Source organism: Microcoleus sp. D3_18_C4, assembly GCF_036702355.1.
Classification (GTDB): Bacteria; Cyanobacteriota; Cyanobacteriia; order Cyanobacteriales; family Microcoleaceae; genus Microcoleus.
Genome location: NZ_JAUBTF010000043.1, coordinates 1 through 57,671 on the forward strand (window position 1 = coordinate 1; position 57,671 = coordinate 57,671).

Annotated in this window: 45 protein-coding genes and 2 tRNA genes (1 of these 47 running past the window's edge); 22 read left to right on the forward strand and 25 right to left on the reverse strand. The window is 45.7% G+C overall.

The window, feature by feature from the left end; translation table 11 throughout:
• Positions 1 to 58 precede the first annotated feature (58 nt).
• From QUA90_RS20150 to QUA90_RS20190, 9 genes are all read right to left on the reverse strand, one after another.
• Positions 59 to 3,700, reverse strand: a complete 3,642-nt coding sequence (locus QUA90_RS20150) for an FG-GAP-like repeat-containing protein (protein ID WP_333447362.1) — start codon at positions 3,698 to 3,700, stop codon at positions 59 to 61.
• 71 nt (positions 3,701 to 3,771) lie between these two features.
• On the reverse strand, positions 3,772 to 4,266 hold the full coding sequence (locus QUA90_RS20155) for a hypothetical protein (RefSeq protein WP_333447364.1): 495 nt from the start codon (positions 4,264 to 4,266) through the stop codon (positions 3,772 to 3,774).
• Between the two features lie 154 nt (positions 4,267 to 4,420).
• Positions 4,421 to 12,142, reverse strand: a complete 7,722-nt coding sequence (locus tag QUA90_RS20160; protein ID WP_333447366.1) for a DUF7948 domain-containing protein — start codon at positions 12,140 to 12,142, stop codon at positions 4,421 to 4,423.
• 364 nt (positions 12,143 to 12,506) lie between these two features.
• A complete protein-coding gene (locus QUA90_RS20165) occupies positions 12,507 to 13,403 on the reverse strand; it encodes an AraC family transcriptional regulator (protein ID WP_333447368.1) in 897 nt (298 codons plus the stop codon).
• A 448-nt stretch (positions 13,404 to 13,851) separates the two neighbouring features.
• A complete protein-coding gene (gene petD / locus QUA90_RS20170) occupies positions 13,852 to 14,334 on the reverse strand; it encodes a cytochrome b6-f complex subunit IV (protein WP_333082815.1) in 483 nt (160 codons plus the stop codon).
• 184 nt (positions 14,335 to 14,518) lie between these two features.
• The gene (gene petB / locus QUA90_RS20175; RefSeq protein ID WP_015174799.1) at positions 14,519 to 15,187 is read right to left on the reverse strand and encodes a cytochrome b6; all 669 of its coding nucleotides are present in this window, start codon (positions 15,185 to 15,187) and stop codon (positions 14,519 to 14,521) included.
• A gap of 334 nt (positions 15,188 to 15,521) precedes the next feature.
• A complete protein-coding gene (locus QUA90_RS20180; protein WP_333385607.1) occupies positions 15,522 to 15,674 on the reverse strand; it encodes a hypothetical protein in 153 nt (50 codons plus the stop codon).
• Positions 15,675 to 15,786: 112 nt separating this feature from the next.
• Positions 15,787 to 16,848 carry a calcium-binding protein gene (locus QUA90_RS20185; protein WP_333447370.1) on the reverse strand — a complete coding sequence of 354 codons (1,062 nt, stop codon included), beginning with the start codon at positions 16,846 to 16,848 and terminating at the stop codon, positions 15,787 to 15,789.
• Between the two features lie 234 nt (positions 16,849 to 17,082).
• Complete coding sequence (locus tag QUA90_RS20190; protein ID WP_333447372.1) at positions 17,083 to 24,315, reverse strand: S8 family serine peptidase; 7,233 nt, start codon at positions 24,313 to 24,315, stop codon at positions 17,083 to 17,085.
• A gap of 605 nt (positions 24,316 to 24,920) precedes the next feature.
• Between QUA90_RS20190 and ctpA the strand changes: the two genes are divergently transcribed.
• Positions 24,921 to 26,159, forward strand: coding sequence for a carboxyl-terminal processing protease CtpA (gene ctpA / locus QUA90_RS20195; protein ID WP_333385615.1), 1,239 nt, complete (start codon positions 24,921 to 24,923; stop codon positions 26,157 to 26,159).
• 223 nt (positions 26,160 to 26,382) lie between these two features.
• On the opposite strand, the gene QUA90_RS20200 is transcribed toward ctpA, so the two are convergent.
• Both QUA90_RS20200 and psaM read right to left on the reverse strand, forming a co-directional pair.
• Complete coding sequence (locus QUA90_RS20200) at positions 26,383 to 26,799, reverse strand: slr1601 family putative cell division protein (protein WP_333081435.1); 417 nt, start codon at positions 26,797 to 26,799, stop codon at positions 26,383 to 26,385.
• 285 nt (positions 26,800 to 27,084) lie between these two features.
• Positions 27,085 to 27,180 carry a photosystem I reaction center subunit XII gene (psaM, locus tag QUA90_RS20205; RefSeq protein ID WP_015174804.1) on the reverse strand — a complete coding sequence of 32 codons (96 nt, stop codon included), beginning with the start codon at positions 27,178 to 27,180 and terminating at the stop codon, positions 27,085 to 27,087.
• A 338-nt stretch (positions 27,181 to 27,518) separates the two neighbouring features.
• Between psaM and QUA90_RS20210 the strand changes: the two genes are divergently transcribed.
• Complete coding sequence (locus tag QUA90_RS20210; RefSeq protein WP_333447374.1) at positions 27,519 to 28,289, forward strand: TerC family protein; 771 nt, start codon at positions 27,519 to 27,521, stop codon at positions 28,287 to 28,289.
• Between the two features lie 555 nt (positions 28,290 to 28,844).
• On the opposite strand, the gene QUA90_RS20220 is transcribed toward QUA90_RS20210, so the two are convergent.
• Positions 28,845 to 30,539, reverse strand: coding sequence for an RNA-binding domain-containing protein (locus QUA90_RS20220; protein WP_333447376.1), 1,695 nt, complete (start codon positions 30,537 to 30,539; stop codon positions 28,845 to 28,847).
• Between the two features lie 46 nt (positions 30,540 to 30,585).
• Here QUA90_RS20220 and QUA90_RS20225 point away from each other — a divergent pair, with 46 nt between their 5' ends.
• Complete coding sequence (locus tag QUA90_RS20225) at positions 30,586 to 30,768, forward strand: element excision factor XisI family protein (RefSeq protein WP_333447378.1); 183 nt, start codon at positions 30,586 to 30,588, stop codon at positions 30,766 to 30,768.
• Between the two features lie 75 nt (positions 30,769 to 30,843).
• On the opposite strand, the gene QUA90_RS20230 is transcribed toward QUA90_RS20225, so the two are convergent.
• Complete coding sequence (locus QUA90_RS20230) at positions 30,844 to 31,932, reverse strand: ABC transporter ATP-binding protein (protein WP_333447380.1); 1,089 nt, start codon at positions 31,930 to 31,932, stop codon at positions 30,844 to 30,846.
• Positions 31,933 to 32,058: 126 nt separating this feature from the next.
• Here QUA90_RS20230 and QUA90_RS20235 point away from each other — a divergent pair, with 126 nt between their 5' ends.
• Together QUA90_RS20235 and QUA90_RS20240 are read left to right on the forward strand one after the other, a co-directional pair.
• The gene (locus tag QUA90_RS20235) at positions 32,059 to 33,765 is read left to right on the forward strand and encodes an iron ABC transporter permease (RefSeq protein ID WP_333447382.1); all 1,707 of its coding nucleotides are present in this window, start codon (positions 32,059 to 32,061) and stop codon (positions 33,763 to 33,765) included.
• A gap of 231 nt (positions 33,766 to 33,996) precedes the next feature.
• Positions 33,997 to 34,518 carry a pentapeptide repeat-containing protein gene (locus tag QUA90_RS20240; protein ID WP_333385637.1) on the forward strand — a complete coding sequence of 174 codons (522 nt, stop codon included), beginning with the start codon at positions 33,997 to 33,999 and terminating at the stop codon, positions 34,516 to 34,518.
• A gap of 65 nt (positions 34,519 to 34,583) precedes the next feature.
• Here the strand turns inward: QUA90_RS20240 and QUA90_RS20245 are convergent, their stop codons facing one another.
• From QUA90_RS20245 to QUA90_RS20255, 3 genes are all read right to left on the reverse strand, one after another.
• Positions 34,584 to 35,633: a Fe(3+) ABC transporter substrate-binding protein gene (locus tag QUA90_RS20245; protein WP_333447384.1), complete on the reverse strand. Its 1,050-nt coding sequence runs from the start codon at positions 35,631 to 35,633 to the stop codon at positions 34,584 to 34,586.
• Between the two features lie 767 nt (positions 35,634 to 36,400).
• Complete coding sequence (gene glgA / locus QUA90_RS20250) at positions 36,401 to 37,876, reverse strand: glycogen synthase GlgA (protein WP_333447386.1); 1,476 nt, start codon at positions 37,874 to 37,876, stop codon at positions 36,401 to 36,403.
• A gap of 103 nt (positions 37,877 to 37,979) precedes the next feature.
• Positions 37,980 to 39,224 carry a transposase gene (locus QUA90_RS20255; protein ID WP_333325728.1) on the reverse strand — a complete coding sequence of 415 codons (1,245 nt, stop codon included), beginning with the start codon at positions 39,222 to 39,224 and terminating at the stop codon, positions 37,980 to 37,982.
• Between the two features lie 181 nt (positions 39,225 to 39,405).
• On the opposite strand from QUA90_RS20255, the gene QUA90_RS20260 reads away from it, so the two are divergent.
• On the forward strand, positions 39,406 to 39,555 hold the full coding sequence (locus QUA90_RS20260; protein ID WP_333325730.1) for a hypothetical protein: 150 nt from the start codon (positions 39,406 to 39,408) through the stop codon (positions 39,553 to 39,555).
• Position 39,556: 1 nt separating this feature from the next.
• On the opposite strand, the gene QUA90_RS20265 is transcribed toward QUA90_RS20260, so the two are convergent.
• The 3 genes from QUA90_RS20265 to QUA90_RS20275 form a co-directional block, all read right to left on the reverse strand.
• Positions 39,557 to 39,820, reverse strand: a complete 264-nt coding sequence (locus QUA90_RS20265) for a hypothetical protein (RefSeq protein ID WP_333447388.1) — start codon at positions 39,818 to 39,820, stop codon at positions 39,557 to 39,559.
• 92 nt (positions 39,821 to 39,912) lie between these two features.
• Positions 39,913 to 40,041, reverse strand: a complete 129-nt coding sequence (locus QUA90_RS20270) for a hypothetical protein (protein ID WP_333386859.1) — start codon at positions 40,039 to 40,041, stop codon at positions 39,913 to 39,915.
• Between the two features lie 90 nt (positions 40,042 to 40,131).
• Positions 40,132 to 40,860, reverse strand: a complete 729-nt coding sequence (locus tag QUA90_RS20275) for an AIM24 family protein (protein ID WP_333386862.1) — start codon at positions 40,858 to 40,860, stop codon at positions 40,132 to 40,134.
• A 180-nt stretch (positions 40,861 to 41,040) separates the two neighbouring features.
• Between QUA90_RS20275 and QUA90_RS20280 the strand changes: the two genes are divergently transcribed.
• The gene (locus tag QUA90_RS20280) at positions 41,041 to 42,537 is read left to right on the forward strand and encodes a glycosyl hydrolase family 57 (protein WP_333447390.1); all 1,497 of its coding nucleotides are present in this window, start codon (positions 41,041 to 41,043) and stop codon (positions 42,535 to 42,537) included.
• A gap of 143 nt (positions 42,538 to 42,680) precedes the next feature.
• On the opposite strand, the gene QUA90_RS20285 is transcribed toward QUA90_RS20280, so the two are convergent.
• Both QUA90_RS20285 and QUA90_RS20290 read right to left on the reverse strand, forming a co-directional pair.
• The gene (locus tag QUA90_RS20285; RefSeq protein ID WP_333081447.1) at positions 42,681 to 42,980 is read right to left on the reverse strand and encodes a hypothetical protein; all 300 of its coding nucleotides are present in this window, start codon (positions 42,978 to 42,980) and stop codon (positions 42,681 to 42,683) included.
• 49 nt (positions 42,981 to 43,029) lie between these two features.
• Entirely contained in the window at positions 43,030 to 43,641 is a 612-nt protein-coding gene (locus QUA90_RS20290; protein ID WP_333447393.1) for a DNA-3-methyladenine glycosylase, read from the reverse strand.
• 20 nt (positions 43,642 to 43,661) lie between these two features.
• Between QUA90_RS20290 and QUA90_RS20295 the strand changes: the two genes are divergently transcribed.
• Positions 43,662 to 43,784 (forward strand): hypothetical protein, encoded by a 123-nt coding sequence (locus QUA90_RS20295; protein ID WP_006633228.1) that lies wholly within the window; start codon positions 43,662 to 43,664, stop codon positions 43,782 to 43,784.
• Between the two features lie 171 nt (positions 43,785 to 43,955).
• Here the strand turns inward: QUA90_RS20295 and QUA90_RS20300 are convergent, their stop codons facing one another.
• The gene (locus QUA90_RS20300; RefSeq protein WP_333447395.1) at positions 43,956 to 44,474 is read right to left on the reverse strand and encodes a pentapeptide repeat-containing protein; all 519 of its coding nucleotides are present in this window, start codon (positions 44,472 to 44,474) and stop codon (positions 43,956 to 43,958) included.
• Complete coding sequence (locus QUA90_RS20305; RefSeq protein ID WP_333325740.1) at positions 44,471 to 44,704, reverse strand: hypothetical protein; 234 nt, start codon at positions 44,702 to 44,704, stop codon at positions 44,471 to 44,473. Before QUA90_RS20305 ends, QUA90_RS20300 begins: the two co-directional genes overlap by 4 nt.
• Before the next feature lie 286 nt (positions 44,705 to 44,990).
• Between QUA90_RS20305 and QUA90_RS20310 the strand changes: the two genes are divergently transcribed.
• The 6 genes from QUA90_RS20310 to QUA90_RS20335 all read left to right on the forward strand — a co-directional run bounded on the left by QUA90_RS20310 (position 44,991) and on the right by QUA90_RS20335 (position 49,490).
• Entirely contained in the window at positions 44,991 to 45,494 is a 504-nt protein-coding gene (locus tag QUA90_RS20310) for a hypothetical protein (protein WP_333325742.1), read from the forward strand.
• A gap of 108 nt (positions 45,495 to 45,602) precedes the next feature.
• Positions 45,603 to 46,043, forward strand: a complete 441-nt coding sequence (locus QUA90_RS20315) for a translation initiation factor (RefSeq protein ID WP_333447397.1) — start codon at positions 45,603 to 45,605, stop codon at positions 46,041 to 46,043.
• A 187-nt stretch (positions 46,044 to 46,230) separates the two neighbouring features.
• A complete protein-coding gene (locus tag QUA90_RS20320; RefSeq protein WP_333308546.1) occupies positions 46,231 to 46,827 on the forward strand; it encodes a hypothetical protein in 597 nt (198 codons plus the stop codon).
• Positions 46,828 to 46,945: 118 nt separating this feature from the next.
• A tRNA-Arg gene (locus tag QUA90_RS20325) sits at positions 46,946 to 47,031 on the forward strand.
• A gap of 204 nt (positions 47,032 to 47,235) precedes the next feature.
• Complete coding sequence (locus QUA90_RS20330; protein ID WP_333325750.1) at positions 47,236 to 48,066, forward strand: KilA-N domain-containing protein; 831 nt, start codon at positions 47,236 to 47,238, stop codon at positions 48,064 to 48,066.
• 20 nt (positions 48,067 to 48,086) lie between these two features.
• Positions 48,087 to 49,490 (forward strand): transposase, encoded by a 1,404-nt coding sequence (locus QUA90_RS20335; RefSeq protein ID WP_333447399.1) that lies wholly within the window; start codon positions 48,087 to 48,089, stop codon positions 49,488 to 49,490.
• Between the two features lie 108 nt (positions 49,491 to 49,598).
• Here QUA90_RS20335 and QUA90_RS20340 read toward each other — a convergent pair.
• Positions 49,599 to 49,685, reverse strand: a tRNA-Ser gene (locus QUA90_RS20340).
• A 34-nt stretch (positions 49,686 to 49,719) separates the two neighbouring features.
• Positions 49,720 to 50,637 (reverse strand): TIGR04168 family protein, encoded by a 918-nt coding sequence (locus QUA90_RS20345; protein ID WP_333447401.1) that lies wholly within the window; start codon positions 50,635 to 50,637, stop codon positions 49,720 to 49,722.
• Between the two features lie 211 nt (positions 50,638 to 50,848).
• Here QUA90_RS20345 and nadA point away from each other — a divergent pair, with 211 nt between their 5' ends.
• The 8 genes from nadA to QUA90_RS20385 form a co-directional block, all read left to right on the forward strand.
• Complete coding sequence (gene nadA / locus QUA90_RS20350; protein ID WP_333447403.1) at positions 50,849 to 51,817, forward strand: quinolinate synthase NadA; 969 nt, start codon at positions 50,849 to 50,851, stop codon at positions 51,815 to 51,817.
• Between the two features lie 156 nt (positions 51,818 to 51,973).
• A complete protein-coding gene (locus QUA90_RS20355) occupies positions 51,974 to 52,594 on the forward strand; it encodes a TIGR04282 family arsenosugar biosynthesis glycosyltransferase (RefSeq protein WP_333447405.1) in 621 nt (206 codons plus the stop codon).
• A gap of 392 nt (positions 52,595 to 52,986) precedes the next feature.
• Entirely contained in the window at positions 52,987 to 54,192 is a 1,206-nt protein-coding gene (locus tag QUA90_RS20360) for a transposase (RefSeq protein ID WP_333447407.1), read from the forward strand.
• Between the two features lie 149 nt (positions 54,193 to 54,341).
• Positions 54,342 to 55,058 carry a TIGR04283 family arsenosugar biosynthesis glycosyltransferase gene (locus QUA90_RS20365; protein ID WP_333325767.1) on the forward strand — a complete coding sequence of 239 codons (717 nt, stop codon included), beginning with the start codon at positions 54,342 to 54,344 and terminating at the stop codon, positions 55,056 to 55,058.
• A 113-nt stretch (positions 55,059 to 55,171) separates the two neighbouring features.
• Positions 55,172 to 55,681 (forward strand): photosystem I reaction center protein subunit XI, encoded by a 510-nt coding sequence (locus QUA90_RS20370; protein WP_333081456.1) that lies wholly within the window; start codon positions 55,172 to 55,174, stop codon positions 55,679 to 55,681.
• 57 nt (positions 55,682 to 55,738) lie between these two features.
• Positions 55,739 to 55,855 (forward strand): photosystem I reaction center subunit VIII, encoded by a 117-nt coding sequence (locus QUA90_RS20375; protein ID WP_333042098.1) that lies wholly within the window; start codon positions 55,739 to 55,741, stop codon positions 55,853 to 55,855.
• Between the two features lie 337 nt (positions 55,856 to 56,192).
• Positions 56,193 to 56,747 (forward strand): hypothetical protein, encoded by a 555-nt coding sequence (locus QUA90_RS20380; protein ID WP_333325769.1) that lies wholly within the window; start codon positions 56,193 to 56,195, stop codon positions 56,745 to 56,747.
• A 138-nt stretch (positions 56,748 to 56,885) separates the two neighbouring features.
• A protein-coding gene (locus QUA90_RS20385) for a hypothetical protein (protein WP_333325772.1) crosses the window boundary here: on the forward strand, positions 56,886 to 57,671 show its 5' portion. It continues 102 nt past the right edge of the window; only the first 786 of its 888 coding nucleotides appear in the window; it begins with the start codon at positions 56,886 to 56,888; its stop codon lies off the right edge, out of view.

Below are 57,671 nucleotides of genomic sequence, written 5' to 3' on the forward strand. Positions count from 1 at the left end.
GGTTTTTAGCTGGCATTTTTGTATAAATTGACTAAACTAATTTTTTATTATACCCTATTTAAAGGCACAACAGCTTACTACTATCTGTAACCGGTGCTAATGTGGCTGAATTGCTGATATTGGAATTGAGGCTTGATGCTTCTAAATCATTAGATAAATTGGCAAAGCGAGAGAGATTTGCAGTCGGTGCGAAGGCGACAACTTGATTCCAGGGCTTAGGAGAGTTTTCGACTTTCAAGCCTAGTGCGGGCAACCCTAAATCTTCTGAAAACGTAATATTGTCGAGCTGATATTTTTTGCCAATTTTAATGACTAAGTTACTGTCATTTGGATTTAAACTACTCTCGACTTTAACATCGAATGCCGACCCAACAACCTCCTGAATGCTATTTTCTAGCTGACTAGGCGTGAAATCTGTTGCATTTTTAACGGTATTGACTAGACTATTTTTGAAATTGCTAATAAAATTCGGAGAAATGTCGCTTAGTCGTCCTAAGATTGGCAGTTTGAACGCATTCAGTTGGTCGTTAACAATGTTTTCCAGTTTGTCTAATCCTTTTTCCAAACCGCACCAAAGGGTTTCGTTATCGGTATTTGTAACGGCGATATCTGCTGCGTTTAAGCCGGAGTATTTACTGTCATTGCTGACAGCAGGGCTGGTAACAAGGGTGTAAGCTTTATTCCCGTCAGCAACACTGTCGTCAACACCTGTTACCGTTACTGTTTGTGAAGCATTCCAGTTAGCAGAATTGAAAGTAAGCGATGCCGGTGAAACTGTTCCTTCTGTTGCATTGGAACTTTCTAAATCTATTTTGACATCAGCAGTAGGTTGGCTGTTGAGTTTGACATTAAAGGTTGCTTTTCCTCCGGATTCAGTAGTAGTTAATTCTGTTGTTGGGTTAATAGTAATACCAACAGGTGTCGCCGATGTCGGCGCTGGGGTTACAGGAGTTGGTGTCGGTAACGCAGGAGTTGGTGTCGTTAGTGCAGGAGTTGGTGTCGTTAGTGCAGGAGTTGGTGTCGGTAACGCAGGAGTTGGTGTCGGTAACGCAGGAGTTGGTGTCGGTAACGCAGGAGTTGGTGTCGGTAACGCAGGTGTTGGTGTCGGTAACGCAGGAGTTGGTGTCGGTAACGCAGGTGTTGGTGTCGGTAACGCAGGTGTTGGTGTCGTTAGCGCAGGAGTTGGTGTCGGTAACGCAGGTGTTGGTGTCGGTAACGCAGGTGTTGGTGTCGGTAACGCAGGTGTTGGGGTTGGCGCATTGTCGTTATCAGTAATCGCGACGCTAACAGGGGAAATCGTGATGCTGTTATAGTTAGTATCGGTACTGGTAGAAGTATGGTCGATCGCCCCTGCATGATTCCCTTCAACTAAACTGTCGTCAACCGCAGCCACCGGCACAGTTTGAGCGACATTCCAATTAGTAGCGGTAAAAGTAAGTGCAGTAATTGGTTGAACTTGACTATCTGTAGCCAAGTTAATCGTAACAGGTGCGATCGGTTGAGTATTTAACTGAATGCTGTAACTTCCATTTGCACCGCCTTCCGTTGCATTCGTGCTGGTAGGATTAATCGTAATGCCAGGAGTTTCATTATCGCTGTTGCTGGCGCTGACATCATCGGGATTGAGATTGCTGTAATTAGTATCGGTACTGACAGTCGCAGCAGTGACAATATTGTAAGTTTTACTGCCATCAGCAACGCTGTCGTCTACACCTGTCACCGTTACCGTTTGCGGTTGATTCCAGTTCGCAGGCGTGAAAGTTAAACTATTGCTAGAAACTGTTCCTTCAGCGGGATTGGAACTGCTCAAATCAAGGCTAACATTAGCACTGGGTTGACTGTTAAGTTTAACGGTAAATGTAGCACTGTCGCCTGCTTCTGTCGTTACTAATCCGCTGGCAGGATTGACCGTGACTCCGGCAGTGTCATCATTACCGATCGTAGTTGTAGCGGCAGCAGCGGTAATAGTCGGAGTCGGGCCGGGTGCAACCGAATTTGACAGAGTAACAGTAATAGTTTTCTCCGGTTCAATTATGGCATTGCTCAATACATCTAAAGTAATGGTTTTCGATGTTTCGCCCGCCGCAAAATTAACCGTACCAGTAATGCTAGTTCCCCCTGAAGTGCCGCCGATATTGTTGTAATCGCTGCTGTTTGTAGCAGTTCCTCCAATTGCATAATTTACACTGCTGGCAGCATCAATCCCGCCACTGCGAGTCACGATAAAAGTAACGGGAGTAGTGCCGGTGTTGCCTTCGGCGATGCTGGCAGTACCGGCAGCAATGGCGTAATCTATGGCATCATTAGCCGGAATAGTTAGTGTCGCTTGATTTGTTGTACCTGCAATCCCATCAGTAATCGTACCAAAGCTGAATACTGCTGTTTCGGCGTTCTCTGGGATATTGTCAGCTTTGACAGTGACAGCAACATTCTGAGTCAGGGTGTTAGTACCTGCACTGAATGTGAGAGTGGCTGGTGAAAAAGTGTAGTCTGAATTTTGGGTAGCCGTACTGCTGGGGTCGATGACTATTGGTACAACTACATCGCCCAAGGGAGTGCCGCCGCTGATGGTGACTGGAACATTAACTACTGTGTCTGTTGTTCCTTCAGTACCGCTGTAAGTGGCGGCACCGAAATTCACCTCAACGGTGGTATTCAGCAGGATCGAGACATCGTTAGAACCGCTGTTGGCGGTGGCGATATCGGGTTTGTTGTCGGCGTTAAAATCTTTGATGGCGATCGCTTTTGGATTTGTCCCAACTGCGTAGTTAATGGGGTTGCCAAAGGTGCCTTGACCGGTTCCAGTTAGAATAGAAACGTTGTTTGATTGATTGTTAGCCACGGCGATATCGAGTTTGCTGTCGGCGTTTAAGTCGGCAACTGCGATCGATGTCGGACTATCGCCTCCCGCTGCGTAGTTGGTGGCATTGGCAAAGGCACCTTGACCGGTGCCAAGTAGGATGGAAATGTTGTTAGAAACGCTGTTGGTGATGGCAAGATCGAGGATGTTGTCACCGTTAAAGTCTTCTGCGGCAATGGATGTTGGATTAGTCCCAACTGCATAATTTACCGGGATTGAAAATCGGTCTGCACCAGCGCCTCCCGTGTTCAGTAGGATGGAAACGTTGTTAGAACCGCTGCTAGTGATGGCAAGATCGAGGCGGCCATCGCTGTTAAAGTCTCTCGCTGCGATCGCGGTGGGAGTTGTCCCTACCTGAGATATATTTTCCTCCCTAGCAAAACCGTTGCCTTGAGCGTTTTGTAATCCGATGGAAACGCCACCATTAATGTCTGCTACAACTATGTCTGATAAATTGTCTGCGTTAAAATTTCCTACGCCGATCGCACTGGGCGGGTTTGTCCCGGCGCTAAAGCTAGTGGAGTTGCCAAAAGTACCTTGACCAGTACCCGGTAAGATGTAAACGGAACCACTAGGAAATTCTCCACCAGACCAGTTAGTTACGGCTAGGTCTAAGAAATTATCGGTGTTAAAATTACCTGATATGATGGGAGTACGACTGGATTGATTCACGTTGGTGGGAGTGCCAAATCCTCCTTGGCTGTTCCCTATTAATAGGGAAACAGCGGTTCCGCTGCTGATGGCTAAGTCTGGGATATTGTCGTTATTAAAGTTTTCGGCAGTCAGGGATTGGGGATTTGTGCCGGCAGGAAAGTTGGCAGCGTTCTTGAAGGTAGACATGATTAATTTACCTATTAGTTAACAACAGTAATCTTTGATGTTTCGAGTTGTGAAACTGATGCAAATCGCACCTAAGCTGGCATCAGTATCCCGACGATCGCAAGTACAGTCAGGCTGCCTCCCACAGCGATCGTTAGTATATTCCCTGCCGAAAATCGACTGTTAGGATTGTGGTTTCGTGCTGCTACACAGTTCAATTTATTCACCCTCTCTTGAACGGGAAGCAAAGCTATTACAGACAGATTACTCACTAACCCGTATGGGTTTGGCACTCGAAAACACATATTAAGCCCAATCCAAACAATAGTCAGCAAAAATGGACTAAACTTGGGAGAAACACAGTAGGATTTAGCGCAAAGTTTAATTTTTTTGAATAAAAAATAGCCAAAAATACCGCTGAAAACTGTTCTCCAAAAGGGGCTAATGTCTCTTCCTGTTGCGGTTTTTAATAGCTGCCAGTTTTTATAAAACCAAAAAATTTCATAGAATCCGAAGGTTACTAGGGACATCACGATCAACTTAAACCGAGAAACAGGAAAAAAGATTGGTTGTGAGTTTTCGTTCATATCAAAAACCTCATGGGTGGATACACTACTACTCGATCGACATTGAACTGAACGCACTTATCAAAGAAACCGGGTTTTTTACTGAACCTGCGGGTGAGTGCGAAATATTGTCGTAAAAAACCCGGTTTCTGGCTACCCGTGCGACCAGGAATTTTTAACTGAAATCGGCGATGCTAATTTGGTTAGCTGTCACGCCATTGAGAGCAGCTAAAAATTCTCCGGTTGCTGACAAACGGATGAAAGTTGCACTGTTTTCTTGAGTAAGTGACAGTTGGGAGAAACTAAGATTGTTGCCTAGAGAAAGCAAATCTTTTCCGTCTTCAAAATCCAAGATAATACCGATACCCGAATTGCTAGAGAGCAAGAAGCGATCGTTGCCATCCCCTCCCGTCAAACTATCATTTCCCAAACCGCCATCCAACAAATCATCACCGTTGCCTCCCAGCAGAATATCGCTGCCATCGCCGCCGTTCAAAATGTCAGCACCGCGATTGCCAAACAAGACATCATCACCGTTACCGCCAAGCATTGTATCGTTAGCCTTGCCGCCGAAAAGAGTGTCATTCCCCACGCCACCGTCGAGGGAATCATTGCCCCTCAGACCCATCAAAACATTATTGCTGCTGTCGCCAGTCAGGATATCGTCGCCGCTGGTACCGAGAATTCGATCGGGAGAATTGCTGCCCAAATCTGCATCGCCGCTGACAACAGGAGTCGCAATCCCAGCAGGTAATATCACAGCTTGAATTTTCGTATCTAAAGCAGCACCAGTATTCTCAGTAACTACCTCGGCAATTGTCTTAGTTCCCGCACCGACTGCTTTGAAGTCTTGAGTTGTTGCGCCCAAACTTACTTGTTGGACGCGGGCTACTGATTCAGGAATTGATGTTCCTATTGGGTTGGAGACAGCAGAATCAATGCGCTGATTTGCTGTTGCCATTACAGTCGCAGCTTGCGAGGTAATTGAGGTGACTTTTTGACTGTTGAAACCGGGGTCAATCTGCTCAATTTTCGCGGCAGTTTGCTGAATGATTGGTTCTAAAGCGAGTGCGTTGCTGAGGTTTAAAACAGTGCCGGATTGAATTTGACTCGTAATTGAACTGACAACAGCTTTGACAATTTCGTTAGTAGCTGCACTGGAAGCACCGTCAATCAAAGCAGCAGTTTGAGTGATGACGTTTTGAACTTTTACCATTGCTGCTAAAGTTGCGACGCCGCCCGGTTCGGTGTCGTTGGTGGCCGCGATCGGATCGAAATCTGCGATCGGAACGTCGGCGGGAATGGCAAGAGCAGATTTGACCAGAGATTCGGCCCGATCGCTCTCAATCCCCTTATCTACTAAGTCCACCATCAGAGTAGTTAACAGCGTGACCACAGTAGCGTCAGCAGGTGCAGTAACAGGCGTTTCTAAAGGCAAACCCGTAGCAGTATCAATTCCGCCAAAAGCTACTAAATTTCCTTCATCTGAATCAATTTCCCCATTGGCGTTTTTGTCGAAAGTCTCGAAGGGGATATCGAGATTAAATAAACCGCTATTGTCAGTATTGGTTGAGGGTTCATTAGCATCAAGAACACCATTTTTATTGGCATCCAAAAATACTTTGGCACCTGCAATGTAATTATCAATCACCCAGCGACCGTTATATTTTGTTATCTTGAAGGTTTGAGAATTGCTTGCACCTGCAGGGTCGGTGGCGGTTAACTTAACCTTAAACGGTCTTACAAAACTCAATGGTTTTCCATTAATATTAAACACGGGTGGAGTGCCAGTAAATTTGATGGTGTTCTGGTTAGAGTCGAAAGAGAATCTCAGCCAGCTACTGTTGAAACTGCTGGTTAAAGGACTGCCATCCTCTCGAGTTAATTTGTAAGAGATTAAGTCGCCATCCGGATCGGTGTAGACATTTTGAATGTCTTGATTAAACTCCTTAATGAAATAGTCTAAATGAATCTTTTCTTGTGGCGGACGGTTCTGAACAACACCTCCTCCAGCAATAGCTTCACCCAAAGCCAGCACATCGACGCGCTTGAAATTAAGACCTGTATGTTTAACGTTGTCGTCTTCATCGTCGCCATCGTTGATAGTGACACCGGTTTGTTTTAAAAGATTGGCAAACTCCTTTGGTGTCAGTTTGCGACCTAATTCTTTCTGTGCTAACTGTTGGGCTAATGCTGCAATTCCGGCAATGTGGGCTGTAGCTTGACTGGTACCGTGATAGGTACTTCTCTCGTTTATATCGCCATCTTTGCCAGCCCCGGTGATGGGTGCTCCTGGAGCAAAAACTGTGGTTAATGTCCCGTTACGCTGAGAAAAAGGAGCAATGCGATCAGCAGCAGTGGTATTTGCTGTTACCAATTTCCCAGTCTCACCAGGCTTATTCGCAAAATAATTTCCCAAAGAGAAAGAACCAATGTTGGAATTGTATACCGCGCCAATCGACAGCGAATTCGGATCTGCTGAAGGGTAGTTTACACCTGGAGGCTCATTCCGGTACGGGTAGTAACGGTTGCCTGATGAAGAGACAACAATTATATTTTTCGCCGCTAATGCTGCCAGTTCATCTCCTATACCGTAGAGTGAAGTTTGACTGGTGGGAAAATTTTCACCGCTGCCGAATGCCATACAAACGCTGGCAATGTTGTAAGTATCTGCATTTTGCAATACCCACTGCAAAGCTTGTTCAACATACGGAAACTTATTAATTTCGTCACTACCCTGTATATTATCCTTTCTCACTTTTAGACCGATAATATTAGCCCCAGGTGCCATCCCTGTATAGGTTGGGTCTTGGGAAGCAATAATGCTGGCAATGTTCGATCCGTGTCCGTCTTTGTCGCTAGCATCCGCGTCGCCGTCGGCAAAATCGTAGTTATAAACGATGCGATCGCTGATGCCGTTTGAGTCGCTGTCAGGGCCAAAGAATGGGTGGTTTAAGTTGATGCCAGTCTCTAATACCGCTACAGAGAAACCACTGCCGTCAATACCGGAAAAACGTGGTGTGGCGCGGAATTTATCCAAATTTATTTGCGCGCTGGATACACTAGCAGGTTTCTCATGATAGGGGTCGTTGCCGCTGCCGTCAAAACTACCAAAAAAGTCTGCTGGGAGGAAGTTATTAACGAAACTTGAAGCATTACTATTGCCACCAACACCACTAAACAGCACTGAGTCGAGGAAATTGCTATCAATCAGGGAAGTGGATAGATTGTTAGTGACTAGATTGTTGTTGATGCCGCTCAAAATGCTGCTGCTAGGTGAATTTGACTGCGGATTTGTGACGGCAGGGCCTTCATATCCTGTAGTTGTGACACCTGCAAGACGAGGTACAGCGGACAAATTCAAATTGTATTGACTCTCCGCGCTATTAACTGAAGAAACTCGAATGCTGTAAGTGCCGTGTTCCAAAAGGCGGTTAATTAATTTTGAGCCAGCGCCAGAACTTATTGCAGTTGAGATGACATTTCGATCGCTGTCAAGCAATTCAAGATTAATATCTCCCGTGAAGCCGCTGACTGACAAGTTGAAGTCATTGTCAGCACCGATCGTGAATTTGTAGTAATCTGGATCGTTCCTACTTACTGAATCCGGGTAGTTTTTGAGATCGGAACTTGCATTGATTGTACGGGCTGTAGCTGATGTGTTTCCAGCTAAGTCTTGTGCTGGAATATTGCTGTCATTATCGTTATTGGTGACAGCAACATCGGACGCATTTAATCCGTTAAATCTGTTATCCGTACTGACAGCAGGGCTAGTAACAATGGTGTAAGCTTGATCACCGTCAATAGCAAAGTCGTCAACGCCTGTTACCGTTACTGTTTGCGGCTGATTCCAATTAGTAGAGTTGAAGGTAAGCGATTGCGGGGAAACTGTTCCTTCTGCTGTATTGGAACTTGCTAAATCTATTTTCACATCGCCAGTAGGTGGGATGTTTAAGCTGTTTAGTTGAAGGTTAAATGTTGCGGTTTGGCCTGATTCTGTCGTGATTAATCCACTTACAGGATTAACGGTAATTCCAGCAGGTGTTGGGGTTGGTGTTGGGGTTGGTGTTGGGGTTGGTGTTGGAGGTGTTGGGGTGATCGGTGTTGGAGGTGTTGGAGGTGTTGGGGTGATCGGTGTTGGAGGTGTTGGAGGTGTTGGAGGTGTTGGGGTGATCGGTGTTGGGGTTGGCGTTGGGGCAGTGTCGTTGTCAGTAATGGCGACATTAACAGGGGAAATGGTGATGCTGTTATATTTAACATCGCTACTGCTAGCAGTATGCCCGATCGCCCCCGCATGATTTCCTTCCACAGCCACATCGTCTGTAGCCGTTACTGTCACGGATTTGGCAACATTCCAGTTAGTAGCGTCGAAGGTAATTGCACCGATCGCACTTATTTGATTTCCCGCATCAAAACTGATAGTAACTGGTGCAGTTGGCTGCGAATTTAACTTGAGTGTATAACTGCCTGTGGCACCACCTTCTGTAGCAGTTGTGCTCTCCGGTGAAATACTCACACCCGTCGTGTCGTTGTCAGCAATCGTGGCAGTCACGGGAGAAATTGTCAGGTTGTTATACTGAGTGTCTGTACTGACAGACGTATGAGCGATCGTGCCGCTGCGGCTTCCTTGGGCTATGCTGTCATCGATCGCCGTAACAGTGACATTTTGCGCTACATTCCAATTATTCGGCGTGAAAGTGATAGGTGCGATCGCATTAATTTGACTGCCCGTGTCAAAATTAATCGTGACGTTTGCAGTAGGTGCGGTAGTCAGAAGTACGCCGTAGCTATCGGTTGCACCGCCTTCAGCAATAGCTGTCTCGCCTTCTGATTGCACAATAGAAATACCGGGACTGTCGTTATCTGTAATTGATGCCGTCACATTGGGAATGACTTTCGCGTTATAATTCGCGTCGGTACTCGTAACTGTGTGAGCGATCGTGCCGCTGTGGGTTCCTTGTGCTAGATTGTCGTCGAGCGCACTAACCGTGACAGTTTTCGCAACATTCCAGTTAGTGCTATCAAAAGTAATAGGTGTGGCGATCGGATTAAGTTGGTCGCCAGTATTGAAACTGATAGTAACCGGTGCAGTTGGTTGCGAAGTTAGCTGGATTTTGTAACTGCCATTTGCACCGCCTTCTGTAGCAGTTATGTTCGTAGGTGCAATGCTGAAACCAGCCGTGTCGTTATCCGTAATGGCGACGCTAACAGCCGGAATTGTGATGCTGTTATAGTTAGTATCGGTACTGGTAGCAGTATGGGCGATCGCACCTGCATGATTTCCTTCAACTAAATTGTCGTCAACTGCTTTCACCGCAACAGTTTGATCGACATTCCAATTAGTAGTGGTAAAAGTAAGTGCGGTAATTGGTTGAATTTCACTGCCTGTAGCCAAGTTAATGGTAACAGGTGCGATCGGTTGGGTATTTAATTTAACGGTATAAGTTCCAGTTGCACCGCCTTCCGTCGCAGTCGTGTTAGTGGGAGTAATGCTAACGCCTGCGGTGTCATTATCGGTAATATTAGCATTGACGGTATTGCCAGGAGTGCCATTAACAGTAAAACTGGCAGTAGTCCCGTTATAATTAGTATCGGTACTGATAGCACTGTGAGCGATCGGGCCGCTGTGCGGCGAAGTTTCTGCTAGGCTATCATTAACTGCACTGACTGTCACCGTTTGCGGTAAAAACCAGTTAGTTGGAGTGAAAGTAATGCCAGCAATCGGTTGAATTTGAGTGTCGGTATTAAGTGCGATCGCCACATTTGCAGTAGGCTGATTACTCAACACAACTGTATAAGTATCAGTCGTGCCGCTTTCTGCTACATTAGTGCTGCCGCCCGACTCAACAATCTTTACCTGCGGCCCCCCAGCAATTATTTTAGTAACAAAAACATCAAAGTCACCTCCCCCATTCGCCGCTTGAAAAGGATTTGCTGTTGGTAAATTAGTAGAAGCAGTAGAACCAGCCACATAAACTGCATCAGAACTATTTACCGCAATACCATTACCGTAGTCGTCCCCGCTGCCGCCAAAATAAGTAGAATCAACTAAAGCAGAACCCGATGAATTGATTTTCGTGACAAAAGCATCTTTCCCGCCGCCGCTGACACTTTGAATAGCATTCTTAGTCGGAAAATTAGTCGAAGTCGTATCTCCTGTCACGTAAACATTATTTGCACTGTCTAGAGTAATGCGATGGCCGTTGTCATCTCCGCTGCCGCCCAAATAAGTTGAATAAATCGCATTGTTACCTAGAGGGCCTAACTTGATGACAAAAGCATCATTTGCACCACCTGCATAAGTCGCTTGAACTGCATTTTTAGTCGGAAACTCAGTTGAAGTGGTAATTCCGACAACATAGGCATTTCCAGCACTATCTACAGCGATATCAGCACCTTTATCTTCGCCAAAGCCACCTAAATAAGTGGAATAAGCGCGCGCACCATTCCCGTCAAATTTAGCGACAAAACCATCATAACTACCTGCAAGGGAATTTTGAAAGCCTAAATCTTTCCCCGGCAAGTCAGTCGAATAAGTAATGCCAGTAATGTAGGAATTACCATTATTATCTATGGCAATGGCTTGAGCGTCTTCGCGACCAGAACCGCCGAAATAAGTAGAGTAAACTAAACCACTGCCAGTTGGATTGACTTTAGTAACAAACGCATCAATTCCGCCTCCGTATACAGGTTGGGAGGCATTGGCAGTGGGGAAACCGCCATTTACTACAGGGGGGGAACTGTTGTTGCCACCTGTGAGCCCGGTAACATAAGCATTACCGTTACTGTCTACCGCAATGCCGTTGCCTAGGGCGCCGCTGCTGCTATTGCCTAAAAAGGTAGAATAAACTAACGCATTGCCGGCTGCATTGAGTTTAGTTACCGCAGCAGTGTAATTAGGTGCTGTAGGTTGAAAAGAACCCGGTGTAGTTGGATAACCTGGATCGACTTGTCCGGTTAAATAAGAATTTCCTTGACTGTCTACCGCAATCCCAAAACCGTATTCATTGCCAGCACCGCCCATATAAGTAGAGTAAACTAAGGCCGTTCCTTCGGGGTTAATTTTGGTAACTAAGAAATCAGCTTGAGCCCCTGGCGTAGTTTGAAAAGCACCAGGAGTAGTAGTAAAATTATTAACAGTAGTGCCGATAATATAAGCCGCACCTGTGCTATCTACAGTCATGCGGTTGGCAGAGTCCAAGCCGCTGCCACCTAAGTAAGTCGAGTAAGCTAAAACCGGATCGATAACTAGGGGTTGAGTGGGGTCAAAATATCCCAAACTAAAATTAACTTGACCGTTTCCTAATAAATTGTAAGCGGCAGGAACATTCACCCGCTGTCCGTTGAGATCCTGATAAACTATCGGTGCGTTATCAATTAATTCGCCTAGCGGTGTCTCTAATATTAGTGCTCCATCGTCACGCAACCGGATGTCGTTAACACCAGTATAGTTCATCTTAATTTGACTCGGATCGGCAAAAGGTGCAACTAAAAACTCGCTCTTAAGTTGTCCTTCTGTGCCTTTGAAAACGCGGTCAATTCCTTGATAGACGTTTTGATAAACAACGCCGTTAAAAGTAGGCACATTAGTCTGCCATTGACTAGAATCTTCGCCTAACAGAAAGTTAGCAACTCCCGGTAATTGTTCCAGCCCGGAAATTGTGGGATTCGGGTTGCTGTTGGCTAAGCTGCTGCGGACAATTGAAGAATTTGTGGCTTGGTTCCCCGGTTCATTGGGTTGCTGGAAAGCGACGAAAGAAATTTCGTTTGGACTAAAAAAGATGCTGTGACCGGCACCTTTCACCTGGAATTTCACATTCGGGTCTGTTTGTCCAGCATTTGCAATAAAACTTAAGGGAATTTGACCGTAAGATGCCTGTTGATTTTGAGAGTTCATAGCTGGTACCCCTGGTTTATGTTATGCGACTAAGTATATACAAGTACGAGCTCTGCTGTATAGTAAATTCTTGCGAAAAATTTACGGAAAATACCATTTTCTTGCGAAATTTCTCGGATTGTTGATTAAAAATTGTAACACGGGCTACGGACTCGGTTTTTGTAGTCAATCGACCGCGATTAAAGGCCGGGACGGGTTTACAGGCTTTCTCGTTTCTATTAGAGATATTGGTAAACCCGCCCCTACAGGATTAATATCATGTCCGGTCAAATAGATATAATTCCTGTAGGGGCAGGTTCACCGACAATAATTGCCTAAAACCGACAATCTCATAAACCTGCCCCCACCCAACGACAAATCGCTGTTAAAGTTGAGCGCGATATTTATTAGGAGTCAAACCGACGATTTTGCAGAAAGTTTTGCTAAAGTGACTTTGGTCGTGAAACCCGACTTGCTCCGAGATATATGTTATTGATAAATCTTGCCTTTTTAACAACTGTTTGGCTTTCTCAATCCGGCACTGGGTGACGTATTGATGGGGAGTGACTCCAATTGATTGTTTGAACAAACGACTGAAATAATAAGGACTAATCTGCACTAAGTTAGCCAGTTCAGCTATGTGCAAATCTCGGTTTAGGTAGTCATTTATGTAGTTAATAACAATCTGCAATTTGACAGGATCGAGACCGCCTTCAAAATCTCGCCTATGCGGTTTTTGTGCACAATAGCGGTGAAGTATGTGCATTGAAAGCGCGTTTTTCAGTGCATCGACATAAAGAGTACCGTTTAATCCACCTGATTCGAGTTCGGTTTTGAGGGCCCAGCCAATGCCGAGAATCAACGGATCGCTGATTTTCCAGTGCGGTATAATTTCAATGAGGTTTGAATTGGTCGATTCGTAAACTGTTTTGTCGAAGTCGGTAGGGTCGATCGCGATCGCTATAAATTCAGGATCTTCGACTGCACCTGACTGGAAATCAGTACCAGCACCACCGATGAAAATTTCTCCTCTTTGCCACGGTTCGCTACCGTAGTGTTTCCCGTTGAGTATTCCGTTTACTGTAACTGAATTGAGTATCAGCCCAATGTTGTGTTGTTGGAAACAGTGTTCGGGAGTTTCGTCTGCTGGCTGACGGTGATATTCGACGTGAATTCCCTCCCATTTTGTGCCGTGACTCGATAGGATTGAGGGACTCGGGAGAATCGATTTCATCGCGTCTGCCTGGGCAAAATCAAGAATTAACTGTTTCTCTGAGGACATAGCTTGCACCTTCGACAGTTGCTATTATTCTATAGGTCTGAAATTCCCGCAGTTATCAAAAGATACCCAGGGCTTACGCGACATATTCTCGGTCTCTTTGTCCAGCATTCGCAATAAAATTTAATGGAATTTGACCCTAGGGCGGTGTAGGGTCGAGTCGGTAACCGGCACTTTCAGAAGCCGTTGCGCCTAAGCTGCTACGCATCTTGCATTGTATTTTTGGGCGGGCGGGACGCCCACCCCACAAGAAACTTGATGTGATTTGATTGTCAAATTTAGATGCGCCTCAGCTTACAATTAATTACGGATAATTATTAACTTTTAGAACGATAAATCTAAAATCTAAAATCTAAAATCTAAAATCAAATGACGCCCACTAAAGTTTCCTACCAGTACAAAAGCACTTTACAGGAAACCCGCAGGCGTCAAAATCAAGCAAACTTAAATCTTAGAAAAGACCCAGTGTGAAAGATTTGTCGATCGGGAAAATAGCACCAATACCCAACCACAGAGTTACAGCAGTTCCCAACAGGAAAACAGTAGTAGCAACAGGGCGGCGGAACGGATTTTGGAACTTGTTAACATTCTCGATGAACGGAATCAAAATCAAGCCAACGGGAACGCCCGCCATGCAAGCAATACCCAACAATTTGTTAGGCAAAACGCGCAGGAGTTGGAACACAGGCCACAAATACCATTCCGGCAGAATTTCCAGCGGAGTAGCAAAAGGATTAGCAGGTTCGCCAACCAAAGCCGGGTCTAGTACAGCCAAACCCACGCACAGAGAAATCGTTCCCATGATGACTATAGGGAAAACGTAGAGCAAGTCATTAGGCCAAGCTGGTTCGCCGTAATAGTTGTGACCCATGCCCTTAGCGAGCTTAGCGCGGAGCGCGGGATCGCTCAAATCTGGTTTTTTGATAATAGACATAGTGAGAGTGTTCTCCTTTTAGTTTTACCCGGGCCTGGGATTCCGCTGTATTCGTTAGTTTGAATCAGCGGCGCGATCGCAGGAAGTATTAGCCGTAAATAAATATCATGAGTGATGAATTCTGAATTTTCAACTCACAATTGGGCGGGGGGGCAAAAAAAATACCGCCCCCACAACTCAAAACTTACAACGGGCCAGAGATACCTTGCTTGCGAATCATCAAGAAGTGAGCCAGCATGAAGACTACAATCAGCCAAGGCAACACAAAAGTGTGCAAGCTGTAGTAGCGAGTCAAAGTACCTTGACCGACGCTGACACCGCCACGCAGCAGTTCAACCATCAAAGAACCGACAAACGGGATAGCTTCGGGGACGCCGGAAACGATTTTAACTGCCCAGTAACCGATTTGATCCCAAGGCAGGGAATAGCCTGTCACGCCGAAAGAAACAGTGATGACTGCCAAGATTACTCCTGTCACCCAGGTTAATTCGCGGGGCTTTTTGAAGCCGCCTGTCAGATAAACCCGGAAGATGTGCAAAATCATCATCAGCACCATCATGCTGGCAGACCAGCGGTGAATGGAGCGGATCAGCCAGCCGAAGTTGACTTCAGTCATCAGGTATTGCACTGAAGAAAAAGCTTCTGCTACCGTGGGACGGTAATAGAAAGTCATGGCGAAGCCGGTGGCAAACTGGATCAGAAAGCAAACTAAAGTAATTCCGCCCAAGCAGTAGAAAATATTGACGTGCGGGGGTACATACTTTGTAGTGATGTCATCGGCGAGCGCCTGAATTTCCAGGCGTTCCTCAAACCACTGGTAGGTTTTTGAGTCGGTGATTTGTTTAGAAAACATGGAGCCAGAATTCCTAAAAGAATATTGCTGTGGTTGAGGTTCAGGGCAGCAGCCACAAGGTTTTTTGTCGCCCCGCGCCGAGCAGCTTGCTTTTACTAGCAAATGCCTGAGGCTATTTTTTAAATTTGGAGCTGACGAAAGGAACTCTCTTGTGCGATCGCCTGCAAGCCCTGGGAAACTAAGCGGTGGCTTGTCCCTACTCGCTGGCGTTGCCCGATCGAATTCCAGACTGTGATAAAAAATGTAACATAATTGCCGTGCAATTTTCACGCGGGCGATCGGTTTTTGGACACTTAAAAGGCTTTTTTAGGAATCTCAACATCCGCCCAAGCTACTATGCGGGGAGGGCTGAGCTACAGCAAGCAGTCCGAGCCGGAAACAGCTTTGCCGGGAGATCCCAAATTTCATCTCGATCGTAAAACTTTACCTTTTGGCCCCAAACGCCCTCATTGTCGATCGAGTAACCCGAACCGGTTCGATCGTACAATCGAATCTTGTTTTGTAGTCAGGACTGCAGTCCTTTCTAACAAAATCTGCTGGCTGCAACCTGCGTATTTTCGTAAAAAAATCCGGTGATTGCCCCTATCCGTAAAGTCCTATCACAATTGAAAAGAAAGCAAACTTTCCACAAAAACTGGCAGTATTGGCGAGAAAGGAGAGGGACGCGGCGGTATCGGAAAGGGAATTTCCGGCAGAGATGGCAAGGATGGAAAGTCTCGCGATGGCGGTGTAAACCCAGTCGAAACGATCGTGCAATCTGATAGACTCACATCCGTAACATTTTTAACGTCGGCGATTAAATCCGATCCGACAAATATCCGAGTTCCCCGTCTCATACCGTCATCATAAGATTCAAATCGGTAAGAGAAGAAGTTAGAACCATTACGATCTTGTACGAAACCAACGACTTGGATTTTGTCACCTTCTACCCGGTTAAAATCCTCAATAACGGCATGGCGACCTTCACCGCCATAGAAGAGGTAAGGGCGGGCATTGGACGAACCGAGAACAAATAAGTCGGCTCCATTTTGCCCGATTAAATAATCGATTTGTTCTCCTGTTGATGAAAAGCTGTAACCCGATATGGTGTCATTACCCGGCCCGCCAATCAGGGTGTCGCTACCTTCATTTCCCTCAAGCAAATCGTCTCCAGCATTGCCGTTAATGTAGTCATTATCTAAGTCACCTCTTAAAGTGTCGTTGCCAGCTTCTCCCAACACGAGATCGTTACCTTTGCCGCCCATTAGCAAGTCGTTGTGGAAGCCACCAAACAAGAGATCGTCTCCATCTCCTCCGAGCACCGTATCATTGTCTAGACCGCCGATAAGAGAGTCATTGCCAGACCCTCCCAAGATACTATCATTATTGTCTTCTCCTCTGATTAAATCCGCGCCTTCGCCACCCTCAAGAATATCATTCCCGGCACCTCCTTCCAGTTTGTCATCGCCTTCGCCACCGCTGAGACTGTCGTTACCAGAGTAGCCCAAAAGGCGATCGCTACCGACTCCACCTGCGAGACTATCATTTCCTACTCCGCCATCTAAAGTGTCATTACCATCCAAACCAAATAGAGTATCATTCCCTCCCAGCCCGCACAGGGAATCATCGCCAATTTCACCTGCTAGTAAATTATTGAGATTGTCACCGCATATAACTACCATAAATTTGTCCTCCTGAAAACTATTTCACAACAGTCACTCAATTTTAGATTTTAGATTTTTACCCTCCCCGCAATTTCAAATTTTGAATTTTGGATTTTGTAAGGACTTTAGTTCTGATTGACGTTTTGTAGTAAGGAATGCAAATCTTGATTGACCAAAATTTGTAAGAAAAAACTGAAGTCTTACTAGAAAACGAATTTCCGGGACACAGGATTTGCCTGTGTCCCTAATGTTTTAACTGAAATCAGCGATGCTAATTTGGTTAGCTGTCACGCCAGTGATAGCCGCTAAAATTTCGCCAGTTTCTGTCAAGGTGATTAACGTTGCAGTGTTACTAGGGATAATAGAAAGCTGCGAGAAGGTTAAATTGTCGGCAAGTGCGAGGAAGTCGATGCCTGGTTCAAAATCGAAAATGATATCGCTGCCAGAATTGGCGGAAATTAAGAAGCGATCACTCCCATTTCCTCCTATCAAACTATCATCGCCGTTTTCACCGCTGAGAACATCAGATCCGTTACCGCCCAGCAGAATATCGCTAGCTTGACCGCCGTAAAGACTGTCATTGCCTTCACCTCCACTCAAGCTATCTTGACCGCGATTTCCAAATAGGATATCTTCCCCATTATTGCCGAACAAATTATCGATTTGTTTGCCGCCGTAAACAGTGTCGTCGCCGTCGCCACCGTCGAGGGAATCATTGCCTTGATTGCCGTGTATCCAGTCGTTGCCACCCAAACCGCTGAGAGTATCATTGCCGCGTTTGCCGGCCATTGTATCGCTGCCGCTGTCCCCGGAGAGGCTGTCGTCGCCGTCAGTGCCGAGGAGATTGGAGTTAGCTGCGATCGCATCTATTTCTCCTTCAATCACCGCAACAGCAGGTGTATCGGGCAATGTCGTTTGTTGAATTTTGGTATCTAAGGCAGTACCAGTATTTTCGGCAATAACTTGGGCGATCGATTTCGTACCTGTACCGGCTGCTTTTAAGTCTTCAGAGGTTGCGCCTAGGGCTACTTTTTGCACGCGGGCAACTTCTCGGTTAATTGAAGCTGTTGCTGTGTTGGATACAACTTGGTCAATGCGCTGATTTGCTTCGGCCATTACCTTAGCTGCATCCGGGGCAATTTGCAACAATTGCTGAGTGTTTAAATCCGAGTCAAATTGTTGCGCTGCTGTGACGGCGCGATCGACAATTGTTGCTAACTGGTTTGGATCACTGAGATTGAGAGTAGTCCCCGATTGAATTTGTTGAACGATCGCACTTACAACTGCTTTTACGCTGTTGGTATTGTCCAGAATTGACCCACCGTCTATTAAAGCAGCAGTTTGGGTAATGACGTTTTGTACCTTGACCATTGCAGTCAAAGTTTCTACTCCACCCGCGATCGCGTTTTCGGTAGCAGCGATCGGATCTAAGTCAGTGATGTCAACATTAGCGGGAATTGAAAGAGCAGATTTGACGAGAGATTCGGCGCGAGCGCTCTCAATTCCCTTGTCAATTAAATCTGCTACTAAACTGGTTAACAAGGTGACAACAGTAGCGTAAGGCGGGGCAGTGACAGGCGTTTCCAAAGGCAAACCCGTAGCAGTATCAATGCCACCAAAAGCCACAATATTGCCTTCTTCCGGATCGAGTTCGCCGTTGCGATTTTTGTCAAAAATTTCCAAGGAAATATCGAGTTCGTATTCACCTTTTGGGCCAGTTGTTGCAGAAGGTTCGCTAGCATCAAGTTCGCCATTTTTGTTAGCGTCTAAGAAAACTGTAGCCCCAGCGATGTAGCCGTCAATAACAGAACCTCGACCTCGATTATAAAGATCGAAAAATGCTATATCCGATGCACCAGCAGCATCCCTTGCTGTTACTCGAATCCAGTAGTTGCGATTGCGCTGCAAGCTATCATCAACCCTGAAAGTACGGCTAGCCGGATCGAAACTCATGCCAGTTGGTAAGGGGCTAATGCGACTCCAACTTGTCGGAATTGGCGATCGTCCTCCGCTGACATTTCGCCACTCAAAGTTGGTGACATTTTCATACCAATCTGCTGTATAAGTTAAGGTATTGCCCGGATCGGGATCGATGAAAGTGTCGTTTTGAAAAGTAAACTGCAATTGAGGACTCGAACCCGGTTGCAAACTCAAACCTTGTTCCCGGAACGGAATATTTAAGACTGGCGGACGGTTGACAGGATTGAGAACATTGCGAAGATTTAAACGTCCTCCGCTAACAGTTCTTCCTGCGAGAGAAGGCAACGGGTCAACTGTTGAGAGAATAGAGTTTCTTAGTTGGGCGACAGTCAAGGTTGGATCTTGGGCTAACAGCAACGCCGCCGCACCTGCTACGTGGGGTGCTGCCATTGAAGTTCCGTCATAGAAACCGTAGTTATTACCGGGAACTGTGCTCAAAATGTTTCTTCCAGGCGCACCTAAGTCTACGGTACTGGCTCCAAAATTGGAGAAAAATGCTAGTTGGTCATTGCGATCTGTTGCTGCAACTGAAATAACATTGGGAAGGTCATAGTTAGCTGGGTAAGAAGGTCTGATGTCATTATTAGAGCTGTTATTACCTGCTGCTGCAACAAAGAGAACTCCTGCACTGTTAGCTTCACTGATAGCGTCAAATAAAGCTCTAGAGTCAGGAACATTCCAACTAGCATTAATGACATCTGCACCCTTAGTGGTAGCGTAATTAATCCCTCTGGTGATAGAGACTAAATCTGGTCTTATGCGACTGCCAATCTTCAAAGGTATCAAACTAACATTATGGTTAATTCCAGTAACGCCAATGCGGTTATTACCAATTGCACCAATGGTTCCAGCAATGTGGGTTCCGTGACCGAGATCGTCACTTGGATCGTTGTCGTTGTTATAAAGGTCATAGCCGCGAACATCGTCTGTGTAGCCGTTACCGTCGTTGTCAATACCATCGCCAGGAATTTCTCCCGAGTTAGTCCAAATATTGGCTATTAAATCTTCATGGTTGTAGTCTACGCCGCTGTCCGTAACTGCAACAATTATCCTTCTGTCACCTGTTTGACTATCCCAAGCTTCCGAGGCATCGATATCAGCATCTGATGTGCCTCCCTCTAATCCAGTATTATTTAAACCCCACAGTTCGCTAAATCTGGTATCGTTTGGTATGAAATCATAGGAACCTTGGTAATTCAGTTCTACTGCCTCTACGTTGGGATCTCGAGCTAAGTTTTCTTGAATTTGCAGCAAATCTAATTCTGAAGAAAATTTGACAATTCGCCACCGATCTAATGGACTGGGTGTGAAGTCAAATTGGGAGTTTGATGGTACTAGGTTTTCTAGCGCTATCTCTCCATTAGCTTGAAAATTGCCTAGAAAATCATTGCTTGCACCGGGTCTCAGTTTCACTAAAAGTTCGCCTGGTTTGTATTGTGAACCAGTGACAGGATCGATTGGTGGCAATTGACCGCCGTTATCATTCGATCGATCGTTATCAATAGAGACCGCGATCGCATCTGCTGCATTTAAACCGGAATAATTGCGATCGTTGCTGACAGCAGGTTTGGTAACAATCCTGTAAGTTTTATCACCGTCAACAACCTTGTCATCAACACCAGTTACCGTCACCGTTTGCGTTTGATTCCAATTAGCAAAGTTGAAGTTCAGCGATGGTGGAGAAATTATGCCTTCTACTGGATTGGAACTTTCTAAATCAATTCTGACATCAGCAGTTGGCGGAGTATTTAGTTTGACTGTAAATGTTGCTTTACCTCCCGCTTCTGTGGTGACTAATCCTGATGTCGGATCGACAGTAATGCCAGCAGGTATCGTCGGAGGCATGATTACCGGTAGCACCGACGGTGTTGGAGTTGGTGTTGGTGTTGGCGTCGGTGGAGTTGGCGGAGTTGGTGGAGTTGGCGGAGTTGGTGTCGGTGGAGTTGGCGGAGTTGGTGTCGGTGGAGTTGGCGGTGTCGGTGGAGTTGGCGAAGTTGGCGGAGTTGGTGGAGTTGGCGGAGTTGGTGTCGGTGGAGTTGGCGGAGTTGGTGGAGTTGGTGGAGTTGGCGGAGTTGGCGGAGTTGGTGGAGTTGGCGGAGTTGGTGTCGGTGGAGTTGGCGTTGGCGGAGTTGGCGGAGTTGGTGTTGGCGTCGGCGTTATATCGTTATCAGTAATGGCGACAGTGACAGGGACGATCGCAATTCCGCTATATTTCGCGTCGGTACTTGTTACCGCGTGATTGATTGTGCCAGTGTGAGTACCTTCTACAACTGTGTCATCCGTCGTACTCACAGTTACAGTTTGGGCAATATTCCAATTAGTGCTGTCGAAGCTAATGGGGGCGATCGCACTTATTTGATTTCCCCCGTCAAAGCTGACTGTTACCTGCGCTGTTGGCTGCGAATTTAGCTGAAGTGTATAACTTCCCGTTGCACCGCCTTCTACTGCTGTGGTACTGGCGGGATTAACGGTAACGCCGACTGTATCGCTGTCGCTGTTAGTAACGCTGACATCCGAGGGATTGAAATTGTTGTAATTGCTGTCTGTACTAACAGCAGCCTCAGTAACAATAGTGTAAGCAATATCGCCGTCAGCGATATTGTCGCCAACACCTGTCACCGTTACCGTCTGCGCCTGATTCCAGTTATTAGGAGTGAAACTTAAAGTATTAGTAGAAACTGTTCCCTCAGCAGGATTGGAACTGCTTAAAGCTACCGTAACAGGTGCCGTAGGTTGAGTATTGAGGACAACACTGAAGTTAGCCGTGCCTCCCGCTTCTGTTGTAGTTAATCCTGCTGTGGGATTAACGGTAATGCCGGGAGTTTCGTTGTCGCTATTCGTAACGCTGACATCGGCAGCACTGAAATTGCTGTAATTGCTGTCTGTACTAACAGCCGCAGCGGTGACAATATTGTAAGTTTGATTGCCGTCAGCAATATTGTCGTCAACGCCAGTAATAGTTACAGTTTGCGGCGCACTCCAATTGGCGGGAGTGAATGTCAGCGAGGGTGTAGAAACTGTTCCCTCGGCAATATTGGAACTGCTTAAGCCAACAGTCACGTTAGCAGTTGGTTGAGAGTTGAGTTGGACAGTAAATGTTGCTGTTCCTCCTGCTTCTGTTGTAATTAATCCGCTAACGGGATTGACTGCAATTCCAGCAGTGTCGTCATTAATAATCGTAGTTGTAGCAGTAGCAGTACCAAGTGTCGAACTGCCGCCGGGAAGACCGCCATCAGGCAAGGTGACGGGATTTGATAGAGTGACGGTAATAGTTTCGTCTGGTTCAACGCTACCATCACCCAACACATCTAGGGTGACAGTTTTCGATGTTTCGCCAGAGGCAAAATTAATCAGGCCAGTCGTACTTGTTGCGCCAGAAGTGCCGATATTATTGTAATCGCTGCCGTTGGTTGCAGTGCCACCAATTGCATAATTGACAGTACCTCCTGAATCAGTACCGCCAGTGCGACTGACAGTAAATATCAAAGGTGTAGTTCCCGAATTTCCTTCAGAAATAGTACCTGCGCTAGCAGCAACTGTGTAAATAATCGGATCGTTAGCAGGAATTGTTAAGGTAGTTTCAGAGATTGTACCTGCAAACCCTCCCCCTCCCGGACTCGTACCAAAACTCAAGACAACTGCTTCATCCCATTCTGCAAGGTTGTCGGGTTTGATAGTGACAGCTAGATTTTGAGTGGAACTGCCGCTACCTGCGGGGAAAGTAAGGGTATTAGTAGAAAGAGTATAGTCAGAACCTTGAAAAGCTTTTACGGTACCAGCAGGAACATCTAAAACAGTTGCGATCGGTACAATCAAGTCTGTAAATCGTAAACCGTCTTCGACATTCACAGGAATATTAACAGTCGCATCTGCGTCTCCTTCAAGGCTGCTGTACGCAGAATTAGCAAAACTTGCTTTCAATAGCACATTCAACAGAATGGAAACTCTGTTACTGTTGGTATTTGCGACAGCAATATCTGGTCTGGTATCAGAGTTAAAATCTCCAACCACGATCGCGCTAGGACTGGTTCCCCCAGTATTATAATTAAACGGCCCGTTAAACGTTCCTTGACCGGTGCCAGTTAAAATTGAAACATCATTAGAACTGACGTTCGCTACAGCTAAATCGGGTTGACCGTCAGCATTGAAATCACCAACGGCAATATCCTCAGGACTTAACCCAACATTAAAGTTAGCAGGATTGCTAAAAGTGCCTTGGCCTGTCCCTGATAAAATTGATACGTTCTGATTGCCTGCATTGGCTACAGCCAGATCGGATCTGCCATCAGCATTAAAATCTCCAACTGCGATCGCGCTGGGACTTGTGCCGACATTCAAGTTGGTGGGATTGCCAAAAGTGCCTTGGCCCGTACCGAAAAAAATAGAAACGCTGTTAGCCGGATTCCTGTTAGTGGCAACAACATCGAGATTGTTGTCGCCGTTAAAATCTCCGATCGCGATCGCTAAGGGGCTGATTGCAGTCCCCACATTGTTAAACTCACCAAAAGTTCCTTGATTATTGCCTAAAGCAATAGAAACTTGGTTCTCTTCTGCCACAACTAAGTCAGCGAAGGTGTCTTGATTAAAATCTCCCGCAGCGATCGCCTCTTTAGTGATGCCCGGGCCAAAGTTGTTAGGATTGCTAAAGTTGCCTTGGCCTGTCCCTAAAAAGACATAAACTCCTCCTCCTATATCGCCGCCAATTGCTACCGATACAGCTAAATCGGGAAGCGAATCCCCATTAAAATTGCCGGCAACAATACCGCTGGGAGATCCTCCACTCCCCAAGGTCAAGTTAGTAGCAGTTCCAAAATTACCTTGACCTGTTCCCAACAAGATCGAAACACTGTCAGAACTTCTGTTAGCTACTGCTAAATCGAGACGGCCATCTCCATTAAAGTCCTGGCTAACAATAGCTGTAGGGAGATTTCCTGTTGTCAAGCCCGTAGCTGTTTGTTTAAACGTATTGAGAACGTGGCCGTAAGCTGCGATCGCTTCTGGCCCAAATGCAATGCCAGCTTTAATTGTCCCCGCTGTCACTGCCAATTCCCAGTCGCCGCCGCCTTGTGCACAACCTGTCAGATTCTCAGAAGCAGCAACACTTGCCCCTGTTAGTTGACTCAAACGCTGTACCAATGCTTTGCCTATATTTCCTCGGCCAACATTACAGCCGTAGAGGAGAATTTCGGCATTTGGTGTCAGGGATTGCGCCCATGCTTGGACTGCTGCTACGCAATTACCCGCGCGATATCTCAAATTTTCCCAACTCAATTCAACGTTCCCCAGTTGCACGCAACCGGGTTGCCCGTGGGCAATAATGTGAATTACTGAAAATTGCTCTCCCTGCAAAGCTTCGGCAATTTGTTCCAGACCGTTGCGGTTTGACTCTAATTTAATTACCTCGGTTTCAGGGATAACGCCGTCGATTAAGATTTGAGGGTCGGGGACGGCAGCATCGATAAATGCGATCGCTTTTGAGGAAAGTGGAGTTAGTGAGTTTAACATGACACACCTGGTAAAATTTAAATAGGATATCACAATATCCTATGACTTATGTTTTTGTTTAGCAGCGCTCCAAAAAATTTTTGTTTTTCCCACTTTAGTTATCAAAAATTCATAGAAGTTTTGATAACTTAACCAATTATATAATCATTAATTTTTAACGTATCGATGATGTACGGATGCCACTCAATATTGTTGCATCCAGACAGATAGTCGTGAACGCACTCCGAGACTCAGAAACCGAATTTTTTCCCGAATCTGCGCGTGATAACTAAGTAATTTCGTACATCAAACCCCGTTTCTCGACTCCGATGCGTCCACGACTAATGGACATAGTTAGGCGGTGCTTTAGTATGTCTGCGGAGAGTGGAACAAGGTTTACAAGCAATCCCTCGCGGGTCGCGCCAGCCCAAAGCGCAAGCAAATCGCGCCCTATTCCTGAGACGATCGCGTAATATCATCGACGACCGATCGCTTATATTTATTTACAAGTGGCAGCGGGAGGCTCGCGATCGTTCACAAGGCGAGTTAAATCTGCAACAGCGTTCCCAACGTACAAACGTAAAATACATAAAATGTAATACTTACTGGTATTTTACGGAACAATCATGCACAGACGAGTTTTCGAGATTGCGATTTTACTTGTCCTCCAAGTCGTCCTGGTTCTAGGTGGGTGGGCGCAGCCTGCCGCGGCGCTGACTCCTGAACAGCAGCTATTGAGCGAAGCTTGGCGAATTGTCAATCGCTCTTATGTGGACGACAGCTTCAACTCTCAAAACTGGTGGTCGATTCGCCAAAAAGCTGTCAAGGAACCGCTTAACGACAGACAGCAGACTTACACGGCTATTCAGGGGATGCTGGCGAAACTCGACGACCCCTTCACTCGACTACTGAAACCCGAACAGTACCGCAGTTTGCAGGTCAACACTTCGGGAGAATTGACGGGAGTGGGGCTGCAAATTGCGATCGACCCCCAGACAAATACCCTGACAGTGGTGGCTCCTTTGGCCGGCTCACCGGCGGATAAAGCTGGCATCCAACCCCTCGATCGCATTCTGAAAATAGACGGCACTCCTACCTCAGAATTGAGCCTAGACGAGGCTGCAACTCGAATGCGCGGCCGCATCGGCACTGCCGTTACCTTGACCTTGGGGCGCGAGGGAAGGGACGTTGCTGAGGACATTGAGCTAGTGCGCGATCGCATTGCTCTGAATCCGGTTTACGCCGAATTGCAATCGGCCTCGGAGAATTTGCCGCTGGGCTACATTCGCTTGAGTCAATTCAGCGCTAACGCCACTGAGGAAGTCGCTCACGCGATCGACCGCTTGGAAAAACAAGGAGCCGCGGCCTACATTCTCGACCTACGAAACAACCCGGGCGGACTGTTGCAAGCAGGGATTGAAATTGCCCGCTTGTGGCTCGATTCTGGGACGATCGTCTACACGGTGAACAGACAGGGCATTCTCGGCAGTTTTGAAGCCTCTGGACAAGCCCTAACTAACGATCCACTGATTGTTTTGGTGAACAAGGGAACTGCCAGTGCTAGCGAAATTTTGGCGGGTGCGCTGCAAGATAACGGCAGAGCTCAACTGGTAGGAGAAAAGACTTTTGGCAAAGGACTGATTCAGTCGCTGTTTGATTTGTCTGACGGTTCTGGGTTGGCCGTGACTGTTGCTAAGTACGAGACACCTAACCATAAAGATATTAACAAGCTGGGGATTTCGCCCGATCGCGTAGTGCCTTTGGAACCCATCGCGCGCGATGAAATCGGCACCGCAGCAGACTTGCAATATCAAGCTGCACTGCAACTACTGAAAGAAAAAACCGTGCTGGCAAAGTCAGTATAAGCCGGAGTTTGAAGTTTTGAGATTGCAACAGGTAACAATACGCAGGTCTGTCTGTCTCTGCGTTTCGTTCCCCAGGACAGACAAGAATCATCCTAAAAACTCTTTAAGTCAAAAGTGATATCACGTCCGACAGATCCATCTGTCATTGTTCGCTGTGCGAAGCAATGACATAAAAGAATGATGCACATCGGACGTGATATCAAAACCCAAAACAGCCGTTCCCTTAAGGTTGCGGGGTTGATTCCTCGGCTTCGGGTACATCGGCTTCTTGCAAAATGACCTGACGCTGCTGCGGGTCAGCTTGGTTGCTTTGCTCTTGCATCACAGTTTTAGCAAGACTAGGGTCAAAGTAGCGGTTAAAGTCCGATCGCGACTGATTTACTCGCCCTTGGGTAAGATTGACTTCAGCTTGGATTTCGTGCAATTTTTCTTGCACCGCCCGGTAGTGAGGCCAAAGCTGAAGCAAAGCAGAAGTGGCACAGACTGAAAGTACCATGTTGACTGCCAACTTGACGCCTGTTTCGGCCGCGAGGGTTTGGTGAGGGTAGGAACGCTGGCGGCTGCTGCTGCGACGAGGAGTAACCCGAGGGGAGTTTTTTACAGGACGCAGTGGGGTAACGGTGGGTTGAATCGCTTGCATAATTTTTTTTCAAATACCTGAGACTGACGTTTTAGAGTTCAACAGAGCAAATTCTGAGCTTAACGCACACTCGCCGCTGTTAGTCAGGGTGCTGACAGCCAAAATTGTTGAGACAAAGGTGACGCCTGAAGACGGAATTTTCCCATAAAAATGCCTGCCCTTGCAGTCTCGTCTTGCTGAACACAAACAATCTAGTGCACTGGGGCAGCAATTGTCTGTATCTGTAATCCGAGAGATCTAACTGCTCAGGCAGGCGTTTTGCGGTTCGCAACTGGTGTCTGGAAACTATTTGTACAGTTCAGTTGACAGCCGGAAAGCCAAGATTCCGGGAATCAAAGCAATTACGAGCGCTACGTAGACTTGGGTATCTGTTAAAGACATATTCGCAAAACTCCTTTTCGCGGGCACGAGCTTTCACCAATTTGAGACAAATTGGCACTTTTGGGAATCATTTGTTACAACTTGCAACACAAATGGTGCCTCCGGGGAGGAGTGGCGCAGTGGCGCAGTGGCGTAGTGGCGCAGTTTTTGAGTGTCGGAGGGGGATAATTTTTCCTGGTTTCCTGGGGCTGCTTCCTTCGGACGTTGTTCGGACGATCGCCTCGCACAGAATTACCGCGTTAGGTTAAGATTTAAGTGAAGGTGACACTAATGTTAGACAGAGCGGGTAATTTGCGCTGCGCTCGACCCTTGCCATTTTTAGGTGCACAAAATAGTTAATGCTAGATCAATTTCTCGACGCTTCACCCAATTTTGGAGTTGACGGCTTTTTATTATTGTTGGTTTTGGTGGCTTTGGAGGCTGTACTTTCGGCTGACAACGCGATCGCCCTGGCCTCTATTTCTAAAGGTTTGGAAGATGCCAAGGATCAGCAAAGAGCTCTCAACTTGGGTTTGATAATTGCTTTTGTTCTGCGGATCGCCCTAATTTTAACGGCTACTTGGGTGATCCAATACTGGCAGTTTGAGCTGCTTGGTGCTCTCTACCTGCTGTGGCTTGTTTTCCAACATTTTACTTCAGATACAGACTCCGAGGGAGAACATCACGGGCCCAGATTTGCGACTGTGTGGCAAGCAATTCCCATGATTGCTTTTACGGATTTAGCGTTTTCATTGGATAGCGTTACTACTGCGATCGCTGTTTCTGACAACACTTTTATCGTTGTAACAGGCGCTACTATTGGAATTATTGCCCTGCGATTCATGGCCGGGTTGTTCATCCGCTGGCTGGATGAGTTCGTTCACCTAGAAAGTGCTGGTTACATCACAGTTGGCTTCGTGGGAATGCGGTTGTTGGTGAAAGTAATTAATCCCGATTTAGTTCCTCCGCAATGGCTGCTAGTTTCCAGTATCGTCTTGATGTTTGTCTGGGGATTTTCTAAGCGTACTCCTGAGTCAGTCGAGATTGCAAAATCTCTAGAAATGGCTCTGAATCAGCCGGATTCAGAAGTTTCTGTGCGAGAAGCGCAAGGACAGAAGTCCGAAAATTAACATACTTTCATTTGAATAAAATTAGCTTAAATCTGTCAAACCAACAAGATTGAAGGCTGGTCAAAACGTGCAAAAGCCTTTCATCCCGGTGACTTTAGTCCGGGGATGAAAGGCTTTTATTTTGTAATATTGTTTCCTTCACTAGCCGATCGAACTCATGGGAGTAGAATGGGGTCTATGGTTCGGCAGTTAGCAAAATCAGACTCAGCAATGGTTAGACTGGTGGGATAGGGAGGGGAATTGGTTGCTGAGGGGGTTGGCGGCATATTGGCGATCGATCGGGATCTGATTTAATCCTTGCTGGTTGCTCTATTTTTTGAGGAGAGGGAAAGAGGGCGAGGGATGGGAAGGAGTTGCAGGCGATCGCATTTCACCTGTTGGTAAAAAATGTAACGTTCCCAATCACCCACCGCAGATAACCTCTGCATCATCACCGATCACTTTTCGGCGGTCGGTGTGCATGGGCGTTGTTAGACCTTTCCTAGATAACTCTATAATTTCACAAAGTACTGTTATTGATACATACCGAAATAACAGCAGCAGCCATTACAAATTTTATTTTTCACCTGAATCTTTTCTGATTAACCAACGTGAGTTTCTTGAATTACCAATACGATAAACATATTTTGCCTCTTTTAGAAACTTACTTGTGTGATTACTGTTCTTGTGTTCCAAGAGAGTTGTTATCTCATCATTTGAGGCCTCTTCAAATTCCATTAGATAATCGTATAATTTAACGTGTTTTGTTGAAGTTGGTGTCACTGAAAAAGTTTTTCTTATATCAAAAAAATCATTCCATGTAGGCTTTACTCTTATATAAACTCCCTCTTTACTTCCGCAAAATTCAATTTGTTCTATTTTCTCAACTGACTCCTTTAAAGATTTCCAAGAAGTTGAAATGGAGCGAATTCTTTTCTGAGCTTCATTAACAGAGATTGATCCTTGCCTATACAGACTATTGATTAAAATTAAATCGATTAACCCATAAGCCTCTGGATTACCTTGGACTAACACAAATATTCCTGGCAAAACTGATTCAGCTTGCATAGCAACTTCTACGCAATCAAAGGATTCTGCAAATCTCGGAAATTCTCTTCCATATATTAAAGAACCTAGACCCATTCTCTTAATACCCATTCCAGCCCTGTCAACAAGCTGAAACTGCATCATGAGCTTAGCCAAAGCTTTATTGCGATGCCTCGGCGGATGGATTACAATGTTTTCTGATGTAACTCCACCATAGAAGCTACCTGGATTAGTAATAGTCATTTGGGCAATATCAAAATCAATAGATATCATTCCATCAAGAGAATAATCTCTATGGACAATAGCATTAATAAAAGCTTCATGAAATGCCTGGTCGTCAAGAATTGGTGCATAATAATTATTATGTTTGAATTTAATTTCGTGATTTATATTGCAGGTGTTAAAGTAGTCCTTAGCGAACTTTATAGATCTCCAGATACATTCTTCCCATACCTCATTTATCAAAAGTTTTTCTGATCGGGTTTTGCAACTAAATCTATATTCATAAGCACCTAACCATTGTTTAATAAAATTCCCTTTACCCAGAAACAACAGACCAGCTTTTGTGAGAGAGCCGTTATTTGTAGCCCCGATTGCTTCTAAAAAAGCACATTTATCGGGCTGAGATTCTACAGAATATTGTTTCCTCCTACAATAATCTTCATAAGCTTCATCTAATGCAATGGTATCTAAGCAAGCAATCACATCTAAATCTAATATATCTGCACTCCAATCATAATTTTGTAAATTGTTTACTGCTTGCCTAACTTCATGAGGCTCCATAGGACGGCTTGATCTACCATCTCTAATGCAAACCTTACCACTTGATGTAGTTATCAAAGAATCTCGTCGATGTGGAACATGAATAATCAAATAAAACTTACTTTCAAAATCTAAATACTCAGCACATATCTCCAGAGATGGTTTTAGCTTACCTTTTAGACGCTGCTCAATTTCAATAACGTCTCCCTGTTCAAAACCAACAAGTTGACTGAGCCAATTGTGATTAATTACATTAGAACTGTCTTTAATTCCAATAATGATAATTCCACCCCGAAAATTGGATAATGCTGAAACTTCTTCAGCTAAATCTTTAGCATTATTCAGGGCCTGAATATCCCTATATTCTTTAAATTCAATTTCTTCGCTCTCAATACTCTCACTTGGCGTTACTTTACAAGCAGCTATTATTTCTCTTATTGAGTCTTGGTCTTTGATCCTCATAACTTTTGAATGCAGTATTCTCTGTAGATGTACGTCTAACTTAGAATTGTATCACAGATGCCGTATAATAATTTCTCGTTTAATTGATTATAAAGTTGTAATTGAAGAGGATAACTTCGAGAAAGGTCTAAGCCAAGAGCTGATTGCAGCAGCTATAAAAGCAGAGGATATCGTGACTAGCTCCTTCCCTGACAACAGCGATAGACAGAAAACCTATCAGGCAGTATAAGGAAGAAGGAAGAGGGGGAGACTGGGAGATGGGAAGATGGGGAGGATTTTTCCCCTATTAGCAATTAGTCATTAGCTATGGCTTAGACTTACCGACAAAGAAAGCTAAGGGAGAATTCTCACCACAAGATAACCGAACTTTAGAACCAATGGGAAAAACATTTCCTGTGGTTGTCAGTGCATATAACTTTTCGCCAGAAGGAGTCTTTAAACAATAACGATTTTCTCTACCTAAAAATTGGCGATCGCAAACCACAACAGCCGAATCTTCATCTAAGTATAAACTCAAGTCTTCCTGCCGGATCATCAATTCTCCTTCAGTAGAAACATCACAAGGAACTTTTACCAATGAATCTCCTTTAACAGCAAAACAACCTACTTCTGTTTCCCAAAAATCCTGCTTTAGCGATGCAGAAACAAAATTAGCTTGCGTCACAAACTCAGCCACAAATCGAGAGGCTGGTTCTTGATAAACTTCCTCTGGAGTGCCAAACTGTTCTAATTTGCCTTGACGCATCACCGCTACCCAATCTGAAATCGAAAGTGCTTCTTCGCGATCGTGCGTGACAAATACACCAGAGGTTCCCGTTGCTTTCAGAATCTCGCGGACTTCCTGACGCAATCTTAACCGTACTTGTACATCTAAATTACTCAACGGTTCATCTAGTAAAATAATCGCAGGTCGAGGGGCTAAAGCACGCGCCAGCGCCACTCGCTGTTGCTGACCCCCGGATAATTCATGGGGATAACGGTTTTCCAATCCTTCTAATCCCACCAGCGCTAATGCTTCGGTGACACCTTTCTGAATATTATGCTTTGACTCTTTTCCTTGATGCGTCAAGCCAAAAGCTACATTTTTCGCGACTGTCAAATGGGGGAATAGTGCATAGTCTTGAAACACCATACCAATGTCTCGCTGTTCCGGCGGGACTGACATATTAACACTGGCTACAGTTTTTCCTGCTAGAGCGATCGTCCCTGCTTGTAGCTGTTCAAAACCCGCAATTAACCGCAGCAACGTTGTTTTCCCACAACCCGATGGCCCCAACAACCCCAGTATATCTCCTTGATGTAAGGTCAGGGTGACAGATGCCACCGCAGGTGATGCTGCTTGGGAATACTGTTTTGTTACACCATCCAAATGCAGAATTATCGATCGAGCCATTATTGCTATAAATAATCAACAACTTACTATTCTACAATATACCAGTTTAGTGATATAAATTGTCATAAAGGCTTGACAAATGTTTACACATACTGATAAACTAGCAAGCTAGACTTTTTACTAGCAATGAAAAATTCCCAAAAATCACTACAGCAAACAGGAATCAGGACAATCCAATGGCTATCGACCTTACGCGGTTTATCGGCGAGTGGGTGGACACTTGCGGTTATCGCTTTAGCATTGCCGATCGCCATACCAGTCATCAGTGTCTTATCCAGTATCTTTTTTGAAGCTAAAGATACATGGCAACATTTAACCGATACAGTTTTAAGCCGTTATATCGTCAACTCTTTATTGTTAATGATCGGTGTAGGCTTTGGTGTTGTCGTGATTGGCGTAGGATGTGCGTGGCTAGTAACAATGTGTCGCTTTCGGGCCAGTCGCGTATTTGAATGGGCATTACTGTTACCCTTAGCGGCCCCAGCTTATGTCCTAGCTTATATTTATACAGACTTTTTAGAATTTTCCGGCCCAGTTCAAAGTGCTTTGCGTTATATTTTTGGCTGGAGTTATGGAGACTATTGGTTTCCTAACGTGCGATCGCTCCCAGGAGCAATCTTAATGCTAATCTTAGTTTTATATCCCTACGTCTACCTATTAACACGAGTTGCATTTTTGGAGCAATCCACTTGTACCCTAGAAGCTAGTAGAATACTTGGCTGTAGCCCTTGGCGGAGTTTTATTACAGTTGCCTTACCAATGGCAAGACCCGCAATTGTAGCAGGTTTAGCACTGGCTTTGATGGAAACTCTCAACGATTATGGCACTGTTCAGTATTTTGGAGTTGATACATTCACCACAGGTATTTATCGGACTTGGTTTGGCATGGGAGAACGAATTGCAGCCAATCAATTAGCGGCGATGCTATTATTATTTGTTCTCGGTTTAATTTTACTAGAACGCTGGTCTCGAAGTCGGACTAAATATTATCAAGCTAGCAGCCGCTATCGCCAACTGCAAACTTATCAACTTAAAGGAATTCGGGAAAATTTAGCAGTAATTGCTTGTTTGATGCCCCTGTTTTTTGGTTTTTTATTGCCAGCCGGTCTTTTAGTCAAGTTGACCTTAGCTAATTGGCAACTCACTTTAGATGAACGCTTTTGGATCTTTGCCCGTCATAGTTTAATTTTGGCAACCCTGACAGCTATTTTAGCCGTAATTATTGCTTTGATTATGGCTTATGGCTTACGGTTATATCCTAATTTAGGAGTGCAGTTAGGAACGAGAGTTGCGGCAATGGGCTATGCTGTACCTGGTTCTGTGATTGCAGTGGGGATTATGGTTCCCATTGGAAAATTTGACAATCTATTTGATAGTTGGATGCGTCAAAACTGGGGAATTTCTACAGGCTTGCTGTTAAGCGGTACGATCGCAGCTTTGGTATTTGCTTATATAGTTCGCTTCCTTGCTGTTTCTTTAAATGCGGTGGAGTCAAGTTTGGGCAAAATCAAGCCTAATTTAGATGATGCGGCGAGAAGTTTGGGTTATAGCCCGATGCAAACTTTAGTTACAGTTCATACACCAATGATGACGGGAGGTCTACTAACTGCCATGATGTTAGTATTCGTTGATGTAATGAAAGAGTTACCTGCTACTATAATTATTAGACCTTTTAACTTTGATACTTTGGCGGTGCGAACTTATCAACTTGCCTCAGATGAACGATTGGCTGAAGCTTCTGGCCCAGCATTGGCAATTGTTTTAGTGGGGATGTTACCGGTTATTTTATTAAGTTGGAAAATTGCGCGATCGCGCAAGTCTTCAACACTATAACCGCCAAATGTCTTCCCTGCTTGCAGAGGTGATTGATTCTTTTAAAGCTATACGCCGACAGGGGTTTCAACCCCTGTCTCATAGCGAAAGTCGTCTGAAGACGACTATACAGCTAGGATTTCAGTCGGTTTCAACTGACTTTAGCTATAAGAGGGGGAATTTATTCCCTGGCGGGTTTCAGGAGAATGTATCAACCCTTCTTCCCTCTTCCTTTTTCCTTCATAAATCAAGATGATTAATAAAATTTCAGCAATGTTTACCCGCACTACTGGCACAATTTCCTTGTTACTGCTTACTATTTTTGTCACCTTTGGATGCCAAAAACAGGTGGCTGGTCCCCTCGAAACATTACAAAAAACTAAGCAATGTCCAGGATGTGACCTGGCTGATACCAAGTTAAGTGACATTGATTTAACCAGCGCTAATCTCAATGGTGCTAAGTTGGAAGGTGCAATGCTAGAAAAGGTCAAACTTAATGAAGCCTTACTCGATAGCGTCAATCTCAAAGGTGCAAATTTAAAAGGTGCTTCTCTGGAAAAAGCAGGTTTATTTTCTGCCGATCTCACAAATGCTGATTTGAGTAATGCAAATCTCAAGGGGGCTTTTTTGCGAGGGGCCAAACTGAATAATGCCAATCTTAGTAATGCCGATTTAAGTGAAACTGACTTAAATAGTGCTGATTTGACAGGGGCAAACCTGACAGGGGCAAACCTGACAGGCGCTATAATGCCGGATGGTAAAATTAAAAATTAAAGTTGATGGGATTCGGCGGTTGAAACCGCCGAATCACAAAGAGTAGCTTCTTGTTCAAAAAGCCTCTATTTCCATCCTGCGCGATCGGCAACCTTTAAAGCTTCGGGGTTATTTTTCCCAAACACATCAGGGTTGAGAGGGTCAGATTTGAATGTACCAAAACTTGCCACTACAGGATCGATCGCCACACCTGAAATCACAGGGTATTCGTTATTACTCCTAGCAAAAATTTGTTGCGCTTCGGGACTGGCTAAGTGTTCCAAGAATTTGGTCGCGCCTGCTTTGTTACGGGAGGTTTTCACTACACCAGCACCACAAATATTGACGTGGGTACCGCGATCGCGCTGGTTCGGGAAAAATACACCTACTTTCGCCGCGATCGCTTTTTCTGCTGGATCTTTCGATTTCATTAAGCGAGCTACATAATAGGTATTAACAATGGCAATATCGCCTACCCCATCAGCAACAGCCTTGATTTGCGCCGTATCATTTCCCTCTGGAGGACGCGCAAAATTAGCCACCAATCCTCGTGCCCAAGCTTCTGTTTTTTGAGCTCCATGAGCGGCTAACATAGCCCCAACCAGAGACTGATTATAGATATTAGTGGACGATCGCACTAAAACTTTGCCTTTCCACCGAGGTTCTGTCAGCGCCTCATAGGTTGACAATTGGGCAGGGTTCACCTTGCTTTTGTTATAAACAATCACCCGTGCCCGGCGCGATAGACCAAACCAGAAACCTTGAGGATCTCGCAAACTTGCTGGAATTGCCGATGTCAACACTTTTGAAGAAACAGGTTGCAGGATACCTGCTTGTTTCGCCCGCCACAAACGCCCACCATCCACCGTGATGAAAACATCAGCGGGGCTATTTGCACCTTCACTTTTGATCCGTTCAATTAGTTGGTCAGCATCCGCCTCAACGAGGTTAACCTTGATCCCAGTTTTTTTGGTGAAGCTTTGGTACAACTCATTATCAGTGTCGTAGTGACGTGCTGAATAAAGGTTGAGAGTGCCGGTTTGGGCTGCGACAGGGGCTTTTTTGCTTAGTTCCCCCACGGCCACGACAGCCATTGCTGTACCACTGGCAAGAAAAATACGCCGAGAAATGCTCATTGTTCTATAATGATAGATTTTTTCATCTGGTATTTGACACGATGGTGTATCTACAGCCATCTATAGTCATTGCTTTACTATATTAATGCAAGTAATTCTTATTTGATGATCAAAAGCGTAACTATTTTAGGGCTGACGCACTCGTGGTCAGAAATCCGGTCTCGACTTCGCTCAACCGGCGGTCTTTTTTACGACAAGACTTTGTGGTAGCCCGCAGATTAGGTAAAAAATTGACCTTGCACAATTTGAGGATGATTATTGTAGGGTGTCCCGCCTGCTCTGAAAATACACGCCTTCGGACTCATGGGCCCATCCACAAAAAAAATCAAAATCATGCCGCTATTATGCAACGTCAAAAAATTTGCTTATGAAGGTTTTGATGCGTCCAGGAGTGTATTTATGACACAGATTTTTGCTGATTAGGTATCACAACAGTTGTTTGCAATAGACATCTCCAAAAACTCCCCAGCCGTATCCCCCATAGGTTTCTGACTGTCTGCCATCAAAGGGCAGACAGTGCTTTTACTAATTGTGAGCGACAACAACTTTTAGAGGTTTTATTAGATTTAGCCCATAGGTAAATTTAAAAAGATTCCTTAAACAACCTCGCACTCCCAAAAAAAAAAGCAACAGCCATCTCCCAAGCGATTCGCGTCACCGCCATGTATCAACTGCCGGAATTCTCGACCAGGCTCAACAGCCACCAAGACGCGGGCTAGCAGTGCACACCCTACAGTTAGTAATTTGCACACTGGACACCCTGCGGATTATTTGTGTCGAATTAGCTCGTAAATTTCCACATAGTCTTTAGCTGGATATTTCCATGAATTGTCACAATTCATGCCTTGAAGCATGAGTTTTTCAAATTCATCATGATAGTCATACCACAATCCGATCGCCCGATCGAGCGCCGACTCTAAAGCAGAGTAGTCGGTTTGATAAAACACGTAACCGTTGCGTTCTTCCGGCAGGTGGCGGGTGTCGTAATCTCGATCGAACACAGTATTCACCAAACCGCCAACTCCCCGCACCACAGGAACAGTACCGTACCTCAACCCAATCATCTGAGTCAGCCCGCAGGGTTCGTAATTACTGGGAACCACAATCATATCCCCACCCGCATAAATTAAGTGCGACAGTTCCTCATTAAAACCTAGTTCTAAATGGCAGTCTGGATTGTCATTTAAAAAGTATTTTTCGTGCTGGAAATGAGAGTTAATTCCCGCTTCCGTCGCGGAACCCAAAAGTACGAATTGCGCTCCCTTAGTCAGAGAGTAATAAATTGCATGGTGAACGAGATGAACGCCTTTTTGGTCGTCCAAACGACCGATAAAGGTAATAATAGGTTTGTCAGCATCGCGCAGGAACAGCCGATCGCGCAAAGCTTTTTTAGTTTTGGCTTTTCCTGCCAAATCATCCTGATTGTAGTGCTGCGGAATATAGCGATCGCTATCGGGATTCCACACATCATAATCGATGCCGTTGAGCACCCCGCGAAACTTATCTTGATATAAATGCAATGTGTGGCCCAAACCGTAGCCAAACTCGCCCAGGTGAGCTTCCCAAGCGTGGTGCGGCGAAACTGTGGTGACAAAGTTCGAGTAAACAATGCCGCCTTTCATAAAGTTGAGGGCAAAAGGGTTAAAGTTATCTCGGAGGCGATCGTAATCAAAATAATAATCCGGTCTGTGCAAACCCGTTGCTTGCAAAATATCGCTACCTCCCATGCCTTGATGTTTGAAATTGTGAATGGTATAGCAGACTCGCTGATATTCCATCCAATTGTATTTGTATATTTCAAACAGCAAGACTGGAACCAAACCAGTTTGCCAATCGTGACAGTGAATCACATCGGGACGCTTGTTGCTTCTGAGCAAAAATTCCAAAGCGGCTTTGCTGAAAAATGCAAACCGCATATTGTCGTCATTGCAGCCGTAATAACAGCCGCGATTAAAAAAGTTATCTTGAGAGCGAGGTTCGATGAAAAAACACAACTGCCCATGCACCCAGCCACACAAGACATCACAGAGGATTTCGCCACCATACCAGGGCACAGCAAGATCCCGGTAGGCCTCGTGAAGTCCCCAAATGTGGTCGTACCTCATGCAGTCGTACTTGGGTAGAATAATCTCGACGCTGTGGCCGGAATTCTGCAACTCCCGACTCAAACCGTAAACTACGTCTCCCAAACCCCCTGCTTTGATGACGGGGGCGCACTCCGAGGCAATTTGTACAATGTACATTTTTTTTTCTCGCTCCTGGATGAATCAAAAAAATATTTTCTTAACTTGACAAAGTATTTGACACTCCCCTGCCTGAAGCCGAGGGGATTCTTAAGAACCGCAATCAAGCGTGGATCTTGATTCGTAATGGCTGTGCCAAACAGCCTCTAGACAGTCCGGTAAAACCATTCTGCTTACTTTTTCTGCCAATATTTGCAGCACCATTACAATCAGCGTTAATCAAATGTCCTTCCCAAGTCTGATACAATCCGCGCTTAACACGCTTGCCAGAAAATTGGTCAGTTGCTGGTTTGCCGGCATTGTAGACGGGCAAATCGTCACCATCCAAAGCGCTAGCCTTGCTTGTATACGATTCTTCCTGTTCAAGGTAGAGCAAGCCGTAACGCTCACAAAGCGATTTCAGCTTACCTCTCAAAGTGTGAAAAGGAATTTGGACAAAGTTCTGATTGTTGCGACTGCCAATATTGATTTCCTGCTTCTGGCCCAAATTGAACCCGACAATCACGCGCTCAATTTTCTGGGCAATGCAATGGTCAATAATCAGCCTTGCCGTTTTGTTGAGATAGTCCCTAACTTGATTGTTTCGATTGACAAGCAATCTAGCTTGACGCTCAGTGATCCGCTCAATCTTTTGTCTATCTTTGATAGATTGCAATCTGGCATTTTCTTTATTGAACCACTGGTTAATAGATTTAAGTTTACGACCATCCACAATAAAGGATGCCCCATTGGTGTCAACGCAAGTAGCCAAATTGTCCAATCCAAAATCAATCGAAATAGCGCTATCAACGACTGTTTCAACAGGTTCTGGTTCAACCTGGGAAACAAACTCGACTTCAAAGAATCGAGCATTGTACTTAGAATGTATCCGAACTTCTTTGATAGCTTCAGGATTGAGTCTCTCAGGGAATGGAATAGATACCGCTCCAAACAGCTTCTTGAAAGCATTCGACATCGGTACATTAAACCGTCCATCCTTAACCACTATCCGAGGAATTATCAATACAAAGTAGCCATCTTTGGGTAAGTAGTGAGGCAATCTCACCTTCGGTTGATAGCTGCCAGATTTAACAGCGCTAGTCAAGGCATAGAAACTGTGAAACGTTCTGTCTACTACTTTCAAAGTCTGTTGAGCAATATCCGTGTTTAGCAAACGATAGTTCTCGTTCTCTTTGCACAGATGGTAGGCAGATTCGTAACGCAAGTGTTTGCGCTCCTGAAAGTAGTATTGTCGAACAGTGTAAAGCCCTACATTGTAGAGATTTTTGCTAAGACGACACAACTCTCGCAGTGCCAAAAACTCAGACTTGTTTAGATTGCGGATTTGGTTCTTTTGAGTCAGGTACATCCTATTGGTCTCGCTGCATATTCTATTCTACAGCGAAACCTCTCAGCTTTCTGCTTAAATTGTGGCAAAAATGCAAAGCCGTCCTAGAAGGACGGGGTTTCCACCCATATTTTATGATGATTTCTAGGCAGATAAGCAAGTCGGCCATTGGGAATACAGGGAAAATAGGCGCTGGTAGCGGATGTTGAGACGGATTTGGGCGATAACTGGCAATAGCCCAACGGGGAAGGATATCATCGAGGCGAAGCTGCAAGCTCTCCTTCAAAGGAAAAATCATCGGTTGAGCAAGTCGAAAGTGCTGCAACTCGATCGCAAATTCCGCAAAATTTAACTCATTTTATCGCATTTGTCAACTCAATCTTTTGAGCCAAATCGCCATTTGTCTCGTCTAGTTCCGAATATCGATCGAATAACTCACTCAAAGCTTCTTCTCCAGCAATCTCTCCATTACTGACAAACTTCTCTACCTCCACTGAACCATCACTCAAAAATTCAATTTCCCACCGTTCCCCAGGTACAGCTACAATTACCATCAGAGCTTCATCGCGATGATGCGCTAAACTGTAATCGATAGCCTGTTTTTGCAATTTTTTCAAAAATAATATTACTTAGTCAAATCCATTATTTTTCATCTATCAAATCTCCGATCGCTCAACAATTTGCGAACCATCTTAAAGCCTGGGATATTTTATTCACCACCTCTTTCTATTTGCTCCCATATCATTTCGCTAAATTCTTCCCAACTTGGCGAATTTGCCGGAAGCTGTGCTTGTTTTATACTACCTTTTTTACCTTTGAGAATCTCAGACACTTTCATGCCTGCAAATTTGTGTGCGATCTTTCTTCCTCTTTATCTTACATAAATCCCACTCATCATTCTCATACCGATCGAAAAAAATGCAACAACTCAACCCAAACCCATAGCATCATTTTCACATACTAATAATTTACCTTTCCCTTGATAAAACCAAACATAACCCTCTCCACCGCCTTTCCCAAAATGACCTAATTTTCGATAATCTTCTTCAATCCCCTTGGTATATCCTTTAACCAAATCGCAATCAGCTATCAAAGTTTCACCTTGTTTGAGTTCGACAATCTTAGCAGGTGAATTTGTAGCTGCTACAACAGTAGCTTTTTGCTCGCGCAAAGCTGTAACAGCAATTCTCCACCTACCGTCATTAGAAGCAGCCACTTGTCGGAATTTCAGTTTTTTAGCACCGATAACTACATTGTCCGAACAAAACTGAAATATACCGTCATCAAACTCCCACTGCTCTGCATCCGAAAGCTCGATCGGCGTATAATGCAGGAAATAGCCTTTTTGTCTCGGTTCCAGTTTCACCGTACCAGTTCCTTGATATACGGGAGCGTTGTAATCCATTTCCGTTGTCAAAGATACCCACATATCTTTTAAACGGTTATCCGTTTTATAAACACCGGAAGTCAATTTTCCCATACACCAATGCAGCGCACCTTTTTGAATTATCACTCCCGAATTGTTTAAGTTAATTTCCGCTTGCTGAACGAGGGGAATATTCTTAGTGGGATGGTAAAACTTATTGGTTTCAGGATTGATGTTATTTTGGATGTACCACAAAGCGGTTGGTTCCAAAACTTTTATTTCGTATTTCATAATTTACCTCGCCTATTTACGTGAAATGTGTTAAACATTTGACCCGTGATTTGGGGCTGTCGCGATCCCGGACTTATCCGGTGAAATTTCTCTTTGGCAGACATCCTCTGCTACTGTTAAATTATCTAGCTATATTAGCAATAGCAGACAGCGCCCCTCCACAAGTGTTGAGAAAAATTTATGCCTGCGATCGCACAATCTCCCAATTTACCGATTTTACAAGAAATCAACTCAGGATTGCCCAACATTTGCGGCTCCGAAGCAGAAATCAGTGCCGCAGCCAATAGCAACGAACCAATCTTTCTACCTACCACAAATCTGCGCCTGGAAAACATTCAAGCCGGATTCGCCTGCGCCCTGCATATGCACCAACCGACAATTCCTGCCGGTGCAAACGGCGAACTAATCAGCAATCTCCAGAATATGTTTGAACATCCCAACCAAGGAGACAACCACAACGCCGGAGTGTTTGCTTGGTGCTATTCCCGCATGGGAGAATTCATTCCCCAACTGATTGCTGAAGGCTGCAACCCGCGAATTATGCTCGACTATTCGGGCAATTTATTGTGGGGATTGCGCCAAATGGGACGCGACGATATCTTTGATAATCTCAAGCGGATTACCTGCGATCCTCAATATCAACCCCACGTAGAATGGCTGGGGACAATGTGGAGTCACGCCGTCATTCCTTCAACTCCAATTCCCGACATCAAACTCCAAATTCAAGCATGGCAACATCATTTTGCAGCCATTTTTGGCATAGATGCCCTCAAGCGGGTTAAAGGTTTTTCACCCCCGGAAATGCACTTTCCCAATCACCCCGACACCCTTTACGAATACATCAAAGCTTTGAAAGAATGCGGCTATCGCTGGTTGATGGTGCAAGAACATTCTGTAGAAAATCCCGACGGTTCGGGATTGTCGCAAGACCAAAAATATATTCCCAACCGTTTGGTGGCCCGCAATTCTCACGGCGAAACCATCAGTATCACTGCTTTGATTAAAACCCAAGGTTCGGATACAAAATTGGTGGGTCAAATGCAGCCTTATTACGAAGCGAAAGGACGCAATAAACAGCAAATTGGCAATGTCACAGTTCCTTCTTTAGTTACTCAGATTGCCGACGGCGAAAATGGTGGCGTGATGATGAATGAATTCCCCAGCGCTTTTGTCAAAGCTTGGCACGAAAACCGCGAACAAGGCGGGGGAAAATCCGGTGTTGTTGGTTTAAACGGCACTGAATATTTGGAGATAATTGAAGCGGCGGGCGTTAATCCTGATGATTATCCTGTTTGTCAGGGGATTAACCAGCACAAAATCTGGCAGTTAGTCGATCCTGATAGTGCTACACCGGAAAAGGTGGAAAGTGCGATCGCCCAACTCAAGCAAACAGACCACAATTTTCACATGGATGGTGCTTCTTGGACTAACGATTTGAGTTGGGTGAAAGGCTACGAAAATGTCTTGGAACCGATGAATCTACTCAGCGCTGCATTCCACAAAAAATACGACCCGCTGGTGCAGCAAGATGCCGCCGTTACTAAGCAGTTTGAATACCAACAAGCTTTGCTTTACAATTTGTTGGTGCAAACAAGCTGTTTCCGCTATTGGGGACAGGGAACTTGGACTGATTACGCGCGCGAACTTTACAACCGCGGCGCTGCTTTAATGAAGTAGCAGAATTTATTGTAGGGTGCCCCGGAAACCAACTGTTTGAGCTTCCTCAAATATCAGCGTTGACGCACCCTACATCTAGAAAAGTTTATTGATAAAGAGAGGACTAGAGTCCTCACTACAAACACGAACTTATCAATTACTGTCTACATTTCCTGCATCAACCGCAAATAGTTTTGCCGCATTTGCGTCATATTTTCCATCATTCTATTAGCCATATCTTTCTCAACATCGCTCATTTGCTGCCAAAATAAAGCCGATCGCCTCGCCATAATTGCTTCTTCCCAAAGCATCTCCAAAAGTTGCGCGGCCATTGGGTTTTCAGCATCGATAATCCCGCACAATTGCTCGAAGGCCCGGTTGGCTTCGTTGTGAGTGCTAACATCCTGAACCAGGGTTAGGCATTTTTTGAGTTGTACGATCGGATTTTCAGAAGAGTAAGCCATAATTTCACTGAGATAAGCGACAAAATTTACACTGATACCTTTGAGATTACTAGAGTTGTGACACAGCGGTAGAGTTCCCTACATACCACCGCCAAGGCAAATCCATTCCTTGAGAAATCCCGATCCGCGTAGTTTGCACAAAATTTATTGTACCCTCCTCCACAGCTTGCTGAAAGTTATCGCTCCGGTGTTCCAATCGCAGCGGTTGGCCTGCACCCAAGGGAAAACCGCTTAAAGTTCGATCGATCTGCAGCACCTTACACAGTTTCCCAGGCCCGGCGGCGAGGCGCGATCGCTTCTTCTGGGGAATTCCAGCGAATTCTTGGGGAAGCGCATCTAGCTGCAAAGCTCGAATCAGCACACCACTAGCAACTCCCTCTGCATCCGTCACCACATTAAAACAGTGATACATCCCGTAGATTAAGTAAACGTAGCTCATACCCGGAGGCCCGAACATCACCTCACTGCGAGGAGTGCGCTGTCGGTAAGCGTGACAAGCGGGATCTCCCGGGCCGTAAGCTTCGGTTTCGACAATCATTCCCCGAATTGTCTCGCCGTCAGGAAACTGCCGCACCAGAGTACAGCCGAGCAAATCTGGCGCTACGCTGGTAGATGGCCGCGCCAGCCAAAAAGATTCTACAATCTGAGTATTTGCACTCACTCAACAACAGCAGGTAAATTATGGACGTTAAGTTAGTTTTAGCAGTCTTGACAGCAGTTTTCACCGTTTGCTGTCTGTTCTTTGGTACAAAAAACGGATTCTACGATACTGACAAGTATCACGGTAACGGTTCTGCTCACTAATTTTAGGTGGCTGTTAGTTGCTTAAAAAAACCGCTGTCTGTTATTCAGACGGCGGTTTTTTTAAGGAACCACAGAGGCCACAGAGGACACAGAGAAAGAGAAAAGAGAGAGCAGAAAAAAGGAAAAGAAGTTGAGAAATGATGAGAGAGCAGATTGCTATATTTGCTGCAATTAAGGATGAATTGTGCCATCTGGCATTTGAGCTGACTGCAAGCTAGCATTCTCAAATTCAGCGCATCCCGGCAGATTTAAACGCATTGTCGCTCCCCGATCGCTCGTTTTCATGTTGAAACCAACTACTGCATTTTCTGGGTTGTTTTTTTCGGGAACAGCGGTGACATTAAAATCCATGTTTGCTCCTCGATCGTTCGCATCAAGGTTGAAAGTAATGCCGCTACAGCCCAAATCTGCTCCGGTGAGGTTGGCTCTATTCAAGTTAGCATTTTTTAAGTTAGCATTGGCTAATTGGGCTCCCGACAAATTAGCACCTTCGAGGTTCGCACCCTGCAAGTTAAATCCTCGTAAGTCAAGTCCCTTCAGGTTGGCATTGCTGAAATTGCATTCGGGACACTGTTTTGTTTGCAGTAATTCCTTGACTTGGTTTTGTTGATTGGAAAATGTTAGATATTTTACCGCAGTAAATACAACTGCGATGGACAATCCAGCAGTAACTAAATTCTTTAATTTCATAAATATCCGAAAAGCTTGGGGGGCTTTCTGTCGCGGTTAATAGATTTCTCCAAGAGTGCGATCGACCTCTCCAGAATTTCCCCAACAAAATTGTCGGCATCTGAGTCAAGCAGTCCGGCCCAATTAAACACCGCCGGACTTATAAATCCCGCCTCCTTTCCCTCGCCAGTGCTGCTTTGAGTTTCGGACTCATCCCGTCCGTCTGCTTCACTTCGCTTTGAGCAGTCCACAACGGCAATTTATTGCTACGCAAAGGCGCGCATTGGCATATACCTGCAGACTGAAATAAAAGAAACTTTATTTATATCCCTGGAAAGAGGAAAATTTCGAGAGACTTGAGGATAATTAATTTAGAAACGCAATACTGTACCTGCCCTGTTAAGTTCTCAGCAACTACTTTTTTTGTCAAAATTGCTTTGAGAAATTAATTTACTCTAAAAATTGTTGGCAGCAGGTCAGGCTCCTCAACCTCACCCGAACACACCCCACCTATAATCCCGACAATTCGGAGCGGCAATGAACACAATCAAATCCGAACCCAAAAGATCGCGCTTCATGGCTCTGTTGCTGACAACGCTGCTGACCTTTCCCTTTGTGAGTGCTTGCGGTTCTAGCCAGGAAAGTTCCGCTCCTCGGCCTCCTGTTGACAACACTCGCGCTGGAGGAGTGCAAACTAATCGCGGCTCCGCTCCTCCCCCACAAGCAAAAAAAGGACTGAACACTGCTCAAAAAGTAGGGATTACTTTAGCAGGAGCAGCCGCCCTTTACTACATCTACAATCAGCACAAAAATAAACAAGAAAAGGGGCCGCAGGGAAAACATTACCTTTCCAAAAACGGTCGGGTGTACTACCGCGATGCCCAGAATCGCGCGGTCTGGGTAACGCCCCCGCCTGAAGGAATTAAAGTTCCGGAGTCCGAGGCATCGCGTTACCGCGAATTCCAGGGGTACAACAACCAAAATACCGGTCGAGACCTTACTAGCTTGCCGGAAGCTACAAGTCCTGTTCCGGCACAGTAGTGTAAGCATTTGAGATTTTAGATTGCAGGTTCCGTGACGTTCAATTAAATCTGGGATTCCCAATCTAAAACAGTCGTTTTTCAACACATAAAAAAGAGGAACTCTATCATGGTAGACGGATTTTTGCGGAAGTTAAAAGATGCGATCGTTGGGCCAGACAGCGAGCAATTCGATCCTGATGGCAATTACCAAGATGCCTCCAATGCCGGACAGTACGGCAACGTGACTCCAGCCAGCCAAGACCCCTACGGCGACCCGGCTGAGTACGGAGAGTATGGCAACGTGACTCCCGCCAGCGAAGACCCCTACGGCGATCCGGCTGAGTACGGAGAGTACGGCAACGTGACTCCCGCCAGCGAAGACCCCTACGGCGACCCCGCAGACTACGCCGGTACTGACTACGGACAGTTCGGCAACCTGACTCCGGCGAGCGAAGACCCCTACGGCGACCCCGCAGACTACGTAGCGGATGCTGGAATGTTCGGCAATGTGATCCCGGCGAGCGAAGACCCCTACGGCGACCCAGCGGATGAGGAAGGCTTTAGTTAAGTCAGTTAGCTAGAAAAATTACCTGGTAAGCAACAGCACCCCTGCGGGGGTGTTTTTTTGTTGGGGGCTAGCAGCGGTATCTTATGTTATTTAAAGATTGAGAAATATTTACATTCTTTTCTTGTTTTTGTTACTAAATTTGTTTTGTTGTGTTCTCGTCTGAGAAGCACAGAAAATTTTAGGAGCTATGGCACAGGATCTTGCCCGCGAACAGCTCGTCAAATGGCTCACAGAGCAAATTGACCAGCAGAAGTCAGAACTTGCTGAAGTACAAGCGAAAGCTGTACAACTAAAAGAAAGTATTCTTTATTACGAGAGTACGCTGGCGCAGGTAGCTCCTGATGAAGTGGCATCAAAACCTACAGATGTGGTTTCCGAAACAGAAACACTGACTTTGAATGAGAGTCAAGTAGCTTCGACAAGTTCTCTTGGTGCAGAGGAACATCTAAAAGGAGGCCTAGCCAATGTTAGTTTTGCTTTTGAAGATGCAGGTCTTGAAAAAGCAATCTCTCAAAACAGACATCAGCGTAACCCTGTGGAGATAAAGCGTCCTCAGTACCTGGGGCTGACCTTTGCAGAATCCATAGAAAAGGTTTTGAATGCTCATCAAGAGCCAATGCTAGCCGATCGGATTGTCGAAGCTATATTTGACGCGGAATCTGAAGAGGAATTTTGGCGAGCCAAAAACTCCTTGAGCGTAGAATTGCGTCGGGGCGCCGAGACACATAAAAGGTGGAAAAAGCTTGGTCGAAATCTTTATGCTTCAAATTTGTGCAACGAATAATCAGAGTCAAATAATGCGAGCAACACGATGATGACACCGCAAATGATATTTTCTCCGTTAACAAACAGCGACGATGCTTTGAGTTCCTAATTCAAAGTATCGCCGCTGCATTTTACTTGGGGATGTGGCGGAACAGGAAAACGCATCCGGCTCCTAACCGGATAACCTGCCAGGGTTTTGTGGGTTCGAGTCCCACCATCCCCACAGATAACAACCTTGCTCGGTAGTGGCTTTGGGCTATACACCTAAGCTGCAAGAATTTAATTTCTTGCGGTCTGGACTTTCTTTTGCTTTTATCATAGCACATTTGTCAACCCTTAGCTACTACCACACGGTCACAAATATGTCAACACTGTTTTGGATTTTAGTGGAGAGTTTTTCCTTATGGGCAAATTACGAAATAAGAGCATGAATTACAAAGGTTTAGTGATTCATTGTCAGCAAAACGGTGGGCTAATCTGCCTGACCGATATGTGGAAAGCTGCCGGGTCTGTTAAATCCCAAGAGCTAGATAAGTGGTTGATACAGAAGCGTATCTGTGAACGGCTGTTGGAATTAGTGCTTGAAGCTAAGCTTGAGTTAAAACCCGTTGTCGAGAGAACTTTTGTAGAACAACCAGTCGCTAACTCTGCATGTAAAAAATACAGAGCTTGGGCAAGCCAAGTCAGAAAATTAGCTAAAGATGTTGGTCTGATATCAACTCGGGGAGGTATAGGCGGTGGAACTTATGCCATAGACAAGATAGCCATCGAATATGCCGAATCCTTGTCTACAGAGTTTCGTGATTGGGCGCGAAATGCTGTCAAAGAAAGGATTGAAGAAGAAGTAGATCCAGAACTCGGCGTTCGCCGTAGTCGGCAAAGGGCAGTTAAAAATTGGGAAAAGCAAGGCAAAAGCCGTGAATATATTGGAGCCCGTCTTGACTCTATTCCCAAAGAAGACTTCTACGAGGCAGCTTTGTATGAACATGGGGTTCAGGTTCCACTGCACTTTGCTCAGTGCAAGGCGAGGGTGTATCAGCCGATCATTGGCCGTACCGAAGATTTCCGAACAGCAAGAGGATTGAAAAAAGGACAAAATTGCAAAGATGGCATGACAATGGAGGAACTGGCTGCTACAGATTTTGCCAAAGTTCTCAGTGCCAAGCGGATCAACACGCTCAATCCTAATGGGGTGAACTCATGCGCTAGCATCTCCCACTCCACAGGGCAGCAAGTTGCTCATCTGCTCAATCAGTAGCCTGGTTAACTTAATACACAATGCTGCTTGCTTACGTTTACAAGCTGAATCCATCGCTCAAACAAGCTCAAACCATCGAGCGGTGGATTCATTTGCTTCGTTTGCAATACAACTTCAGAGTCCGAGAGCGGACAGAAGCCTACGAGCAAGCAAGATTCCCTGTTATGGGGAACTACTGCTTGCTCGAAACTCAAGCCGAGTGTTGCCCCTTGGCTTGCTCGTTAAGCAAAGGTGCTTTGTACGGCAATCCTTGGACAGCAAAAGGCAAGAAAAGGACTCCGCTGGCTCAACAAGATGCCAATCTGGTTGACCTTAAGCAAGAGCGTCCTTGGTATAGAGAAATCTATCACCATGTTTTGCAACAAATGCTGAAACAGGTTGATGCTGCTTTTGGGCGCTTTTTCCGAGGATTGGGCAAATATCCGAAAACAACGCGGCATGGTAAATTTCGCTCTTTCACTTACCCGCCTGGAGATGTCGCCTTTAAAGGCAATAAAGTCCGACTTCCCGGTATTGGGTGGATGTCGTTTTTTCAGTCCCGACTGTTTCCCCACGGTTTCAGCATTCGTTCCGTGACTGTGCGGAAAAAAGCAGATGGCTTTTATATTTCTGTTCGGTTGCAAGATGAGTCAGTTCCAGATGTTCCCGCAGCGAATAAAGTTAAAACAGCAGTAGGAGTAGATCTGGGTATCAAGAAGCTAATGTCTCTGAGTACGGGACACACCATTGCCAATCCCAGATTTTATCAACAGATGGAGCGGAAGCGATCGCGACTAAACCGTGCTGTCAGCCGCAAGGTTTTAGGTTCCCGCCGCAGAAGAAAAGCCTGCCAGCGCTTAGCAAGACTGGAACAAAAAGTTGCTAATCGACGAGAGGATTACCAATGGAAGATAGCTAATAGCTTGGTCAAGCAGTTTGACCTGATTGTGTTTGAGAATCTTAATATTCAAGGCATGATGGCACGCTGCAAACCAAAGCAGGATGAAAACGGAAAGTATCTGCCTAACGGTCAATCTGCTAAATCGGGACTGAACAAAGCCATTGCTGATGCTGCTTGGGGTTCCTTAAAACAGAAAGTCAAGATTTTGTCCGAAAGGGCGGGCGTTCTGGTTTATGAAGCGGTGCCTCACTTTAGCTCTCAGGAATGCAGCGAGTGCGGGTATGTCAGTCCCACAAATCGAGATCAGGAAAAATTTATCTGTGAAGAATGCGGTCATCATGAGGATGCCGATGTGGATGCTGCAAAAGTTATTTTGCAGCGCGGTCTGGATGGACTGGGAATCTATTTGGATGCTGTACCGAGAGTCCCTCGGAAACAGGATAAAAGTACGCCCGAGGAGCCTGTTGGAAGACAGGGAAAATCATCCGCGTTGGTGGGTGAGCCTGGGAACCCTAAGAGAGTTCCAGCAATTGGAGTTATTTGAGTGGAGGGGAGTTTGAGCGATCGACTCTCGGCCTTTACGGCTGTCAATTGAAATCGGGTGTGTCTAACCAAGTTGCGATCGCCCACAAATAAGGCATTTTCTCAAAAACGGAGAGGGTGGGATTTGAACCCACGGTGACATCACTGCCACACTCGGTTTCAAGCCGAGCGCATTCGACCACTCTGCCACCTCTCCCGGTGCATAAATTTTATCATACCAGCAATTGTCTCTAACTACAAATAGCGGCAGATTCTGTGCGCCGATAAAGAATTTGTTCTCTTTCTACCGCGAAATCTTCGCCTACCCATACCAGAGAGACTTCCGACACTGCTCCATTTTCCAGCAGGACGATCGAGAAATTACGCAATTTCGAGCACTCTCTCTCGACAATTCGCGGTACGCTGGCCGCATTCAAATAAACTGTACCCTCCGCACTCACCTCCAGCGACTTCCGCAACTCCTGCTTCGTGTGCCGCAGTTTGTGGTGCATATGACCAAAAGTTACCAGCGGTATGTGCTTTCCTGTGGTACGAGTTCGATCGATCGCCTCCGCAAAATCCGGGTCGCCCCAATCCCCTCCCAAGGGCTTCCAATCCCGCCCGCAGGGGTCTTCAGGAGCCTCTCCCAACCCAGTCGGGCCCGTGTGACCCAAAAAAATCACATTTTCGCAGTCCGCCTCCGCCGCAGCTTCTGCAATGCGCCGTGCTGACTCTTCAAAACTTTCTACCCCAAACCACTCCGAGTAAAAATCCCCGTACTTCCACTCCGATCCCCCCCAAGTAAACGGGCGGCTTCCCACCACAGTTACGCCCAATTCGGGAAAATCCCGTTTCCCGTAACCGACGTGAGCTTCTCCCATTAAATCTAACTGTTGTTTTACCCAATTTTCTTGAGTGCGATCGTAAGGGCATTGACTGCGGCCCCACTCCGTGGCCGTGTACCAAGCGTCGTGGTTCCCAAACACCGCTGCTTTCGGAATGTCCAATTGGGCGATCGCCCGCACCACCTCCACCGACTCATTACCAAAATCCCCCACAAACAGCACCAAATCAACGCCCAGATGCTTCAGGGCCTCGCCGTCTTCAGGTTCCCAGCGATCGTGAACATCCCCCACCACCGCAATTTTTATAGATTTAGCTTTATTCATGTGATTTGTCATGTGCGATCGATCCCTAGCCCCTTCTTACTCAGCATAAGAAACAGCGACCAATTTTTGCACTCTCCCGCAGCATATTTTGGATTTGAGATTTGAGATTTTAGATTGGCTCCACTCAACAGCCAGCACTTTTTGGTGAATTCAACTATAATTCAAAATACACTTTAGCTGTCTTCGCCACCTTCCCCGGAATATTCTAACTGTGTTTACCACCGCACCTGCTCCGAACTTTACTCAAACCCGACTGCCCGACGACTTGTTTGCAGCCATTAACGCCCTCAAACAAGAGTTAAACGCCGTCATTCTCGCCCACTATTACCAAGACTCCGATATTCAAGACATCGCAGACTTCATTGGCGACTCCCTAGAACTTGCCCGCAAAGCCGCCAACACCAGCGCCGATGTCATAGTTTTTGCCGGAGTTCATTTCATGGCAGAAACCGCAAAAATTCTCAATCCCGACAAATTAGTATTGTTGCCAGACTTAAATGCGGGGTGTTCCCTGGCCGACAGTTGCCCTCCCGAAGCCTTTGCAGCTTTCAAAGCCGATCGACCAGGACATTTGGTAATTTCTTACATTAATTGTACCGCCGCAATTAAGGCAATGAGCGATATAATTTGCACCAGTTCTAACGCCGTTAAAATTGTCAACCAAATTCCTGAAAATCAGCCGATAATTTTTGGACCAGATCGCAATCTCGGCCGCTACGTCATGGAACAAACAGGCAGAAACATGGAGATTTGGCAAGGAGCTTGCATTGTCCACGAAAACTTCTCAGAAAAAAAGATAGTTCAACTCAAAATCGAAAATCCCGAAGCCGAAATAATTGCTCACCCAGAATGCGAACCTCCCGTGCTGCGCCACGCTAATTACATAGGCTCCACCACTGCTTTGCTCAAATATTCTCAAGCTAGTTACAGCCAAGCTTTTATTGTCGCGACTGAACCGGGAATCATTCACCAAATGCAAAAGCAAGCTCCGCACAAACGCTTTATTCCCGCTCCTCCCAACAATAATAGTTGTGCTTGCAACGAATGCCCGCACATGAGATTAAATACCTTGGAAAAATTGTATCTAGCTATGAAAAATCAAACGCCTGAAATTACCATGCCCCTAGATATTCAACTAGCAGCTTTGCAGCCCATCCAACGAATGCTAGAAATGAGCTAACTGGTGGCTATTTTTCAGTAAATACATTGTATGCTGGGTTGGGCACGGCGATTAAATTAAGTCATTGCCTAACCCACCCACTCGGCACTTCGTGAAGCAGTGGTTAACTCTTTCTCTTACTCTACGGTTCATTCCTTTAAAACTCATCAACAATAAATGATACCAGAAAAACTGATTGTTTTCACCCGCTATCCCGAACCGGGAACAACCAAAACTCGACTAATTCCGGTGCTGGGAAAAACAGGCGCTGCCAACCTTCACCGCTTGATGGCCCAACGAACGATCGCCTGCGCGCTCTCTCTCCAAACATCCCGCCGATTATCCGTAGAAATTCACCGAGCCGGCGGCAGCCAACAACTGATGCAAGAGTGGTTGGGAAATGATATTTCTTGTCAAAATCAAATAGACGGTGATTTGGGCGCAAGAATGACAGCAGCGTTTCAAAAGTCTTTTAATTCAGGAGTTGAGAAAACAGCAATTATCGGCACTGATTGTCCTGATTTGAAAGCCGAAATCATGGCACAAGCTTTTGAGGAACTGAGCCAGCACGATGTAGTTTTGGGCCCCGCAATAGACGGAGGTTATTATCTGATCGGGTTGCGGCGATCGATACCGGAATTGTTCGGTGGCATTCCGTGGGGAACCAGTGAAGTATTTGCTTGTACGCGGGCGATAGCCCAAAAGCTCGAGCTCAATATTGCTTATCTTCCCACTCTTACAGATATTGATAGACCAGAAGACCTCCTTGGTTTAGATATTAATATGTTGAATAACTAAACTCTATTTAAGGCTTCTCAACTATTAGAAAGAATCATATGCTTTTTAATAAAAATGCTTGCTTGTAAAACCGGAACGTCATAATATAGTAATTGTATTTGTCTAACCAAATGCTGAATTTCAGTAGCAGTTAGACAGCGCTTGGGACAATAGTCCCAGGCGCGAGAACAAGCCAAAAATTAGCAATTAAATTAGCAACTAACAGATCAGCTTTGTACAAAACCCGCCATGCCACAGGAAAGCCCAATGTAGGCGCGGGCCCGGCGTAAAAAATGAGCAACTAATAGCTGGGTTTTTTACCGCAAAACTGGGTCTAAAGCCCCGTCCTTATAGGACGGCTTTAATTTAGCCAAAACTGTGAATTAGTCTTTATATCCATCACAGCGACGTAAATGTTAGTATTTGAAGCCAAGCTAGAAGGAAAAAACGAGCAGTACGAACGGCTAGACGAAGCCATTCGTACTGCTCGTTTTATTCGGAATAGCTGCATCAGGTACTGGATGGACACAAAAGATGTAGGTCGCTACGACTTAAGCACTTATTGCGTAGTCTTAGCGAAGGAGTTTCCTTGGGCAGCCAAGCTCAACTCAATGGCAAGGCAAGCTTCTGCGGAAAGAGCTTGGTCAGCGATGGCGCGGTTTTTCGACAACTGCAAGAAAGCAAGACCCGGTAAAAAAGGTTTCCCGCGATTTAAAAAGCATGAAACACATGGTTCTGTTGAATACAAAACTTGTGGATGGAAACTTTCTGAAGACAGGCGAAATATAACCTTCACCGATGGATTTAAAGCAGGAAGTTTTAAATTATGGGGAACTCGTGACCTACACTTCTATCAGTTAAATCAAATCAAGCGGGTGCGCGTAGTTCGCCGAGCTGATGGATACTACGTGCAATTCTGTATTGATGCTGAACGAAATGAGAAGCGCGAACCTACTGGACGAACCATTGGTTTAGACGTAGGGCTAACGCATTTCTCTACAGACTCTGACGGAAATACCGTAGAGAATCCACGCCATCTGAGAAAGTCTGAAAAATCACTTAAAAAGCTTAATCGGAGACTCTCTAAAACTCAGAAAGGCTCTAAAAATAGAGTTAAGGCTCGGAATCGTTTAAGCAGAAAACACCTCAAGGTAAGTAGGCGACGTAAAGACTTTGCCGTGAAATTAGCAAGGTGCGTAATCCAGTCCAACGACTTGGTAGCCTACGAAGACTTGTCGGTGCGTAACATGGTTAAAAACAGAAAGTTGTCTAAGTCTATATCCGATGCAGCTTGGACAGCTTTTAGAAATTGGGTTGAATATTTTGGCAAAGTATTTGGGGTGGCGACTGTTGCAGTGCCACCACACTATACAAGTCAAAATTGTTCTAGTTGCGGGAAAGTCGCGAAGAAATCGTTAAGTCAAAGAACACATATTGGTCCACATTGTGGATTTGTCTTAGAGCGAGATTGGAACGCCGCTCGCAATATATTAGAACTAGGATTGCGTACCGTGGGGCACACGGGAACCTCAAACGTCTCTGGAGACATCGACCTCTGTTTGAGTGAGGAAACTCCTTCAAATAAGTCGGGTCGTAGAAAGAGGAAGTCTAAACAGTGATGTTTAGAATCACCGTGGCTTTAGCCCGGTGAGGATGTCAACAAACTCTCCCACGTTAAGGCCAAATGTAGGGGCGAGCCCGGTGTCAAAAATGGGCAAAATCAGCTTTGTACAAAACCCGCTCTCTCTCACGGGCTGCTTAATTCTGTATGTCGCCAGAAAATCCCAATCTCAAAATTTCCATTATCATTCCAGTCTTAAACGAAGCATCTACAATTGCCCCAGTCATCTCCACCGCGCTTGAGGCCCAAAATGTCGAAATAATTGTCGCTGACGGCGGCAGCAGTGACGGTACTACAGATATAGCAAAATCTTTGGGCGTCCGAGTTATCTCCACCGCCCCAGGCCGTGCAGCCCAAATGAATGTAGGTGCCGCCGCCGCTACTGGAGAGATATTGCTGTTTCTCCACGCCGACACTCTTTTGCCTAGCGGGTACGACGATAGCGCGCGTCGGGTACTAGCTAATCCCTGTACGGTAGCGGGGGCCTTTGAACTCAAGATTGACGCCCGCAGTCTCAGCCTCCGGTTGGTAGAAACAGGGGTAAACTGGCGATCGAACTTTCTGCAAATGCCCTACGGCGACCAAGCTATTTTCCTCCACGCAGTTACCTTTGACAAAATTGGCGGTTTTCCCGACTTGCCACTGATGGAAGACTTTGAATTCGTGCGCCGATTGAAAAAACAAGGCCGCATTGAAATAGTACCCCAGCCAGTCCTGACATCCGCCCGTCGCTGGCAGCAGCTTGGGGTCATCAAAACCACCGCCATTAATCAAATAGTAATCATCGCTTATTTCCTGGGAGTGTCGCCCGATCGACTCGCTTTCTGGTATAAGAGGCAAAAGAAAAATTCTTCCAAAAACTAAAGAATAGTGAACTTTTCTAAAGCTCGCCGTTAATTATGTAAATAGGAAACACGTCCCTGCGTAAAATATGACTTGAACGCCTCAACTTTTTAAACTGCGAGGACAAACAGAATATGGCCGATCCCAGAGATGCAGAGCTTATTAAACCCTTTAACGGCGACCCCTTCACGGGTCATCTAGCAACTCCCATCAGTGCTTCTGATTTCACAAAAGCATTCATTGGGAACTTGCCCGTCTACCGCAAAGGACTCTCGCCCCTAATTCGAGGCCTAGAAATTGGTTTGGCACACGGTTATTTCCTCGTCGGCCCCGAAATCGTCTTCGGCCCCCTGCGGGATTATCCAGAAGCAGCTAATCTCGGAGGATTATATACAGCCCTCGTCTTAGTTCTGCTTGGCACACTAGGTATGTCTGCTTATGGTTTAGTCTCTTTCAAACAAGACAACACCAGCTACCCTAGCGCTAATCCCATGACCCCTGATGCCCTCAGAAATGCTGAAGGCTGGAGCCAGTTTACCGGTGGTTTCTTCATTGGTGGAATGGGTGGTGTCTTTGTTGCCTACTTCTTACTCGAAAACTTTAACGGCGTTGATGCCATTTTCCGGGGCTTAGTCAACAATTAGACTCGACTCCCAAATATCCCTGTTGGAACACACTAACTTTAGTTTGGAGAATTTGATATGACAGGTTCCTACGCTGCCTCTTTCTTGCCTTGGATTTTGATTCCCCTAATTACCTGGGTGATGCCGGTTGTGGTAATGGGTTTGTTGTTTATCTACATTGAAAGCGACGCCTGAGCCTTACCCCTAAAGTAAGACCTAAGTTGGAAAGCCGAAGTAAGACCATTGAGGAACAATTGCTCTGACATTTCTAGATAAATCTAGGGAAAATCAGCAAAAATTGTTTTGAGATTGCTGGCGATCATAAAACTTAGTTTCTTTACCCCCATCTCCAGAATTTATCTGTAGAGCAATCTTTGAGTTTTCTTCCTTCAGAACTCGTAATTGCAAAAAAATCCTCTGCCTGCAGGCAGAGGATTTTTTTGCAAAGAAGACAAATCATCCGCTCAGAGCACACAAATTGCTAAATTCTGAGCCACAATTGTTATGGAAACCTACTAATGAGGAGACAGCGATGCAATTTTCCCCCGCACGCCGCATCTTAGCTCCATTCCTGATCTCGGTACTGCTGTTAGTGACCGCCTGCGGTCAAACCCAAGCCCCCTCCCGCTGGGACAAAGCCCAGCAGGAAAGCACCCAAAAACCTGGTAAAGCACAGCAGACAACTGCTGATAAATCAAGTGCGAGTAATCAAAACCTGCCCAAGAAGGCAGTGGCAGGCGGTAAGTTAAATAAATACTTCCCGGCTTCTGGCGGTGGATTCGATCGCGTCTTCGCTCAAGAAAAATCCGGTTTTGCGGAAGCTAAGTTGAACAAAGGCGGTAAAAATGTCGCGGTGCTGTCGATTAATGACATCGCCGGCAACCCCAGCGCAGGTGCAAAATTTAAGCAAAGTACCAAGCAAATCAGCGGCTATCCCGCCGTTAATCAGGGTGCTAATATCACTGCTGTTTTAGTGGCAAATCGCTATCAGGTGAAAGTTCAATCCCGCAATCCCTCTTTTACCGCTAGCGATAGGGAAGCTTGGCTGTCAAAATTTAACCTGGGCGGCCTCGCGCGCCTCAAGTAGCAACGTCTTTTGTCAAACTCCGCGCCCGACTCAAGTCTGGCGCTATCACCACTAAGTCTGCCAGAATGAGACTGTGAAGTTCTTGGCATCTGCCAAAAGTAATACCTTTGATTCCAGTTCCAGCAAAAGGAGTTTTTTGTGAGCAAAACAGTCTTTGAATTAGTCGATCAACTGCCTCAAGACAACATGACTGTCAAAGCCCTGCGAGCGCTTGACTTTGTGGTTCCCGGTGAGTGGAACAATTTAGTTGGCTTTGAAAATACCATTCGCACCGTTACTGGCGAAACAGACGAAGAACTGATTCAGCAAATTGGCGAGCGCGCCATCTACCTCTACAACGATAAATCTGAGGGCTACCAGCGTGCTCTCTGGCTCTACCAAACTATTGACAGTGCCTCTAGCGCCCTCGGTACCGCAGCCCTCGCTAACAAAGTCTCCCAAAATGTGCCGTTTTTGTCCCTGCTGGGCAATCTCACTCCCAAGCCGGAAAAAGCTCAAACGATCGACCTTTCTTTGAAGTTAGTCACAGAGTTGCTAGCTTTTTGCCAAATTAACGGCCTTCCCGGCGACAGCATTGGCGATTTTGCTGCTTCCTTGGGCGACTACGGCGGCGAATCCCTGATGCGGATGGCTGCTTTGGTTTGTTTCGATGGTTTGATTCCCCTGGGCCCAGACTTTATCATGGCAACTCAGTCTTGGATTCAGAGACTCTCCCCCAGCGATTTGCAAGATAATTCGGCCTTTAAGTCGATCGGCAGCATGATTCCAGGGGGCTCTCCCGCAGGCCAACTCGGCTTTATCGGCGAAAGCTTTAACTCGGTTTCTGGCTGGATGAGCTCTTTTGTGAGCGACCGAGGTTTGACTCCCCAAAACGTACTTGGCCACTTGCAGAGTTTTGTGGAAATTTCTGCTGACAAGGTGGAC

Excerpts from the sequence above, each read along its gene's own strand:
- QUA90_RS20150 (WP_333447362.1), bottom strand. The coding sequence starts at position 3,700 with ATGTCTACCTTCAAGAACGCTGCCAACTTTCCTGCCGGCACAAATCCC.
- QUA90_RS20155 (WP_333447364.1), bottom strand. The coding sequence starts at position 4,266 with ATGAACGAAAACTCACAACCAATCTTTTTTCCTGTTTCTCGGTTTAAG.
- QUA90_RS20160 (WP_333447366.1), bottom strand. The coding sequence starts at position 12,142 with ATGAACTCTCAAAATCAACAGGCATCTTACGGTCAAATTCCCTTAAGT.
- QUA90_RS20165 (WP_333447368.1), bottom strand. The coding sequence starts at position 13,403 with ATGTCCTCAGAGAAACAGTTAATTCTTGATTTTGCCCAGGCAGACGCG.
- petD (WP_333082815.1), bottom strand. The coding sequence starts at position 14,334 with ATGTCTATTATCAAAAAACCAGATTTGAGCGATCCCGCGCTCCGCGCT.
- petB (WP_015174799.1), bottom strand. The coding sequence starts at position 15,187 with ATGTTTTCTAAACAAATCACCGACTCAAAAACCTACCAGTGGTTTGAG.
- QUA90_RS20185 (WP_333447370.1), bottom strand. The coding sequence starts at position 16,848 with ATGGTAGTTATATGCGGTGACAATCTCAATAATTTACTAGCAGGTGAA.
- QUA90_RS20190 (WP_333447372.1), bottom strand. The coding sequence starts at position 24,315 with ATGTTAAACTCACTAACTCCACTTTCCTCAAAAGCGATCGCATTTATC.
- ctpA (WP_333385615.1), top strand. The coding sequence starts at position 24,921 with ATGCACAGACGAGTTTTCGAGATTGCGATTTTACTTGTCCTCCAAGTC.
- QUA90_RS20200 (WP_333081435.1), bottom strand. The coding sequence starts at position 26,799 with ATGCAAGCGATTCAACCCACCGTTACCCCACTGCGTCCTGTAAAAAAC.
- psaM (WP_015174804.1), bottom strand. The coding sequence starts at position 27,180 with ATGTCTTTAACAGATACCCAAGTCTACGTAGCGCTCGTAATTGCTTTG.
- QUA90_RS20210 (WP_333447374.1), top strand. The coding sequence starts at position 27,519 with ATGCTAGATCAATTTCTCGACGCTTCACCCAATTTTGGAGTTGACGGC.
- QUA90_RS20220 (WP_333447376.1), bottom strand. The coding sequence starts at position 30,539 with ATGAGGATCAAAGACCAAGACTCAATAAGAGAAATAATAGCTGCTTGT.
- QUA90_RS20230 (WP_333447380.1), bottom strand. The coding sequence starts at position 31,932 with ATGGCTCGATCGATAATTCTGCATTTGGATGGTGTAACAAAACAGTAT.
- QUA90_RS20235 (WP_333447382.1), top strand. The coding sequence starts at position 32,059 with ATGAAAAATTCCCAAAAATCACTACAGCAAACAGGAATCAGGACAATC.
- QUA90_RS20240 (WP_333385637.1), top strand. The coding sequence starts at position 33,997 with ATGATTAATAAAATTTCAGCAATGTTTACCCGCACTACTGGCACAATT.
- QUA90_RS20245 (WP_333447384.1), bottom strand. The coding sequence starts at position 35,633 with ATGAGCATTTCTCGGCGTATTTTTCTTGCCAGTGGTACAGCAATGGCT.
- glgA (WP_333447386.1), bottom strand. The coding sequence starts at position 37,876 with ATGTACATTGTACAAATTGCCTCGGAGTGCGCCCCCGTCATCAAAGCA.
- QUA90_RS20255 (WP_333325728.1), bottom strand. The coding sequence starts at position 39,224 with ATGTACCTGACTCAAAAGAACCAAATCCGCAATCTAAACAAGTCTGAG.
- QUA90_RS20260 (WP_333325730.1), top strand. The coding sequence starts at position 39,406 with ATGTTGAGACGGATTTGGGCGATAACTGGCAATAGCCCAACGGGGAAG.
- QUA90_RS20270 (WP_333386859.1), bottom strand. The coding sequence starts at position 40,041 with ATGAAAGTGTCTGAGATTCTCAAAGGTAAAAAAGGTAGTATAAAACAA.
- QUA90_RS20275 (WP_333386862.1), bottom strand. The coding sequence starts at position 40,860 with ATGAAATACGAAATAAAAGTTTTGGAACCAACCGCTTTGTGGTACATC.
- QUA90_RS20280 (WP_333447390.1), top strand. The coding sequence starts at position 41,041 with ATGCCTGCGATCGCACAATCTCCCAATTTACCGATTTTACAAGAAATC.
- QUA90_RS20285 (WP_333081447.1), bottom strand. The coding sequence starts at position 42,980 with ATGGCTTACTCTTCTGAAAATCCGATCGTACAACTCAAAAAATGCCTA.
- QUA90_RS20295 (WP_006633228.1), top strand. The coding sequence starts at position 43,662 with ATGGACGTTAAGTTAGTTTTAGCAGTCTTGACAGCAGTTTTCACCGTT.
- QUA90_RS20300 (WP_333447395.1), bottom strand. The coding sequence starts at position 44,474 with ATGAAATTAAAGAATTTAGTTACTGCTGGATTGTCCATCGCAGTTGTA.
- QUA90_RS20310 (WP_333325742.1), top strand. The coding sequence starts at position 44,991 with ATGAACACAATCAAATCCGAACCCAAAAGATCGCGCTTCATGGCTCTG.
- QUA90_RS20315 (WP_333447397.1), top strand. The coding sequence starts at position 45,603 with ATGGTAGACGGATTTTTGCGGAAGTTAAAAGATGCGATCGTTGGGCCA.
- QUA90_RS20320 (WP_333308546.1), top strand. The coding sequence starts at position 46,231 with ATGGCACAGGATCTTGCCCGCGAACAGCTCGTCAAATGGCTCACAGAG.
- QUA90_RS20330 (WP_333325750.1), top strand. The coding sequence starts at position 47,236 with ATGAATTACAAAGGTTTAGTGATTCATTGTCAGCAAAACGGTGGGCTA.
- QUA90_RS20335 (WP_333447399.1), top strand. The coding sequence starts at position 48,087 with ATGCTGCTTGCTTACGTTTACAAGCTGAATCCATCGCTCAAACAAGCT.
- QUA90_RS20345 (WP_333447401.1), bottom strand. The coding sequence starts at position 50,637 with ATGAATAAAGCTAAATCTATAAAAATTGCGGTGGTGGGGGATGTTCAC.
- QUA90_RS20355 (WP_333447405.1), top strand. The coding sequence starts at position 51,974 with ATGATACCAGAAAAACTGATTGTTTTCACCCGCTATCCCGAACCGGGA.
- QUA90_RS20360 (WP_333447407.1), top strand. The coding sequence starts at position 52,987 with ATGTTAGTATTTGAAGCCAAGCTAGAAGGAAAAAACGAGCAGTACGAA.
- QUA90_RS20365 (WP_333325767.1), top strand. The coding sequence starts at position 54,342 with ATGTCGCCAGAAAATCCCAATCTCAAAATTTCCATTATCATTCCAGTC.
- QUA90_RS20370 (WP_333081456.1), top strand. The coding sequence starts at position 55,172 with ATGGCCGATCCCAGAGATGCAGAGCTTATTAAACCCTTTAACGGCGAC.
- QUA90_RS20375 (WP_333042098.1), top strand. The coding sequence starts at position 55,739 with ATGACAGGTTCCTACGCTGCCTCTTTCTTGCCTTGGATTTTGATTCCC.
- QUA90_RS20380 (WP_333325769.1), top strand. The coding sequence starts at position 56,193 with ATGCAATTTTCCCCCGCACGCCGCATCTTAGCTCCATTCCTGATCTCG.